The following is a 56,735-nucleotide window of genomic DNA, read 5'->3' on the forward strand; positions in this document are numbered from 1 at the left end:
GAAAGCCCTCGAAGATAATTATTTAAAAGAAACCTCGCAAGAATACTTGTAGGGGAAATGTAGAGAGGAGTTTTGTATGGGCAAGAAAGAGAAAGTGATGGTGAGAATTTGTGTGGGTACGGCCTGTTTTGTGCAGGGCGGCGCCGATTTGCTGCTCTATAATGACTTTTTGGATCCGGTTGTTCTTGCAAACTGTGATATTGAGGGGGTTTCCTGCCTCAATATGTGTAAGCAGGTTGCTACAGACTCCCCCCAGAATGCAAAACCCCCATTCGTCAAGATCAATGACAAAGTCTATGGCGATGTTTCCCAGGAGCGGTTCTGCAAATTATTAGCGGAGGCGGTTAATGCTTGAACTGAATAATCAGTACACATTGATTAAGCGCAGGATACAAACAGAAGTTCTCAAGCAATTCTTCGATGATACATTGGAAAGGGATGCTGATAAAATTCCTTTTGTCATCATTCCGAAGGAACGTATTCCGAATCGTTGCTGCATCTATAAAGAAAGGGCTATGATCCGGTACCGGATCATGGCACTTTTGGGTATAAATATCGAACAGTACGATGATGAAATGAAGCCCTTGAGTGAATATGTGAAAGAGGTTCTCGCCAAGGATACGCCTCCGTTGCCTATTTTAACGACAATAAGCACGGCATGTTCCTCCTGCCCTCCTGATAGATATCTTATCAGCGATGCCTGCAGGGGCTGTTTTGCGCGGCCGTGCCTTGCCAACTGTCCGAAAGACTGTATTACGTTCATCAATGGACAGGCCCATATCCAGGAAGACCGCTGTATTCGTTGTGGTAAATGCAAAGAGGTGTGTCCCTTCCATGCCGTAGTCCATATTCCCGTTCCCTGTGAGGAGGCTTGCCCCGTCAATGCGATAAAGAAAAACGAGGCAGGGTATGTGGAGATTGACTATGCACATTGCATCAGTTGCGGACGCTGTGCTATGAGTTGCCCCTTCGGTGCAATAGTCGAACGCTCGGGTCTTATTCCTGTGGTCAAGATGATTAAGGCCGGTGTGGATGTGACTGCCATGATTGCACCCTCCATTGAAGGTCAATTTCCCGGGACCTTGGGCCAGATCAAGCAGGCTTTGCTTGTATCCGGGTTTACGCGGGTTATTGAAGTTTCCCAGGGTGCCGAGGTTACGAGCAACCATGAAGCCGAGGAATTGACACGGAAAAAAGAAAACGGTGAAGGGTATATGACTACCAGTTGTTGTCCTGCCTACATGGAGATGGTTGACAAGCAGTTGCCTTTCCTTGCAGGGAAACGTTCTAGCGCCAGGACGCCGATGGGGTATTCAGCCGAAATATGTAAACGGGATTTTCCTGAGACAAAGACTATTTTTATTGGTCCTTGCCTTGCCAAGAAGGTTGAAGGGGCTATGTCAACTGATGTGGATGGGGTTATCACATTCAGTGAGCTTGCTTCCCTGTTCATGGCCAAAGGGGTAGATGTCCGGGAGATGGAATCTGCAGACCTTGGCGATACAGCATCCTTTGAAGACTGCAGGGGGTTTGCCCTGACTACAGGGGTAGCCAGCTGTGTTGTCAGTCGCCTCAAAGAGGGCCTTGATGTGCAGACCATGCCTATTAATGGGGTCGATAAACGGATGTTCCGCATGATGAAAGTCTGGGAAAAACGTCCGCCAGAGGTGGATCTGATTGAGGTGATGTGTTGTGAAGGCGGGTGTATCAACGGTCCGGGAACTATTGTCAAACCTTCGGTTGCCTTGAGACTTCGCGGGGGAAACAATGCAGCGACTCCGGTCAAATCCATGCGTGACCCACTGAAAATGATGGAAAAGAAATGAAAAGGGAAATGATGATGCAAGATGGTGCATTGCTTCTTTCTCAGGTCTCTTCCCTGACTGGGAGCTGGGAGGGCAGTATCGAGAGAAGGTACTGCCATCTTAGCAATGTTTCGGCACTGCTAAAAGACTATTTTCCAAATACCAATTGGACAGGTTTCTATATCCGCGAAAAGGATAGCGACCATTTGGTCCTGGGTCCGTTCCAGGGGAAAGTTGCTTGTACCGATATAGACTTCAAGCGGGGAGTGTGTGGCAAAGCCGCTAGTACTGGACAAAGTCAACTGGTAGCTGATGTGCATTGCTTTGAGGGGCATATTGCCTGCGATGGGGCTTCGCGCAGTGAATTGGTTGTTCCTATCTTTGCCTCTGATGGTCAGGTTGTTGCTGTGATTGACCTGGATAGTCCTTCTGTTGGCCGGTTTTCCAAGGAAGACCAGCTTGTCGTGGAGCGCATAGCAAGTTTGCTTTCCAAAAGACTTTGGGCTTGACTAAATTACGTAATGTGCGCATTCTTATGCATAAGGCGTTGAGAAAGACGAGTAAACGGAAGCGAGGCAACAGAGAGGATTCCCTTGGTTGAGAGGAATCTGGCAGGCGCCCTTTGAAAACCCCTTTTGAGCCGCATATCGAACGGGCAACCCAGTAGGTTATGCCGCATACCTGGCGATATAGGTACATGAAGCGTCTTCTCCGGCGAATAAGAGTCGGAAAGGAAGCAAGGTGGAACCGCGGAAACATGAGAACCTTCATGCTTTCGTCCTTGCCGTACTACGGAACATGCCGTAGCGGAGGGCGATGGCATGAAGGTTTTTTTATGCGACTGAGATCCACTGGTAAAAATGTGGAAAGGAGATAGAAATGGCTAAACAGGAAGCGGGAGATGAAAAACTCGCGAAGATTCGCCACTCAATGGCCCATGTAATGGCTGAGGCTGTGCTTGAGATGTTCCCATCTGCACAGATTGCCATCGGGCCTTCGATTGAGAATGGCTTCTACTATGATTTCGATTTGCCAAGGGCACTGGTTAGCGATGATCTGGAAGAGATTTCAACCAGAATGAAAAACATCATCAGCGAAGACAAAAAATTTGTCCGTACGGTTGTTAGCCGCGAAGAGGCCAAGGCAGTCTTTGCTGGGCAGACATACAAGCTCGAATTGATAGATGCAATTCCCGAGGGTGATGAGGTTTCCTTATATAACCAAGGTGGTTTTACCGACCTGTGCAGGGGCCCCCATGTTGAATCTACCAAGGAATTGCGTGGTGATTCCTTCAAACTTATGAGCATTGCCGGCGCCTATTGGAGGGGTAAGGAAACAAATCCTATGCTTACCCGCATCTATGGTACTGCCTGGGCCAATGCAAAAGATTTGCGTCTCTATCTTCAGCATCTTGAGGATGTCGAAAAGAGAGACCATCGTAAGCTTGGCAAGGAACTCGATTTGTTCAGCCTGCATGAAGAAGCGGGTCCCGGCCTTGTCTACTGGCATCCAATGGGGGCCAGGGTTCGTCTTGCCATCGAGGATTTCTGGCGCAAAGAGCACTATACCAATGGGTATGAGATGGTATATACCCCGCATGTCGGAAAATCCTGGCTCTGGGAAACCAGTGGCCACTTGGATTTCTACAAGGAAGGCATGTACCCCAAGATGGAGATGGACAAGAGTGATTATTATGTAAAACCCATGAACTGTCCGTTCCATATCATGATTTATAAGAATAGCAAGCGGTCCTATCGAGACCTTCCATTCCGTTGGGCTGAACTCGGAACCGTATATCGATATGAAAAGGCCGGGGCGATGCACGGATTGATGCGAGTCCGTGGTTTTACCCAGGATGATGCACATTTGTTTGTCACTCCCGAGCAGATGGACGAGGAAATCAAGGAAGTGTTGCGCTTCTCTTTGCATATGCTTCATTCCTTTGGATTCCAAGAGATTAAGGCATATCTGTCCACCCGGCCTGAAAAGGCAGTTGGGGATCCTTCCCGATGGGACGATGCAACCGAAGCCCTTCGTAAGGCTATTGTCGCCGAAGGCTTGAGCTATGAGGTGGACGAAGGCGGCGGAGCTTTCTACGGGCCAAAGATTGACTTGAAAATCAAAGACGCCATTGGTCGTGAATGGCAGCTTTCGACCGTACAGTTTGACTTTAATCTCCCGGAACGTTTCCATATGACCTTTGTAGACCGCGATGGTGTCGAAAAACAACCTTATATGATTCATAGGGCTCTCTTGGGGTCCATCGAGAGGTTCTTCGGGGTTCTCGTCGAGCATTACGCAGGGGCTTTCCCCCCATGGTTGGCTCCTGAGCAGATCAGGGTAATCCCTGTCGGGGAAACGTTCTTTGACTATGCTAAAAAGGTTGAGGCTCGTCTCCGTTCGGAGGGATTCCGGGTGAGCTGTGATCTGGGTGATGATAGGATGAATGCCAAGATTCGCTCAGCTCAGCAGATGAAGATTCCCTATATGATGATTATCGGTGAGCGGGAAGAGCAGAATGACCAGGTGTCTGTACGTTACCGTAACGGTAAGCAGGACAATGGTTTGGCTACAGAGGCTTTCATTGCCGCAGTGAAAGCGAAAGTTGCCAGCAGGGAACAGTTGTAAGTCAGGGTTTTTGCCTACGCTTGCAGATATTGAACTGTGACAGGTAAAAGCCGGGAGTTTTCCGGCTTTTGCCTTTTTGGAGGTTTCCATGACAAAAAAACAAGCTATTGAAAAGCTTGAGGAGATGGACCGTCATTTGGTGATGCTTGAACATATTGAGTCTGTACTTTCCTGGGACCAGGAAATCGCCGCTTCAAAGAAAGGCCTTGACGAACGGGCGAGGCAGATGGGCTGGCTTTCCTCTGAATTCCATGAACTTGCCTGCGGCAATGAGATGGGTGACATCTTATCCCAACTTGGTGCTGATGCCGATCATCTGGAAGGGGATGGGCAAGATGACTTTGAGAAAGCCTTGATACGGATCAGGTTCCGATTTTATGAGAAAGAACGGAATCTTCCGGTCTCTTTGGTCCGGAAACTCAGCGAGGCTACGTCCGTAGCCCATGAAAGCTGGGTTGAAGCAAGGAAGCAGGATGATTGGAACCTGTTCAAGCCCGAGCTCCAGACCTTGGTCGATTTAACCAGGGAAAAGGCTGCCTGCTTTGCCAAGGAGGGTTCCTCGCAATATGATGTGTTGCTGGATGACTATGAACAGGGTATGAAGACTGCAACGGTCAAGGCTCTTTTTGACAGCGTGAAGCCTTCTTTGGTTTCGCTGGTGAAAAAGCAAGCCGATCTCAATGTAGATAATTCATTCCTGTTTAAAGAGTATCCGATTGACAAGCAGGAAGGCTTTGCCTTCCAAGTGCTCTCTGATATGGGTTTTGATTTTACCAGGGGTAGCCGTGCTGTCTCTGTCCATCCGTTTACCTCGACACTGGGAAGCGATGATATTCGTATCACGACAAGGTATACCGACCCTAGTGTCATGGATTCTTTCTATTCTTCTGTGCACGAAGGCGGGCATGCCCTCTATGAAATGGGAGCGTCGAAGGGCAGGCAGAAAGGAACGAGCATAGCCAATGGGGCCTCGATGGGAATGCATGAATCGCAAAGCCGGCTCTGGGAGAATATGATTGGCAGGAGCGAGGCTTTCTGGGTTCATTATTTCCCTCTTTTCAAAAAGACCTTCCCCTCCCAGCTTGAAGGAATTGGATTTGAGCATTTTGTGAAGGCAATCAACAGGGTTGCCCCCGGATATATCCGGACAAATGCTGACGAAGTAAGCTATAGCTTGCATGTCATATTGCGGTTTGAGCTGGAACAGGCAATGTTGGATGGGTCACTTTCCTTGGACGATGTCCCCCAAGCCTGGAACCGGAAATCGGAAGAATTGCTTGGGATAGTCCCCAAGACCTGTCGCGAAGGTGCTTTGCAAGATGTTCATTGGAGTGGCGCGGATTTTGGTTATTTCCCTACCTATGCACTGGGAAATCTATATGGTGCACAGATCTGGGAGAAGTTGAATTCTGATCTGGATAGTGATGTATTGCTTAGAAAAGGTAATTTGAAGGAAATCGGAGCCTACCTGAATGGAGAGATTTATAAGAAAGGCTCTCTCTATAGGCCTGTTGATTTGTTGCATGGGGTCACAGGAAAAAGGCTTGACGCGATTCTGTTCACCAAGTACCTTGATAACAAATTCAGCCGTTTGTTCGGCTAAAAAAGGAAGTCCATGAATATCCCGAATAAGCTTACCGTTTCTCGCCTGATTATGGCCCCCTTGTTTTTCCTTGCTTTTAGCCTTCCTCTGTGGTTCGGCCCAAGGTTTGGTACGTTGTCCTCTGTCCTTACTATTGTATTGCTTGCAATGACTGAACTGACCGATTTGCTGGATGGCATAATTGCTCGTAAATATCATCTTGTAACCGACCTGGGAAAAGTGATGGATCCTTTTGCCGATACGTTTTCCCGACTGACCTATTTTGTCTGCCTGATGATGGTAGGGATCATGCCAGCCTGGGCTTTCATAGTCATTATGTGGCGTGAGTTCTCGATTATCTTTGTCCGGATGTTGATGATGGGAAAAGGTAAGCCGGTCCCTGCTAATATCTGGGGCAAGAGCAAGGCTGTACTCTATGCGGTAAGTGGAGCGGCTGGAATACTGTACATTGCTTTCGATCGCTGGTTCTCTTCCCCCGATTGGCTTGGCCCCATCGGTGTTGTTCTTACCGTGTTGTTTTCCCTTGCAGCCCTTGCTTCCGTTGCATCATTCTTGACGTACATCAAAGCTATTTTGAGGGATGGAAGTCTCTCAACAATGACTAAATAGGATAAGGTATGGATAATTCGGTTTTTTCTCAGGGTTCCGCTACGCTGCGGGACCTTTCTTTTCTTTCTCCCAGTGAAGTAGGGCCTTTGGAATATGTGCTTACTGATGTAGACGATACGATTACCACCAATGGTAAATTGAGGCCAGAGGCTCTGCAGGCGCTATATGATCTTAGTGAAAATGGGTTCAAGGTAATCTGTGTGACTGGTGGGTCTGCAGGGTGGGGTGATACGTATCTCCGCCAATGGCCAATAGAAGCTGTGTTAAGCGAGAGCGGGGCAGTTTGTCTCTATCGTGAGCGGAAGGTTATCAAGCGATATGTACATCCTTCGATCGTTCAACAGGGGTATCAGGAACGTTGCAGGAAACTGATAGAAGCGGTGCTTGCAGAAGTTCCCGGGTCGAAACTCTCCAGTGACCAGTTTGCAAGGTTGTATGATATTGCCTTCGACCATGGCAGCGAGCCTCCGTATTTGGATAAAGACCAGATTGAGGCAGTGGTTGCTGTCTGTCGCAGGCATGGTGCTGCTACTGCGGTGAGTTCCATTCATGTAAATGCATGGTTTGGGCAGTATGATAAAAGAGAGGGGACGATTTCTTTTTTTAAGGATATCCTTGGTATCGATGCAGAAACTTTGAAAAAGGTCTGCTGTTATTGTGGTGATGCCCCCAATGATCAGGTTATGTTTTCATATATTCCCCTGTCTTTTGGGGTTGGGAATGTATTGGACCATAAAGCTGAAATTACCGAATTTCCTGTCTATGTGTCACATTATCATGGAGGTAAAGGGTTTAGTCAGATTGCAGCTGCCTTGATTGCTGCGAAAAATGAATAAATGTCAATTTCTTTACAAAGTTCACTTGACACTAGAGGGCCTATTTTGATATGTTATCGAAGCACGCTGAGCAACACAGTTTGTTCAGCAAGTAGATTTTTTACAGATATATGAGAGAAGAGAAGAGAAGATATACGCGAAGATGATTGCCGGTAACGGCTGTTGATCGAGCGTGAAAGCGAAAGCTTTCATGGAAGCATTAGGGCTTCCTAGTCAATTCGAAATGATGAACAGTAGATGAAAGAAGCTACGTTCGTTTGCGAGAAAAGACAGGGCAGACTATCGAAGTAATAGCTGCGGGGCTTCGGCCCCGTATTCCTATGACGGAGAGTTTGATCCTGGCTCAGAACGAACGCTGGCGGCGCGTTTTAAGCATGCAAGTCGAGCGGCAAGGGCCTTCGGGCCCCTAGAGCGGCGGACGGGTGAGTAACACGTGGACAATCTGCCCCCCGGTCCGGGATAGCCTTGGGAAACCTGGGATAATACCGGATACGAGCGGGGCCCCGCAGGGGGCCCCGGGGAAAGGCGCTTCGGCGCCGCCGGGGGATGAGTCCGCGGCCCATTAGCTAGACGGCGGGGTAAAGGCCCACCGTGGCGACGATGGGTAGCCGGCCTGAGAGGGTGATCGGCCACATTGGAACTGAGACACGGTCCAGACTCCTACGGGAGGCAGCAGCTAAGGATCTTCCGCAATGGGCGAAAGCCTGACGGAGCGACGCCGCGTGAACGATGAAGGCCGTGAGGTTGTAAAGTTCTTTTCGGGAGGGGGAATAACCGTGGCAGGTAATGGCCGCGGGATGACGTGAATCCCGGAATAAGCCCCGGCTAACTACGTGCCAGCAGCCGCGGTAACACGTAGGGGGCGAGCGTTGTTCGGAATCATTGGGCGTAAAGGGCGTGCAGGCGGCCCTGCCAGTCTGGCGTGAAAGGCCCCGGCTCAACCGGGGAGACGCGCTGGAAACTGCAGGGCTTGAATACAGGAGGGGATGCCGGAATTCCAGGTGTAGGGGTGAAATCTGTAGATATCTGGAAGAACACCAATGGCGAAGGCAGGCATCTGGCCATGTATTGACGCTGAGACGCGAAGGTGCGGGGAGCAAACAGGTTTAGATACCCTGGTAGTCCGCACAGTAAACGATGTACACCAGGTGGCGGGGGGTTGACCCTCGGTACCGAAGCTAACGCATTAAGTGTACCGCCTGGGGAGTATGCTCGCAAGGGTGAAACTCAAAGGAATTGACGGGGGCCCGCACAAGCGGTGGAGCATGTGGTTTAATTCGATGGTACGCGAGAAACCTTACCAGGGCTTGACATATACCGGAATATGCCTGAAAGGGCATAGCTGCTTGCAGCCGGTATACAGGTGCTGCATGGCTGTCGTCAGCTCGTGCTGTGAAGTGTTGGGTTAAGTCCCGCAACGAGCGCAACCCCTGCTGCCTGTTACCACCACGTAAAGGTGGGGACTCAGGCGGAACTGCCGGTGACAAACCGGAGGAAGGTGGGGACGACGTCAAGTCATCATGGCCCTTATGCCCTGGGCCACACACGTGCTACAATGGCCGGTACAGAGCGCAGCGAGGCCGCGAGGCGGAGCGAATCGCTTAAAGCCGGTCCCAGTACGGATTGGAGTCTGCAACTCGACTCCATGAAGTTGGAATCGCTAGTAATCGCGCATCAGCATGGCGCGGTGAATACGTTCCCGGGCCTTGTACACACCGCCCGTCACACCATCCGAGTCGGGGGTACCCGAAGTCGCCAGCCCAACCCGCAAGGGGGGGCGGTTCCGAAGGTACGCCTGGTGAGGGGGGTGAAGTCGTAACAAGGTAGCCGTACCGGAAGGTGCGGCTGGATCACCTCCTTTCTACAAAGAAAGGCAGGTCCGAGGCCCTCACAGCCGCGGACCGCAATCCAAGGCCGTTGGCCAGCAGGTGAGAGTCCTGCAAACAAATTCCCTAATGTTTCCTAATCTCTTCTCTTCTCTGATATTTCTGTCAATCGGGACTGTAGCTCAGGTGGTTAGAGCGCGTGCCTGATAAGCACGAGGTCATAAGTTCAAGTCTTATCAGTCCCAATTCAGTTGCAATGGCAACTGGTTTTTTTACAGTGTACAAGCTAGCAATAGTAAGTCGATATAAGCGTAGGGATTGGAAGAATGATATGGTCAAGTGAAATTAGGGTCCACGGAGGATGCCTAGGAGCTGCCAGGCGAGGAAGGACGCGATAAGCTGCGATAAGCCGCGGGGAGGGGCCAATACCCTTTGATCCGCGGATTTCCGAATGGGGTAACCCGAATGTCCTGATGACATTCGCATGCACATGAACAAAATAGTGTGCATGCGGTATACGCTGGGGAGTGAACCATCTAAGTACCAGCGGGAGTAGAAATCAAACGAGATTCCCCCAGTAGCGGCGAGCGAACGGGGAGGAGCCCAAACCGCGTGCCTTCGGGTGCGCGGGGTTGTAGGGGTGCGGCGGGGGCTTTGCCCCGTGCAGTAAGAAACCGGAAGCGTAGCGGAACGGTCCTGGGAAGGCCGGCCAGAGCGGGTGAAAGCCCCGTACGCGAAACGCCTCCGGCTGCATGGCCGCGCAACCTGAGTACGGCGGGACACGAGAAATCCTGCCGGAATCTGGGGGGACCACCCTCCAAGGCTAAATACTCGGCAGCTACCGATAGCGCATAGTACCGTGAGGGAAAGGTGAAAAGGACCCCGGGAGGGGAGTGAAAGAGAACCTGAAACCGTGGACCTACAAGCGGTCAAAGCCCGGAAGGGTGATGGCGTGCCTTTTGTAGAATGAGCCTGCGAGTTACCGTATGCGGCAAGGTTAAGGGATAGGAGTCCCGGAGCCGCAGGGAAACCGAGTCTGAACAGGGCGTTCAGTCGCGTGCGGTAGACCCGAAGCCAAGTGATCTAGCCATGGCCAGGCTGAAGCAGGAGTGAAATCCTGTGGAGGGCCGAACCTAAATCCGCTGAAAAGGGTTGGGATGAGCTGTGGCTCGGAGCGAAAGACTAAACAAACTTGGAAATAGCTGGTACTCTCCGAAATAGCTTTAGGGCTAGCGTTGCAGGGACTGTCGCGGAGGTAGAGCACTGGATAGGTGAGGGCCCGTCACTGGGTACCGAGCTTAACCAAACTCCGAATACCGCGATACAATATGCAGCAGTCAGACGGCGACTGATAAGGGCCGTCGTCAAGAGGGAAACAGCCCAGACCGCCGGCTAAGGTCCCAAAGGCGTGCCAAGTGGGAAAGGAAGTATGATTGCACAGACAGCCAGGAGGTTGGCTCAGAAGCAGCAACCCCTTCAAAGAGTGCGTAATAGCTCACTGGTCGAGTAGTCATGCGCCGATAATGTAACGGGGCTAAGCACGCCACCGAAGCCGCGGGACAGCACTAGATGCTGTCGGTAGGAGAGCATTCCGTGTACGGAAGAAGCGGGGGCGGAAGCCCCCGTGGACGGGACGGAAGTGAGAATGCAGGCATGAGTAACGAAAAGACGGGTGAGATCCCCGTCCGCCGAAAGCCTAAGGTTTCCAGGGTAAAGGTAATCTACCCAAGGGTTAGTCGGCCCCTAAGGCGAGGGCGAGAGCCGTAGTCGATGGGAAGCTGGTCAACATCCCAGCACCTCCCAGAGTTCCGATTGGGACGACGCATAGGGCGAAACGCAGCAGGGCGACGGTAGTCCCTGTCGAAGCGGCGAGCCGTCGAGGCACCCAGGCAAATCCGGGTGCCGAGGCGAGCCGTGAGCGAGGCCTGTCTAGGCAGGCCGAAGTGCGCGTAGTCGTCGTGCCGAGAAACAGTCCCTAAGGTTAGGCTCTGGGGGCCCGTACTATAAACCGACACAGGTGGGCGAGCTGAGAATGCGCAGGCGCACGGAAGAATTCGCGTTAAGGAACTCGGCAAAATGCATACGTAACTTCGGGATAAGTATGGCCCCCGTAAGGGGGTTGCAGTGAAACGGCCCATGCGACTGTTTACCAAAAACACAGGTCCATGCGAACCAGCAATGGGAAGTATATGGACTGACACCTGCCCGGTGCTGGAAGGTCAAGAGGAGTTGTCAGAGCGATCGAAGCAGCGAATCCAAGCCCCAGTAAACGGCGGCCGTAACTATAACGGTCCTAAGGTAGCGAAATTCCTTGTCGGGTAAGTTCCGACCCGCACGAATGGTGTAACGATATGGGCGCTGTCTCAACGCGAAATCCGGTGAAATTGAAGTCCAGGTGAAGATGCCTGGTACCCGTGGTTAGACGGAAAGACCCCGTGAACCTTTACTTCAACTTGGCATGGAGACTTGGACAGGGATGTGTAGGATAGGTGGGAGGCCGCGAGGCATGGCCGTCAGGCTGTGCGGAGCCGCTGGTGAAATACCACCCTTCCCTTTCCAATTTTCTAACCCGACCCGTAATCCGGGCCGGGGACAGTGCCAGGCGGGAAGTTTGACTGGGGCGGTCGCCTCCCAAAGAGTAACGGAGGCGCGCGACGGTCACCTTAGGATGGTTGGGAATCATCCGGCAAGTGTAAAGGCACAAGGTGGCTTGACTGCGAGGCAAACAAGCCGAGCAGGTACGAAAGTAGGTCTTAGTGATCTGGCGGTAGCGCGTGGAAGCGCCGTCACTTAACGGATAAAAGGTACTCCGGGGATAACAGGCTGATCTTGCCCAAGAGTTCATATCGACGGCAAGGTTTGGCACCTCGATGTCGGCTCATCGCATCCTGGGGCTGGAGCAGGTCCCAAGGGTTTGGCTGTTCGCCAATTAAAGCGGTACGCGAGCTGGGTTCAGAACGTCGTGAGACAGTTCGGTCCCTATCTGCCATGGGCGTTGGATGTCTGAGGGGTTCTGCTTTTAGTACGAGAGGACCGAAGTGGACGAACCTCTGGTGTACCAGTTGTCGTGCCAACGGCATCCGCTGGGTAGCCACGTTCGGAAGGGATAACCGCTGAAAGCATCTAAGCGGGAAGCCCTCCCCAAGATGAGACATCCCCCCCGCACTCGATGCGGGCTGAAGGAAACAGGGAGATGACCTGTTCGATAGGCCGGAGGTGTAAGCGCAGCAATGCGTTCAGCCGACCGGTACTAATCATCCGTGAGGCTTGACCATATCATCGTTCCAGTCCCCCGCGGGACCGCCAAGGCCGGTCGCCCGAGCTCCATGCTCAGGCTACCAGGCGTTGGCCGGCCCGGTGGCCATAGCAGAGTGGATATACCCGTTCCCATCCCGAACACGGAAGTCAAGCACTCTCACGCCGATGGTACTACGGTTCGTCCGTGGGAGAGTAGGTAGCCGCCGGGCCTTTTCTTTGCCCTTTTGCCCCCTGTGGGGTGAGGTTCATATATTGCAGGAGCGCACTTCGGTGCGCTTTTGTTGTTTCTGGGTAGTTTAAAAAAAGGTTGGAAAAAAGTCGGTATTGATTTTTACTTCACGATTTTTTTGTCTCAACCGACAACGTCTTCAGTTCACCCCAGGTACGGAAACAGTCCAAGAATTCAATTCCAAGGGCCTTCTTATGTTTTGAAGGGTTCGGCAGTAAACGTCGAACTATGGTTTCATAGGCCTTTGCAAGGTTCTCTCGGATGCAGGTCGCAGAGTATTTTCAATCTAAGCTGAACTGCATGTTTGGAAATGAAGCACACAAAAAAATGCACCCCTATCTGATTCCCTGCTTAGTTGGGGAAAATATATACGATAACATCGTTTCTGAAAAAAGTTCTTAGTTTAAATTTAAATCTGGTATGAAACAAATATATGAACACGAACCTCCTGATACGTATAGGTGTCAGGGGGGAATACTGTATGATCCCTGTTATATTTGAGTTTTTCTCGTAGTGAAAGGCTTCTGTATTTCCATGGGACTTATTGCTATTCCTGCGACCATCAAGTATGTACATATTCTTGCTTTTGTTGCACAGAAAGAAAGCAATTCAAAACCGGATCTTGCTGCATTGCAGATGACCTGGAAGGAAACAAAGATATTAGCGACGAAAACGTATTACTGCAATAATGTCTGACATTTTACAAGCCTTTAAGCCATTCTGGTTGTAAACCTGAAACCGTATTCTTTTTTAGATGCAAGAGAGAGAAAATTCCATAGCCTTTATAAAGCAGGCAAAAGGAAATTTCGATAGTCTGGTAACTAGGTGAAGACTCACTCAGTGGTTTTTCCCGAATTCCACTATATATATGCGGTAATGTTGCAGATGGATTGGATAGAGCTTCTTTTATCGATGTCTGTCCTTATGCTATCTGCGAATATCGAGGGTTTCAGCTTACTGATTTCCTGTATTGCTGTCTGCAAACTTTTCAAGCATAGATATTCATCTTCATGCAATCAGGGGTGTAGCCGATACTATTGGGGTAATGTGGAGGTTTGTTCCTTCTTTAAGGCTGAGTAGGTGGGAAAAGTAAAAATACGTGATTATTTTCACGAACCCTGTGGACAATAGTGAGCATGCCGTATATAGTGCCTTCTTGTGCGGTAGACGGAACGGTTGGAACACGGAAAAGAAAAAGCCTGGGAAGGCTTGACTGGGAAGTGAAAAATCTGGTATGTTAACCGAGCGCCTCAGCGATGGGGCACAGCAAGAGGCACCGGTAAAGCCGGGCATGCTAACGATTTATGAAACAACGAGCGAAGGGAAGGAAACGAAGATAGAAGCGGAAGCACCACAAGTGGGCTTCCCAGTCAATTCGAAATGATGAACAGTAGATGAAAGAAGCTACGTTCGTTTGCGAGAAAAGACAGGGCAGACTATCGAAGTAATAGCTGCGGGGCTTCGGCCCCGTATTCCTATGACGGAGAGTTTGATCCTGGCTCAGAACGAACGCTGGCGGCGCGTTTTAAGCATGCAAGTCGAGCGGCAAGGGCCTTCGGGCCCCTAGAGCGGCGGACGGGTGAGTAACACGTGGACAATCTGCCCCCCGGTCCGGGATAGCCTTGGGAAACCTGGGATAATACCGGATACGAGCGGGGCCCCGCAGGGGGCCCCGGGGAAAGGCGCTTCGGCGCCGCCGGGGGATGAGTCCGCGGCCCATTAGCTAGACGGCGGGGTAAAGGCCCACCGTGGCGACGATGGGTAGCCGGCCTGAGAGGGTGATCGGCCACATTGGAACTGAGACACGGTCCAGACTCCTACGGGAGGCAGCAGCTAAGGATCTTCCGCAATGGGCGAAAGCCTGACGGAGCGACGCCGCGTGAACGATGAAGGCCGTGAGGTTGTAAAGTTCTTTTCGGGAGGGGGAATAACCGTGGCAGGTAATGGCCGCGGGATGACGTGAATCCCGGAATAAGCCCCGGCTAACTACGTGCCAGCAGCCGCGGTAACACGTAGGGGGCGAGCGTTGTTCGGAATCATTGGGCGTAAAGGGCGTGCAGGCGGCCCTGCCAGTCTGGCGTGAAAGGCCCCGGCTCAACCGGGGAGACGCGCTGGAAACTGCAGGGCTTGAATACAGGAGGGGATGCCGGAATTCCAGGTGTAGGGGTGAAATCTGTAGATATCTGGAAGAACACCAATGGCGAAGGCAGGCATCTGGCCATGTATTGACGCTGAGACGCGAAGGTGCGGGGAGCAAACAGGTTTAGATACCCTGGTAGTCCGCACAGTAAACGATGTACACCAGGTGGCGGGGGGTTGACCCTCGGTACCGAAGCTAACGCATTAAGTGTACCGCCTGGGGAGTATGCTCGCAAGGGTGAAACTCAAAGGAATTGACGGGGGCCCGCACAAGCGGTGGAGCATGTGGTTTAATTCGATGGTACGCGAGAAACCTTACCAGGGCTTGACATATACCGGAATATGCCTGAAAGGGCATAGCTGCTTGCAGCCGGTATACAGGTGCTGCATGGCTGTCGTCAGCTCGTGCTGTGAAGTGTTGGGTTAAGTCCCGCAACGAGCGCAACCCCTGCTGCCTGTTACCACCACGTAAAGGTGGGGACTCAGGCGGAACTGCCGGTGACAAACCGGAGGAAGGTGGGGACGACGTCAAGTCATCATGGCCCTTATGCCCTGGGCCACACACGTGCTACAATGGCCGGTACAGAGCGCAGCGAGGCCGCGAGGCGGAGCGAATCGCTTAAAGCCGGTCCCAGTACGGATTGGAGTCTGCAACTCGACTCCATGAAGTTGGAATCGCTAGTAATCGCGCATCAGCATGGCGCGGTGAATACGTTCCCGGGCCTTGTACACACCGCCCGTCACACCATCCGAGTCGGGGGTACCCGAAGTCGCCAGCCCAACCCGCAAGGGGGGGCGGTTCCGAAGGTACGCCTGGTGAGGGGGGTGAAGTCGTAACAAGGTAGCCGTACCGGAAGGTGCGGCTGGATCACCTCCTTTCTACAAAGAAAGGCAGGTCCGAGGCCCTCACAGCCGCGGACCGCAATCCAAGGCCGTTGGCCAGCAGGCGAAAATCCTGCGAACAAGACGCCCATTTGGGTGCGCATGCCGAAATCTTCGAATCCTTCCCTCCCTCTTTTGTCCAAGTGCGTCGGGGGCATAGCTCAGCTGGCTAGAGCATCGGCTTTGCAAGCCGAGGGTCAGGGGTTCGAATCCCCTTGCCTCCAGAGAGTTTTACAGCGATTATTGACAGTTTGAGCGTAGGGATTGGAAGAATGATATGGTCAAGTGAAATTAGGGTCCACGGAGGATGCCTAGGAGCTGCCAGGCGAGGAAGGACGCGATAAGCTGCGATAAGCCGCGGGGAGGGGCCAATACCCTTTGATCCGCGGATTTCCGAATGGGGTAACCCGAATGTCCTGATGACATTCGCGGGCACGTGAACAAAATAGCGTGTCCGCGGTATACGCTGGGGAGTGAACCATCTAAGTACCAGCGGGAGTAGAAATCAAACGAGATTCCCCCAGTAGCGGCGAGCGAACGGGGAGGAGCCCAAACCGCGTGCCTTCGGGTGCGCGGGGTTGTAGGGGTGCGGCGGGGGCTTTGCCCCGTGCAGTAAGAAACCGGAAGCGTAGCGGAACGGTCCTGGGAAGGCCGGCCAGAGCGGGTGAAAGCCCCGTACGCGAAACGCCTCCGGCTGCATGGCCGCGCAACCTGAGTACGGCGGGACACGAGAAATCCTGCCGGAATCTGGGGGGACCACCCTCCAAGGCTAAATACTCGGCAGCTACCGATAGCGCATAGTACCGTGAGGGAAAGGTGAAAAGGACCCCGGGAGGGGAGTGAAAGAGAACCTGAAACCGTGGACCTACAAGCGGTCAAAGCCCGGAAGGGTGATGGCGTGCCTTTTGTAGAATGAGCCTGCGAGTTACCGTATGCGGCAAGGTTAAGGGATAGGAGTCCCGGAGCCGCAGGGAAACCGAGTCTGAACAGGGCGTTCAGTCGCGTGCGGTAGACCCGAAGCCAAGTGATCTAGCCATGGCCAGGCTGAAGCAGGAGTGAAATCCTGTGGAGGGCCGAACCTAAATCCGCTGAAAAGGGTTGGGATGAGCTGTGGCTCGGAGCGAAAGACTAAACAAACTTGGAAATAGCTGGTACTCTCCGAAATAGCTTTAGGGCTAGCGTTGCAGGGACTGTCGCGGAGGTAGAGCACTGGATAGGTGAGGGCCCGTCACTGGGTACCGAGCTTAACCAAACTCCGAATACCGCGATACAATATGCAGCAGTCAGACGGCGACTGATAAGGGCCGTCGTCAAGAGGGAAACAGCCCAGACCGCCGGCTAAGGTCCCAAAGGCGTGCCAAGTGGGAAAGGAAGTATGATTGCACAGACAGCCAGGAGGTTGGCTCAGAAGCAGCAACCCCTTCAAAGAGTGCGTAATAGCTCACTGGTCGAGTAGTCATGCGCCGATAATGTAACGGGGCTAAGCACGCCACCGAAGCCGCGGGACAGCACTAGATGCTGTCGGTAGGAGAGCATTCCGTGTACGGAAGAAGCGGGGGCGGAAGCCCCCGTGGACGGGACGGAAGTGAGAATGCAGGCATGAGTAACGAAAAGACGGGTGAGATCCCCGTCCGCCGAAAGCCTAAGGTTTCCAGGGTAAAGGTAATCTACCCAAGGGTTAGTCGGCCCCTAAGGCGAGGGCGAGAGCCGTAGTCGATGGGAAGCTGGTCAACATCCCAGCACCTCCCAGAGTTCCGATTGGGACGACGCATAGGGCGAAACGCAGCAGGGCGACGGTAGTCCCTGTCGAAGCGGCGAGCCGTCGAGGCACCCAGGCAAATCCGGGTGCCGAGGCGAGCCGTGAGCGAGGCCTGTCTAGGCAGGCCGAAGTGCGCGTAGTCGTCGTGCCGAGAAACAGTCCCTAAGGTTAGGCTCTGGGGGCCCGTACTATAAACCGACACAGGTGGGCGAGCTGAGAATGCGCAGGCGCACGGAAGAATTCGCGTTAAGGAACTCGGCAAAATGCATACGTAACTTCGGGATAAGTATGGCCCCCGTAAGGGGGTTGCAGTGAAACGGCCCATGCGACTGTTTACCAAAAACACAGGTCCATGCGAACCAGCAATGGGAAGTATATGGACTGACACCTGCCCGGTGCTGGAAGGTCAAGAGGAGTTGTCAGAGCGATCGAAGCAGCGAATCCAAGCCCCAGTAAACGGCGGCCGTAACTATAACGGTCCTAAGGTAGCGAAATTCCTTGTCGGGTAAGTTCCGACCCGCACGAATGGTGTAACGATATGGGCGCTGTCTCAACGCGAAATCCGGTGAAATTGAAGTCCAGGTGAAGATGCCTGGTACCCGTGGTTAGACGGAAAGACCCCGTGAACCTTTACTTCAACTTGGCATGGAGACTTGGACAGGGATGTGTAGGATAGGTGGGAGGCCGCGAGGCATGGCCGTCAGGCTGTGCGGAGCCGCTGGTGAAATACCACCCTTCCCTTTCCAATTTTCTAACCCGACCCGTAATCCGGGCCGGGGACAGTGCCAGGCGGGAAGTTTGACTGGGGCGGTCGCCTCCCAAAGAGTAACGGAGGCGCGCGACGGTCACCTTAGGATGGTTGGGAATCATCCGGCAAGTGTAAAGGCACAAGGTGGCTTGACTGCGAGGCAAACAAGCCGAGCAGGTACGAAAGTAGGTCTTAGTGATCTGGCGGTAGCGCGTGGAAGCGCCGTCACTTAACGGATAAAAGGTACTCCGGGGATAACAGGCTGATCTTGCCCAAGAGTTCATATCGACGGCAAGGTTTGGCACCTCGATGTCGGCTCATCGCATCCTGGGGCTGGAGCAGGTCCCAAGGGTTTGGCTGTTCGCCAATTAAAGCGGTACGCGAGCTGGGTTCAGAACGTCGTGAGACAGTTCGGTCCCTATCTGCCATGGGCGTTGGATGTCTGAGGGGTTCTGCTTTTAGTACGAGAGGACCGAAGTGGACGAACCTCTGGTGTACCAGTTGTCGTGCCAACGGCATCCGCTGGGTAGCCACGTTCGGAAGGGATAACCGCTGAAAGCATCTAAGCGGGAAGCCCTCCCCAAGATGAGACATCCCCCCCGCACTCGATGCGGGCTGAAGGAAACAGGGAGATGACCTGTTCGATAGGCCGGAGGTGTAAGCGCAGCAATGCGTTCAGCCGACCGGTACTAATCATCCGTGAGGCTTGACCATATCATCGTTCCAGTCCCCCGCGGGACCGCCAAGGCCGGTCGCCCGAGCTCCATGCTCAGGCTACCAGGCGTTGGCCGGCCCGGTGGCCATAGCAGAGTGGATATACCCGTTCCCATCCCGAACACGGAAGTCAAGCACTCTCACGCCGATGGTACTACGGTTCGTCCGTGGGAGAGTAGGTAGCCGCCGGGCCTTTTCTTTGCCCTTTTGCCGGGCGCGTTTGCGCCCCCGGCATATGTCCCTTGTCCCTTTCGGACCGCCAAGGCCGGTCGCCCGAGCCCCCCGCTCAGGCTACCAGGCGTTGGCCGGCCCGGTGGCCATAGCAGAGTGGTTATACCCGTTCCCATCCCGAACACGGAAGTCAAGCACTCTCACGCCGATGGTACTGCGGTTCGCCCGTGGGAGAGTAGGTAGCCGCCGGGCCTTTTTTTTGCCCTTTTCCCCCCTGTGGGGTGAGGTTCATATATTGCAGGAGCGCACTTCGGTGCGCTTTTGTCGTTTCTGGGCAGTTTGCATGGAGGGCATCGGTTAAAAGTCGAGAGGATTGGATGCATTGGCTGTATTTTCTCCTTCTGCCCTTGTCCAAGTATTTCGTTTTTACTATGATGAGTACAATTAATTTGGAAAAGGAATAATTATGCAGATTATATTGAAAAACTTGAAAAAAGCTTATGGCGATCTGCATGCTGTTGACGGTGTGAGCCTTGTAATTCCTTCCAATACAGTATTTGGAATCATAGGTCGAAGCGGTGCAGGAAAATCGACACTGGTCAGACTGGTAAGTCTATTGGAATTCCCTGATGAAGGGGAAGTCTATTATGATGAAGTTCGAGTCGATAACCTTAGCAAGGATGAATTGATAAAGCGCAGACGTCGTATCGGGATGATCTTTCAGAATTTTAATCTTTTCTCATCCAGGAATGCTGCAGAGAACGTAGCCTATCCGATGGAAATCAATGGAATGAGCAAGCCGGAGATAGACCTCCGGGTAAAAGAACTTATGGCCCTGGTTTCCCTTGAAGGAAAAGAGAATGCTCCGATAAGTACCCTTAGTGGGGGCCAGAAGCAGAGGGTCGCCATTGCAAGGGCACTAGCCTGCAAGCCTGATATTCTGTTTTGCGATGAAGCAACAAGTGCCCTTGACCCACAGACCACCCATTCAATTTTAGCCTTGATTAAAGAAATACAGAAGAAAATGGCTTTGACTGTTGTAATGATTACCCACCAGATGGAAGTTGTCAGGGATGCTTGTGAAAGAGTTGCCGTGATAAACGATGGCGAAGTTGTCGAACAAGGTAAGGTAACCGATATTTTTGCACATCCTTCGAGTGACGTAACCAAAGACTTTCTGACTCATCTTGTAGGCGTGGATGAAGCTGAAGCGGTGGAGCAAGATAGATTGGTCCATTGGTCAAAGAAGAGAGGCGCTTATACCCTTCGATTCCGTGGTGGTTCAACCGATCAGCCTGTGCTTAGCAGGATTTCCAGAGACCTTGGTGTGGAATTCAATATTAGGGCCGGTGGGGTACAGAAAGTCGGAGACCTTGAAATAGGGACAATGGTGGTTGATATCAGTGGAGATGACACAGTCAAGCAAAAAGCCATTGAAGCGTTACGTGCACAGGATGTTGTCGTTGAGGAGGATCAGCAATGAGTAAATTATGGATTCTTGTAGGACAATCGACTCTGCAAACCCTCAACATGGTTTTGTTTTCTACGCTTTTTTCGTTGCTTCTGGGCCTGCCACTTGGAATTTTGCTCTCTATTACCTGCGAGGAACAACAAGGTGGGATTATTCCCCATCCCGTTCTTAATAATATTCTCGGAAGGATTGTAAATGTCCTTCGGTCATTTCCTTTTATCATCCTTATGATTTTGCTTTTTCCCCTTTCCCGGTTGTTGATTGGAACCAGTATCGGCACTGCCGCTACTATCGTCCCGCTGTCTATCGCGGCAGCACCATTTGTAGCAAGAGTAATCGAGTCTGCATTGAAGGAGGTGGATCCGGGGGTCGTTCAGGCCGCCCGTGCTATGGGATCTACCAATTGGCAGATTGTACGGAAAGTCTTGCTCCCCGAGGCCATGCCTTCGCTTGTCAGTGGTATTACCCTGACAATTATAAACCTGATCGGATACTCGGCTATGGCTGGTGCCATAGGTGGAGGCGGATTAGGTGACCTTGCGATACGGTATGGGTACCAAAGGTTCCGGGGCGATGTTATGTTTGTTTCCGTTGTTGTCATCCTGGTCCTTGTAGAGATTATCCAGGTGATAGGAAACAAAATCAGTGCAAGGCTCATGTCGAAACGTTAGACTTCTTTGTTTTTCGGATGAGTAACACAAAAAATATCTATGAAGGAGATATATTATGAAAAAAGTTTCAGCTATTGTTTTAGTTCTTCTTGTTTCGATCACCGTTGCTTTTGCAGCTGGTGCAAAGGAACAGTCTTCTGCTAAAGTTCTGACTGTCGGGGCGACTCCGGAACCCCATGCCGCATTCCTCAGTTTGGTTGTAGAAGACCTTGCTGCGCAGGGTATTACCCTCAAGGTCAAAGAATTTACCGACTATGTAACTCCCAATGAGGCATTGGAGTCAGGTGAGCTCGATGCAAATTTCTTCCAGCATGTTCCTTACTTGGAATCATTCAACAGAGAACGCGGTTATCATCTTGCAAATGCCGGTGGTATCCATGTGGAACCCTTCGCACTTTACTCAAACGAGTATAAAAGTGTTGCGGATCTTCCAAACGGTGCGACAATTGCAATACCTAACGACCCCACCAACGAGGGGCGTGCCCTTTTGTTATTGCAGAGTGCTGGGTTGCTGACCCTTGATGCTAATGCAGGTCTTGAAGCTACTCCTCTGGATATCGCCAAGAATCCCAAGGGTTTGAAGTTCCATGAGATTGAACCTGCTTCCCTTCCCCGGGTACTCCAGGATGTGGATGGGGCAATCATCAACGGTAACTATGCCATTCCTGCTGGATTGATTGCAACCCGTGACGGTTTGTTCGTAGAGGGTGCTGATAGCCCGTACGTAAATGTAGTGGCGGTCAAAGAAGGCAACCAGAATGACGAACGGATCGTAGCTTTGGTGCAGGCCCTTCGTGGACAGAAGGTACGTGACTATGTAGCCTCACACTATCCCAATGGTGAAGTTGTTCTTGTATCCAAATAACTGTGACTTCTCATATACTGTCTGCCTCTCTGGGATTTTTTCTCAGGGAGGTTTTTTTTGAATCTATATACAAAAAAATTGTATTATATGCATAAAATTGCAAAAAACTTGACAATTAATGCATATTTATTTAAAGTATAAAACACTTATGCATCACGGAGGAACATATGGAACCACAAGTAAGTCTCAAGGGCCGAAGTTTTCTTACCCTCAAGGATTACTCTCGCGAGGAGATTTTGTATCTGCTCGACCTTTCAATGGAATTGAAAGCCAAGAAAAACAAACTTGGACATTCGAAAAAGGTCGATGGAAAATTGCTCGATGGTAAAAACATCGTTCTTATTTTTGACAAAACCTCGACGCGTACCCGTTGTTCTTTTGAAGTGGCAGCTTTTGACGAAGGTGCACATGTTACCTTTCTGACCAATAGCCAGATGGGGAAAAAGGAATCGATCGAAGATACTGCGAAGGTCTTGGGAAGAATGTATGACGGTATAGAATACCGTGGATTTTCCATGCAGCTTGTGCAGGACATTGCAACATATAGTGGTGTTCCCGTATGGAATGGACTTACAGATGATGATCATCCTACCCAGGTCCTTGCAGATTTCCTTACTGCCATGGAACATACAGGAAAACCTCTGCATGAAATGAAAATGGCCTACATAGGGGATGGTAGGAACAATGTTTCCAATGCCCTGATGATAGGTGCCGCGAAAGTCGGTATGGATTACAGCGTGGGGACTCCCGAGGAACTTTCTCCTTCTGGGGAACTCCTAGCCACACTGCTTCCGATAGCCAAAGAAAACGGCAGTACGATATCAGTCACTACAGATCCGTATGAAGCTGTTAAAGGTGCCGATATCATCTATACGGATATCTGGGTATCAATGGGTGAGGAAGACCAGACGGAAAAGAGAATAGCTTTGCTCAAGGATTATCAGGTAACCATGGATCTTCTCAAGGCCTCCGGTAATGGAAAAGTTTTGTTTGAACATTGTCTGCCCTCGTTCCACGACCTCAATACTACTGTCGCCAAGCAGATTCATGAACAATATGGACTGAAAGAACTTGAGGTTACCGATGAGGTATTCAGAAGCGAACATTCAGTAGTGTTTGATGAAGCGGAAAACAGGATGCATACAATAAAGGCTGTCATGGTTGCAACGATGAGCGATTTCCTTGAGGCTTAGGGTTTTCAAGGCAAATGTCGGATAGGGGAAGGTCACTCTTCCCTTATTTTTTTTTGGGTATTTTTGACCACAATCTTGGCAGTATTAGGGACAATCGAGTCAAAATAACCCAACAAAACAATCTGGCGGTTAAAACAAGGGGGGTGCTTGACTCGTTTTTTTTCGTTTCACGACTATGTTTTTAACATGCGCCAATACTGGTTGTTGTATGAAAATATTGTAAGATATTGCAATATAATAAAATAAAAAATATGGTTGCATAAATTCTGAAAATTGGCACACCTTCTGCATACCTATAGGTGTAGAGCCGAAAGGCTATTTGGCATAAAGCAAAATTATCAAATGGAGGTGTTAGTATGAAATATCTTGTGAAAAAAGACCCCAACTATCCAATCGTTTCAAGTTTTAATTCTTTGTTTAATGATTTTTTCGGGGATTGGGGTATTTCCAATTCAAGGATTCCCCCAGTAGATATTACCGAAAATGATGATTCGTATATTCTTGAGGCGGAACTTCCTGGATATAAACAGGAAGATGTGAAAGTAAATGTAGAGAAGCATGTACTCCGCCTGAGTTCTACGAAGGAAACCTGTACAGAAGAAAAGGAAGGTAAAAAGACTTTGGTAAGGGAACGTTGTTTCCAGAGTTTCGAACGTTCTTTCAGTCTTCCAGAGGATGTCAACGAGAACCTTGTGGAGGGTGAATTTGTCGATGGTGTTCTGCGAGTGACCATGCCTAAACAGGAAGTTGCCAAACCAAAGAAAATTGAAGTTAAAATCAAGAATACCCAATAGGATTGGGTGTTCTGATGAAGGCAACCTAATCTTGTACAGCAAGGTGCCCTGCGAAACTGCAGGGCACTTTGTGCATACATGGGGGAACGGTACACCTTGATCGTACAGAGAAGTCACTAGTGATTACCATAGCAGTTTCTCTGATGGGTCTGCAGGTTGTTTTACACACAGGTCGCTGCCCAGCAAGCGGCTTTTCTTATGTTAATTTGCATTCTCACGTTTCCTGTTCGATGCTATTACCAGTTTTTCATAAGTACTTTGAAAAATGAAACAGCGGCGGAAATATTTTCCTTGCTCATCCGTTCATCAGGTCCATGCATTCGGGAAATTTCTGACTTATCCATCTGGGCCGGGGTAAAGCGGTAAATATACTTCGCGAGATTCTGGTATTTCCTTGCATCGGTTGCCCCGAGCATCAAATAGGATGAGACAATTGCATCAGGGAAGCATTTTTTGATCGATACCTTCACAGCCTCATATGCTTTCCCCTCGACAGGGGATTCTTTGGAAGGCTTATCGTATCGCATTACCTTTACTGTGATATTCTTGTCCTTGACTGTATCCTGTATCCATTTCACTGTGCTCTTTTCGTCATCTGAAGATAACAGCCTGGAATTGACTACAGCGGTTGCCTGCAATGCTATGACATTGTTTTTATCACTAGCCTGTATGACCGTGGGTACGCTTGTTGTCCGTATTATTGCGTTAAGCGTAGGGTTTTTGGCAAAAGTGGCTTTCAATATGGGTTTTGTCAGCCAAAGGTTTAGAAACAGGAAAGCAAAGGGGAATGGGGCTTCTTTACCTATGTTTTCCAGCATTTTTATTACAGGCTGAGTGAATGTTGCTTTGTGTTTTGTCCTTTCGATTTTGACAAGTGCCTCTGAGATTTTCCCTAGTGCGGTCGGGAATGTGGGGGTCGAAGAGTGCCCTGCTTCCTGACAGCAGGAAAGCTCTGCGTCGAGATAGCCCTTTTCTGCGACACCGACGACGGCTATCGGGCGGTTGATCCCACCGATATAACGCTCAGCTACAGCTCCCCCCTCGTCCATAATAAGTGAGAAGGTCAGTCCCATTCGCTCGAATTGACGTGCTATGAGCGTTGCCCCGGCTTCTCCCCCATTTACTTCTTCGTCACAACCAAAGGCCGCATACCACGTCCTCTGTGGTTTTATTCCAGAAGATACCATTTCTTCAAAGGCTTGGAGAATTGCAATCAATTGGAGTTTGCAATCAAAACTTCCTCGTCCCCAGATAAAACCCTCTGCCTCGTCTCCTTTGAAAGGATCATGCTTCCACTGCGAAGGCTGAGCGGAAACAACATCCTGATGAGCTGTGAGAAGTGCCGGTTCTGCCTCCACGTTGGTGCCAGGTAGACAGTAAATCAAGTTGTGGGGTGAATCGGAAGGAATCTGGAGTGTTTGTGTAGCGAGTGGGAAAGCTTGCTTCAAATATTCATGAAAACGTTCAAATTCGTTCCAGTCAACAAGGTTTGTATCAAGATTGCTGACAGTCTTGAAGGTAATTGCCGCCTGCAATTTTGTGATTGCCTCTTTGTTCTCTTCAATTCTAGTGCCGACAATTCTTTTTTTGTCAGTATTTTGAAGAATGAGAGTCCTTACTGTTGCAATGGTAACCGGAAAAAGAAGAACAATGAGGATTGAAAGCAAAACCATTATGAAAACCTCTCTCCAAATGTAGTGTTTTTTACAGTATAATGATATATTGTAGCGGTACAATAGTGTTTCTATGCTTAGGGAGGGAGATTCTATAGCATGCCTAAAAAAATAGACCATGAGGAACGAAAGGAAAAAATTCTGCAAACCGCTTTGAAGGTATTTGCCCGAGAAGGTTACAGAGATTCAAACCTTTCCCTTATTGCCCAGGAGTGCGGAATTTCACGACCAACCATTTATCAGTATTTTAAGGATAAGGAAGAAATCTATTATTATGCTGTCAAGCTTGTAACTGGTCGCATGTTTTCCAAATTTGCCCGCTTTGCCTGGGATACACCTGAAAATTTCATAGACCGTATCAATATGATTTGTAACGATATAATGGATACTGCCTCTGCCCATGAAGGGGAACTGACTTCTCTTGTGGATGTCATGCTCCAGATGAAAAAAGAAGGGCGTGATTTCAATGCGATTGTTCTCAGGAGAACCGCCAAACTTACTATCCTTTTCAAACGTTTGTTACGGGCTGGGGTCAAGGAAGGTGATATAATTTCTTGTGATATCAACAAAGTCGCAGACCATATATTGCTTTTGCTTGAATCCTGTTGCTTTCAGGTGGCTTTTCTCGATACCTTCGATATGGTTCTTTCCAAGGAACTTATAAACAACTACCTGGAGTTTTTTAAGACCAATCCGAATGGAAATCTGGTTATTCCCAGGTCAATCTAGCCTCCATAAAAAATTATTACTATATTATCTACTGTACAAGTGAGGGGCCTTTTTAGGCTCCGTTGCCTCATATCTACACTAAGTGAGGATTATCAATGAATTTAGACAAAATGACAATTAAGCTGCGTCAGGCAATTCAAGATGCAGATGCGCTTGCCAATGAACATGGCAATGCGGAAATAACAACTGAGCATTTGCTCCTTTCCCTGCTTTCCCAGAAGGAAGGGTTGCTTTCCCCTTTGTTCGATAAACTGGGAATTCCTTCTAAGCAGGTTCACTCTAAGATCCAGGAACTTGTTGAACGTCTCCCAAAGGCATACGGGGCAACTGCCCAGCGTTCAATTTCTGGGCAACTCGGCAATGAACTGTACGCAGCCGATAAAATCGCTGCAGATTTCAAGGATGAGTATCTCAGTGCCGAACATGTTTTACTGGCGATTCTGGAGGATGGGTCTACTGCAGGCAAAGCCTTGTTGAACCTTGGGATTACCAAGGATGGTGTTATGCAGGCTTTGCAGACAATCAGAGGGAATCAGACCATCAATACCGAGGATCCTGAAAGCAGATATCAATCCCTTGAAAAGTATTGCAAGGATATCACTGCCCTTGCCAGGCAGGGAAAACTTGATCCAGTTATTGGAAGAGATGAGGAAATTCGCAGGATTATGCAGGTATTATCAAGAAAAACCAAAAATAATCCTGTTTTAATCGGTGAGCCGGGTGTTGGAAAAACAGCAATCGTTGAAGGCCTTGCACTGAGAATCGGTAGTGGCGATGTCCCGGAATCCTTGAAAGACAAGAGGATTTTATCTTTGGATGTGGGCTCGCTTGTAGCCGGAGCCAAATTCAGGGGGGAATTTGAAGAACGCCTTAAAGCGGTAATCAAAGAAGTTTCAAGCAGGGCAGGGCAAGTTATCCTGTTTATTGATGAATTGCATACTATTGTAGGAGCTGGCGCAAGCGAGGGGTCTACCGATGCCTCGAACTTGATTAAACCGGCACTGGCAAGGGGTGAGTTGCATGCAATCGGGGCTACAACCCTTGATGAGTACCGCAAGTATATTGAACCTGACAAGGCCCTTGAGCGGCGTTTTCAACCTGTGTATACGAAAGAACCCTCGGTAGAGGATACGATTGCTATTCTCCGTGGCCTGAAAGAGCGCTATGAGGTTCACCATGGGGTCCGGATAAAGGATGAGGCACTGATTGCGGCTGCTACTTTCAGTGACCGGTACATTACCAACAGGTTCCTGCCGGACAAGGCAATCGATTTGGTAGACGAGGCGGCAAGTCAACTGAAGATGGAAATTGAAAGCCAACCAGTCGAACTTGATCAGATTGAACGGAAAATTCTCCAGTTGAATATCGAGCAGCAGGCGCTGGGAAGAGAAACCGATACAGGAAGTTTGGCAAGACTTGAAAAGATCAGGCAAGAGCTGAGTGATCTTGGAACCAAACGTGATGCCATGCATCTTCAATGGGGAACTGAACGCGATGCCATTGCAAAACTCAGGGAAAACAAGGCCCTGCTTGAGAAACTTAAAGGCGAAGAACAGCGTGCCGAACGTGATGGCAACCTTGCTCAGGCTGCCCAGATTAAACATGGGTCAATCCCTGAACTGATGCGAGAGATTCAGAGGCAGAGCGAGAATCTAGCTGCAGTACAGACTAATGGGCGGCAACTTCTCCGGGAAGAAGTATCAGAGGATGATATTGCCAGGATTGTAAGTAATTGGACTGGCATTCCCGTTGCCAAGATGAAAGGCAGCGAGGTTCAGAAATATCTGCATCTCGAAGAAATCCTTGCTAAACAGGTAATTGGGCAGGACCATGCGATTAAGGCAGTATCCGATGCCATTCGTCGTAATAAAGCAGGTATCGGGGACGAGCACCGCCCTCTTGGGACCTTTCTCTTTGCAGGACCCACAGGAGTTGGAAAAACCTTGCTCGCGAAAGTCCTCGCAGAGTTTCTTTTCGACGATGAAAAAGCACTGACCCGTATCGATATGAGCGAATATATGGAGAAGTTTTCCGTAAGCCGGCTGATAGGTGCCCCTCCTGGATATGTAGGGTATGACCAGGGAGGTCAATTGACTGAAGTGGTCCGTAGACGTCCTTACTCGGTTATTCTATTTGATGAAATAGAAAAGGCGCATCCCGATGTTTTCAATATTCTGTTACAGTTGTTGGATGATGGGAGGTTGACCGATGGACAGGGGAGAATAGTCGATTTTTCGAACACGGTTATCATTTTAACTAGCAATCTGGGGAGCCAGCAATTGTTGCAGGCGAAAAGCCATCAGGAAGGTTCTTCCGCCGTCCTTGCGATTATCCATGCTTCGTTCAAGCCAGAGTTTATCAACAGGCTTGATGAAATCATCGTTTTTGAAAGCCTCGGGGAGGAACAGATTCGAAAGATCATCGTACTGCAACTGGGTCAACTTGCCTCACGGTTGTTGAAACGAGGCTATACGCTTACCTGGGGACAGGAGGTGGTCGAAGATATTTACAAGAAGGGATTTGATATCGATTTCGGGGCAAGGCCCATAAAACGGGCTATCCAGCGGTTGGTCGAGAATCCTCTCTCAGTCCAATTGCTCTCAGGTGAATTCGCATCATCCTCGACTATCAGGTTGACGGTTCAAGGTGATGAGGTAGTTGCCTTGAAAGGGTGATTGGTTTTGGAATCTTTCAGCAAGAGTACCCTGTAAGCCTGTATCGTATCGATGTCGCTCACGTATGCTTCATCGTCAACGATACAGGTTTTTACTGTATAGGCAGAGAGCATGTCTTTCATCCTGAAATCGGGGTTTTGTGAAAGGATAACCTCTTTGAGCCCTGATTTTAGTAAAACCGGATGACCTGGCTTTCCTTTGAAAACAGGTCGAAGGGCAGCTGCTTCCCCTATTTTCCCCAAAAGCCCTGTATAATGTGCTGCATTGATCAATGGCATATCGGCGAGGGAAATGAAAAAATCCTCTCCTTCTTTAAGGTGCTTTGCCCCGCAAATAGTCGAAGATCCCTGGCCAAATGCAAAATCAGGGTTGAATACAAGCTCAAGATTACTATCTGCAAAAACACCAAGGAGTCGTTCAACCTCGGTTCTTTTGAATCCTGTAACCACAATAGTATCCAGCTCTGCTTCAAGCGAGGCTCTTACGGCATGTTGCAAGACTGTTTCCCCCCTCCAGGGAAGAAATAGTTTTTCCCCTTTGCTTCGAGAGGCCAGACCTGCCGCTAGCAGTATGTTTTGCATAAACGTTCCTTGAATCCTTGGGTTTTTGGTATTATACTCCTATCCATTATGTTTGCCACCTATTTCAATTGTCTGACAGTTATTATCGGGTCCCTGCTGGGATTGATGCTTAGAAACCGTATAAAACCGGCCTACCAAGAGGTTGTCTTTGCATCCTCTGGCTTGGTAACCCTGGTAATAGGCTTTTCGATGGCCTTGAAAACAGGGTCATACCTTATTCTGCTTTTTTCCATTGTCCTTGGAGGTTTTATTGGGTATGCACTTCGAATTGAGGAAGGGATTCTCTCTTTTGGTTCTTTTGCAGAGAAAAAGTGGGGAAAAGGCAAGCATACCGATACATCCTCGTCAAATTTTGCCTTGGGATTTCTCAATGCTTCGGTTTTGTTTTGCTCAGGGGCAATGGCTGTGGTGGGTTCTATTCAGGCCGGAACTGTCGGAGATTACCGGTTGCTGATGGTCAAATCGATCATGGATGGCTGCATGGCAATAATCCTCAGTGCCGCCTTCGGACCCGGTGTTATTGCAAGTGCTTTGGTTGTCCTTGTCTACCAAGGTTTTTTTACCCTGGCCGGAGGGGTTATTTCCCCCATTCTCAAAGAGAGTGGCATCAATGAGCTCTCTGCAGTTGGTGGGGTGTTGCTTCTTATGATCGGGTTTGGATTATTGGATATCAAGAAATTCAAGACTGGAAATTTTCTTCCAGCCATGGTCCTGGCTCCTCTTTTTTCCTTGGTTTCACCTGTTTTGAGCTCAACCCTCCATGGGCTTGGCCTCTGGTAGGAATTCTATCGCTGCGGGGTTGTCGAGGGGTGGTTCTTTAGATATTCAACGACAGTCCTGACAAATTCGAGCTGTTCTGTATCCAGGGTTTTTATGTTTTTCAAAACAAAGGCGAGCAAAGGTGAGGTTTCTTCTGCAACCTCATCCTCCTCCTCTTCATCGTCCTCGTCGCTGTAATCCCAGTCAAACCCGTTTTCGAGCTTGCTGAGGCTGACCCCTGTCAATTCCGATATTTTCATTGCAATAAGCATCGGAGGGCGTCTATCGTTATGAATCCAGCTGGATAGGGTGCTTCGGTTGACCCCAAGGCTTTTTGATAGTTCAACTACAGAGGGAGAATCTAATAAGGTGATAACACGATCCCAAAACTTTTGCATGCTAGAAATATATCAGTCTTTACCCTTTGTTTGGTAGAAAAATGTCAGTTTCCCTCGCTAATTTTTAAATTATTCTTAAATTTATATTTTACAATGGGTTGAAATCCCAACTGTTGACGAATAAACGTCAAAGTATACAAAAATATGATAAATGTATGTCAACGAGTTAAGAGATCGGTCATAAAAAAGGTCTCCCTGCCAAGGGAGGCCTTTACTCTGTACGTACTGTTCTATTTTCTTTTTGCTGCATCCGCCAGGGCATTCTCATTTTCCAGGTCTTTTTGGACGGGACAAGGTTTGACATGCCAGATATCATTTGCATATTCGCTGATGGTTCTGTCACTCGAGAACTTTCCGCTTGCAGCAATATTGAGGATTGCCTTGCGATTCCAATCGTCTTTTTCTCCCGCATAGAGGTCTCTTGCCCGCTTATGGGTGTCTGCATACATGCGGAGGTCTGCAAAATGGAAATATTTGTCGCCATTATCAAAGAGGCTCTTTCTGAGCGGGTCAAAGATTCCCGGTTCATTCACATTGAAATATCCGCTGAGGAACAAGTCTACTGCCTTCTTGATTTCTGGATCCTTCATTATCCAGGCGTAGGGATTGTACGTATTTTTGAGGCCGGATATTTCTTCCTCTGTATGGCCGAATATGAACAGGTTCTCCTTACCTGCTTCCTGGGCAATCTCGATATTTGCTCCATCCATCGTCCCGATGGTCAAAGCGCCGTTACACATGAATTTCATGTTCCCTGTTCCTGAGGCTTCTGTTCCTGCTGTGGAAATCTGTTCGGACAGATTGGTGGCTGGAATGATTTTCTCTGCCATGGTCACACGGTAGTTTGGCATAAACTGGACAGAAAGAAGCTTGTTGACTTGGGTGTCTGCATTGATAACCTTTGCAAGGTTGTTGATGAACTTGATAATCAGTTTCGCATTCACATAGCCTGGGGCTGCCTTCCCTCCGAAGAGGAAGGTCATCGGAGCCATGTTCTTGGTAGCCTCGCCCCCGTTTTTAATGTCTGTGTAAATAAGGATAATATTCAAGGCATTCAAAAATTGTCTTTTATATTCATGGATGCGCTTTACCTGGACATCAAACATAGTGTCCGGATTGATATAGAGCCCACTGTCTTTTTTGAGAAAAGAAGCTGCTTCTATTTTGCATTGCCTTTTTATTTTGGCAAAGTCTTCGAGAAAAGCAGAATCCTTTGCAAAGGGAGCCAAGCGGGAAATCTGGCTATAGTCGGTAATCCATCCGTCCCCGATAGCTTCACTGATTTTTGCAGCCAAGGCAGGGTTTGCATCCAATAGCCAACGTCTTTGGGTAATACCATTTGTTTTATTGTTGAACTGGTTGGGATAAATTATGTTGAATTGCGGGAACATCGATGTTTTAAGTAGTTCCGAATGCAGTTCAGCAACTCCGTTTGTACTGTGGCTCCCGACTATTGCAAGATTAGCCATCCGTATCTGTTTGGGGTTGGCCTCTTCTATGATACTGACCTTGCCAAGCATTTCCGGCTGGAGGGGAAAAAATGACACCGCGGACTGAAGGAATCTATGGTTAATCTCAAAGATTATCTGCATATGCCGGGGAAGTATTTTCTGCATCATAGGCAACGACCATTTTTCCAAGGCTTCCGGCATCAACGTATGGTTCGTATATCCCATCATCTGATGGGTAATGTCCCAGGCTTCGTCCCAGCCTATATTCTCCTGATCGAGAAGGATTCTCATCATTTCCGGTACTGCGAGGGAAGGGTGCGTGTCATTCAGCTGGATAGCCGCGAAATCAGGGAAATGCTGCCAGGAAAGATTCTGCCGTTTGAACCTGCGAACAATATCTGCAAGTGAACAAGCTACAAAGAAATACTGTTGTTTGAGCCTGAGTTCTTTACCCATATAGAGGGTATCGTTTGGATAGAGTACTTGGCTGAGTGTCTCTGCGTTTATTTTGGAACGCACGGATTCCGTGTAGTCACCATCATTGAATTCATGGAAATTGAATTCTTCCGGACTTTTTGCTGACCAGAGCCTGAGTGTGTTTACTGTTTTACATCCATACCCGATTATGGGGGTATCATAGGCTACACCGTTAACCAATTCAGAGCCGACCCATTTGAAATTGTCTCTCCCGTTTTCGTGTATGACCTGTACTTCGCCACCAAACTGTACAGGATATACAACATCAGGTCGGTGAATTTCCCAGGGGTTGCCATCCCTTAGCCAGTTGTCCGGTTGTTCGACTTGCCATCCATTATTTATTTTTTGTCGGAAGATTCCGTAATTATAACGGATACCATACCCGTAGGCTGGAATTTCGAGCGTTGCCATGGAATCGAGGAAACAGGCGGCAAGCCTTCCGAGTCCTCCGTTTCCAAGTCCTGCATCCGGTTCCACATCGGCAAGTTCTTCCAGTGTATAGCCAAGACCTGCAAGAGCTTCCCTTACTTGCTTTTCAAGGCCTAGGTTAATGATATTGTTACTTGTTGCCCTGCCCATGAGGAATTCCAGGGAAAGGTAGTATACCCTTTTGACATTGTTTGCACGCTGGGTTTTTCTGCTCTTGTCCCATTGGTGGATGATTCTATCCCGTATGGTAAGTGCCAGTGCAGTATATCTACCTTCTTGGGTAGTATGATAAACATCAGCATCTTCGCTATATTTTAAGTGTTCCGCGAAGTCCTGGGCAATGCTTTCAGCCGTATGTCCAAACCTGGTTCTTAATTCATTCTGCATGACTGGCTCCTCAAAGAAAGGTTATTTAAGCACTTAAAACTATATACGATAGGATGGGTATGGGCAATAAGTTGAAGTAATACTAAGAAAATACCCAACATATATTGACAAAAAAGTCAGGCTCTGGTAAGTTTGCTTCTGCATGTTACAGGGAACTGGCTGAGGCTTGTTTGATGTATTTTTGCAATTGCCCTTGTAGCTCAGTCGGTAGAGCACCACCATGGTAAGGTGGGGGTCAACGGTTCAAATCCGTTCGAGGGCTCTTTTTTTTTCTACGTCGCTTAGCGAATGAAGATACGGTGATTACTCATCGGGGAGCATGTAATGGGTGAAGCAAAAAAGAAAGGTCCAGTAGAGAAGATTGCTCTGCAGTGTACCGAATGTAAGCAGAAGAACTATACTACAGAGAAAAACCGCCGCAACACGCAAGGTAAGCTTGAACTGATGAAATTTTGTCCGTTCGAACGAAAACACACGTTGCATCGCGAAACAAAGATTAAATAAGTCCGCAAGGACTGTTTTTATCGAGAAGCAAATAGGCCAGTAGCTCCAATGGTAGAGCGCTGGTCTCCAAAACCGGATGTTGAGGGTTCGAGTCCTTCCTGGCCTGTCTGCTTCTTGATTTTTTTTCCAAAGGAGACTTTACATGAAGAAACTTGTCAAGTATATCAAGGAATCGCGTCTAGAACTGAAAAAGGTTGTCTGGCCTTCCCGTGAGTCTGTAATCTCTTCCACTAAGGTCGTATTGGTTTCTACCGCTCTTGTGGCCGTTTTTCTTTGGCTGGTTGACTTTATCCTTCTTAAAGGTATATTATTGATTTTCTAGGATGGTGTCATGGCAAAGGGCTGGTACGTAGTACACACATATTCCGGTTACGAACAGAAAATTGAACGCATCATTAATAAGATGCGCGAGACCGATACAGATTTCAGTATGGTTTGTACCGATGTTAAAGTTCCGTTCGAAACGGTAGTTGAGGTCAAGGATGGAGTCAAACGCGATGTAAAGCGGAAGATCCTCCCTGGCTATATTCTTGTCGAACTCGACCTGCCGGAAAACAGTTGGAAAACCTGGTGTTCGCAGATTAAGAGAATTCAGGGCGTTACAGGTTTTGTAACTCCCACGGACGGCATTATGCCACAAGCTCTTTCTTCTTATGAAGTAAAGGGTATTTTTCAGAAAACGGGCGATTTGCCTGCTGAAAAGGTTTTCAAACCAAAACAGACTTTCTCCGTCGGGGAACAAGTTCGTATTATTGAAGGCCCCTTCGATTCCTTTACCGGTGTTATTGAGGAAGTGAATCTCGAAAAGGCGCGCATGAGAGTGAGCGTTGGGATTTTCGGACGTTCCACTCCGGTTGAAGTTGATTTTCTTCAGGTAGAAAAAATTATCTAACGTTGTATGTGATGAAGCATGTTAGGTTGTAGTTTGTTTTTTTACATTTCGTCTCATTTTGTACGTGCATTACTCCCTCAGAAATGAGGTGGGAGCCTGATCGTATGACAGGCGTTATAACCAGCGCGAACCCGGAATATCAGCCATCTCAGGCAGGGTCCTCGCGTCTAAGGAGAGAAACATGGCAAAGAAAAAGGTAACTGCAGTAGTTAAGTTGCAGTGTCCTGCACAGAAGGCTACGCCGGCACCACCTATTGGTCCCGCACTTGGCCCTCATGGTGTTAGTGCCCCTAAGTTTGTCCAAGAGTTCAACGAGAAGACAAAAAGTTATGAACCAGGACTTATTTTACCAGTAATCATCACCGTTTATGCGGACAAGAGCTTCACATTTATTTTGAAGACTCCCCCTGCCTCAGTCTTGATCAAAAAGGCTTTGGGCATTAAGACCGCAAGCGGCACTCCCAACAAAACCAAGGCTGGCAAGATTACTCAGGCTCAGCTTACCGAAATAGCAACGATCAAATTGGAAGATCTCAATGCAAATGACATTGAAGCTGCCAAGAAAATCATTGCCGGCACAGCCCGCAGCATGGGCGTAGAGGTGGAGCAATAAGATGAAACACGGAAAGAATTATCGCGATTGTATTAAAAAGATTGACCGTGAGAAGTCCTACAGCTTCAATGAAGCGGCTGCCCTTGTTAAGGAAGTTGCCTTTGCAAAGTTTGACGAAACCGTCGAACTCTCTGTAAAGCTCTCCCTCAAGAAAAGCCAGAGTGTCCGTGACACTGTAGTTCTTCCCAACCAGTTCTCTGCCTTGAAGCGCGTACTCGTATTCGCCAAGGGTGAGAAAGCTCAGGAAGCCCGAGATAATGGTGCAGCCTTTGTTGGTGATGATGACCTCATCGAAAAAATCCGTGGTGGCTGGCTCGACTTTGATGTCGCCGTTGCTACCCCTGATATGATGAAGGACGTAGGTCGATTGGGTCCGATTCTTGGACGTAAAGGTTTGATGCCGAACCCCAAGACCCAGACAGTTACTTTTGACCTGAAGGGAGCACTCGCCGAATTGACAAAGGGTCGTGTAGAGTTCCGCTCTGACAAGACTAACGTCGTTCACCTTCCCATAGGTAAAGTTTCCATGGATGCAGCCAAGGTTTCAGAGAATGCCGTGGCAGTAGTCAAGGAAATCATCCGCAAAAAGCCTGCTGATGCAAAAGCTGACTTTATCGTAAGCGTAGCACTTTCCTCAACCATGGGTCCTGGTATCATGGTTTCAGTGAAAGATATGCTGGCTTCGGTATAATAGGAGAAGTACACCATGGATTATAAGACTCATATTACACCCGCCAAGGAAGAAGCAGTAAAGGCTCTTAAGGATGAATTCACCCAGTACTCAGGGTATATCTTCACCGATTACCGTGGAATGACTGTTGAGCAGATTACGACTTTGCGCAGAAACCTCCTTAAAAAGGACGCTGCTTACCGTGTAGTCAAGAATCGTTTTGCTAAAATTGCCCTTAGGCAGCTTGATAGCGAAGCCGATGACCAGCTTGTAGGACCTACTGCAATTGCTTTGGTCAAAGGTGATGCAGCCAATTTGGTCGCCAAGGATTTGTTCCAGGCTTCCAAGGATGGTTCCCCGATTCAGATCAAGGGTGCATTGATTGATGGAAAGTTTTTGAATCCTACCGAAGTAGAGGCTTTCAGTAAGCTTCCTACCAAGTTGGAATTGATTGCTTCCTTGATGGGAACCATGAAGGCTCCCGTGCAGAAGCTTGCAGCAACCATGCTTGCATTTATTGAAAAGAACGGTGGTGCAGTTGAAGCTGCCGCCCCCGCAGAAGAAAATTAAACACAGTCCTAGTCTTCACTCGTAACCTGCTATGACTGTGCTGATAATATCTTTATATAAGGAGAAGATAATATGGCTACTAAAGAAGAAATTTTGGAATCTATCGCTCAAATGTCCGTCATGGAAGTCGCTGATTTGATCAAAATGATGGAGGCGAAGTTTGGTGTTACAGCTGCTGCTGCCGCTGTTGCCGCTGGTCCTGTTGAGGCTGCTGCCGTTGTTGAAGAGCCCACCGAATTCAACGTCATCCTCAAGGCTTGTGATCCTACCAAAAAGATTGCAGCTATTAAGGAAGTTCGCGCTATCACCGGTCTTGGCTTGAAAGAAGCCAAAGAGTTGGTTGAAGCCGGCGACAAAGTGATCAAGGAAAGTGTAAGTAAGGCTGACGCTGCTTCCCTCAAGGAAAAGCTCGAGGCTGCAAGTTGCACCGTTGAGATTAAGCCTGTTGACTAGGCTATTGAAAGGGGATTGGCCCTTCAAGGGTCTTTCCCCTGCACTTGTTTTTTGCAAGCGGGTGTAAGCCCGACTGACTGAGCCACCGGATAGACGCCGGTGGCCTGTTGTGTCTTTCGTTTCCTCCTGTCGATGGAGGATTCTGTCTGTTTCTCAAATGACTCTGGAGGGTACACGATGGTTGCCAAAGGCAAATCCATAACACGCACGTACATCGGTTCTGATTTCCAAGAAGTCTGTGAACTGCCCAACCTCATCGGGATCCAGCTTGATTCCTATGAGAGATTCCTACAACTTGAACGTTTCAAGAAGAATCTTGAACCCGATGCTTCGTTTGGCTTGGAGGAAGTGTTCCAGTCAACGTTTCCAATTGATAGTCCTAATGGTGAGATGCGTCTTGCATACAAAGGCTATACGATTGACTTTAACAATATCAAGTTTTCGGAAACCGAATGTAAAAAGAAGGGCCGCTCCTACAGTGTGCCAATCAAGGTTACCATTAGTCTCGAATTCTCTAATGGAGAAATGAGGGAAAAGGAAATCTTCTTTGGGGATATTCCCCTGATGACCGACCGTGGAACCTTTATCATCAATGGCGCAGAACGCGTTGTTGTCAGCCAGATTCACCGTTCGCCCGGTGTTATTTTCTCAAACGAAAAGGGTGTGTATTCTTCCAGGATCATTCCTTATCGTGGTTCTTGGCTGGAATTTGAAATTGATGATAAAAAACATCTTATTTTCACAAAAATCGATAGAAAGAAACGAATCCTTGGAACTTTGTTCCTTCGTGCTATCGGTCTTGATTCCCGTGAAAAGATCGTAGAACATTTCTATAAGAGTGAAACGATTGAACTCGCTGATGACAGCGATTTGAAGTCGAGTCTCGAAAACAGATATATCTACAAGGACGTCTATGCTGTTGTTGAGGGGGAGAATAAAAAAGTACTCCGCTCCGGTGACAAGCTTCATGCCCATGAAATCGATGAGCTTCTTGGTTTGAAAATCACTTCTCTGGAACTTATCAATATGAAGGGTGAATCTTCCCTGCATAGCGATATTATCCTGAACTGTTTTGAAATCGAGGATGCAAAATATACCCGTGAGGGTTTTGATGAACCGACTAAAGAAGATGTGCTCAGTCCCATCTTCAGCGTCCTCATGCCCGGTGAGATGATTGCAATTGAACGCGCAGAGAGAGATCTGCCTGATATGTTCTTCTCAAGCCGTCGCTATGACCTCGGTTCTGTTGGTCGTTATAAATTCAATAAGAAGTTTGGTTCAGGGACCGAAGAGGAAGAAGAGAATGCTTCAACCGATTTGACCGTCCTGACCCCAAGCGACATAGTCAATACTATGGGTTTCCTTATCAAGGTATTCATCCGTGAGGAGAATGTCGATGATATCGACCATTTGGGTAACCGACGTGTTCGTTCTGTCGGGGAACTGTTGCAGAATGCACTTAAGAGTGCCTTTGCCAGAATGGAACGTATTGCCAAGGAAAGGATGAATCTCGAGACTGGTAGCGTAAAACCCCAGGATTTGATTTCCATCAAACCGATTGTAGCCGCTGTGAAGGAATTTTTTGGCAGTAGCCAACTTTCCCAGTTCATGGACCAGGTCAATCCTTTGGCTGAACTCACCCATAAAAGACGTTTGAATGCTTTGGGACCTGGTGGTCTTTCCCGAGACCGTGCCGGCTTTGAAGTGCGTGACGTTCACTATACCCACTATGGACGTATTTGCCCTATCGAGACCCCTGAAGGACCGAACATCGGTTTGATCGTGTCTTTGGCAAACTACACCCGGGTAAACCAGCATGGATTTCTTGAGACTCCTTACCGTAAAGTAATAAACGGCGTAGTTTCAAAACAGTACAGGTTCCTTGATGCCAACGATGAAGAGAAATATTTTATCGCACAGGCTTCGGCCAGGCTGGATGCCGATGGTAATTTCCGTGAGAAAGAGGTTCCTGTAAGGAGAAGTGGTGACTATTCCACAAAACCCCCTACGGATATCCGCTACATGGACGTTTCCCCAAAACAGGTTATCAGTGTCGCGGCTTCCTTGATTCCATTTCTCGAACACGATGACGCCAACCGTGCCCTCATGGGTTCAAACATGCAGCGCCAGGCAGTACCTTTGGTATTCCCTGAAACCCCGCGTGTAGGTACCGGTATGGAAGAAAAGACAGCGTATGATAGCGGTGTTTTGATTAAGGCAAAACGCGCAGGTACTATCGAGTATGTATCTTCCGACAGGGTAATTATCAAGCCTGATCACAGTGAGATCGAAGGTGAGGTTGATTTCTACGATGTGCAGAAGTTCCAGCGGACCAACCAGGATACCTGTTTCAACCAGAAGCCTCTGGTTAGTTATGGCCAGCATGTTGAAGAAGGCCAGGTTTTGGTTGATGGACCTGCAACGCAGGATGCCGAACTTGCTCTCGGACGAAATATCTTGGTAGGATTCGTTCCTTGGAACGGATACAACTACGAAGATGCTGTCCTTATCAGTGAAAGGGTTGTAAGGGACGATATCTTTACCTCCATCCATATCAAGGAATTCTCTACGGATATCCGTGAGACTAAACTTGGACCGGAGAAATTGACCAGGGATATTCCCAATACCAGTGAAAAGATGCTTGAGCAGCTTGATGAAGATGGTATTGTGAGAATCGGGACAATGGTCCGCCCAGGCTCAATTCTTGTCGGAAAGGTAACCCCGAAGAGCGAAAGTGATACGACCCCTGAATTCAAGTTGTTGAACTCAATCTTCGGTGAAAAGGCCAAGGAAGTTCGTGATACCTCCCTGAAGGTTCCCCATGGAACGGAAGGTACGGTTATCGATATCCAGAGGCTTAAAAGAAGTAACAATGACGAGTTGCCACCCGGAGTCGAGGAAACTGTCAAGGTTCTTATTGCCACCAAACGTAAGTTGCGTCAAGGTGACAAGATGGCCGGTCGCCATGGTAACAAGGGTGTTGTAAGCCGGATTCTTCCAGAGGAAGATATGCCTTACATGGAAGATGGTACCCCGCTTGATGTCTGTTTGAATCCGTTGGGCGTTCCTTCACGAATGAACATCGGTCAGTTGATGGAAACCCAGCTTGGTTGGGCAGCTGTCAAACTTGACCAATGGTATTCAACTCCGGTATTCCAGAGTGCGACTATGGCTCAGATTGAAGCAAAGATGGTTGAAGCAGGGCTTCCCGAGAACTCCAAGACGACGTTATATAACGGTCATACCGGTGTTCCTTTTGTAAATCCTGTATTCTGTGGGTATATTTATTACCTCAAGCTACACCACCTTGTCGACGATAAGATGCATGCTCGTTCTACCGGTCCTTATTCCCTGGTTACCCAGCAGCCTCTTGGCGGTAAGGCCCAGTTTGGCGGACAGAGACTCGGAGAAATGGAAGTATGGGCCCTCGAGGCATATGGTGCTGCCAATACCTTGCAGGAATTGCTTACTATCAAGAGCGATGACATGAATGGCCGTGTTAAGATTTATGAAAGTATCGTCAAGGGAGAACCCGCAACCACTGCTGGAATGCCAGAGGCATTCAACGTATTGGTCCAGGAAATCCGTGGCCTTGCTTTGGATATGGCTGTGTACGATTCCAAGGGCAAGCAGGTTCCTTTGACGGAACGAGATGAAGAGTTGATCGCCAAGCAGTCGAAAGGCTCCCTCAACTAACCAGGAGAAGTACGGATGAAGGAAATTCAGGATTTCGATAGCATTATGATAAAGCTGGCTTCGCCGGAGCAGATCAAGGATTGGTCGTACGGCGAGGTGAAGAAGCCCGAGACGATTAATTACCGCACGCTTCGGCCCGAGAGGGATGGCTTGTTTTGTGAGAAGATTTTCGGAACTACCAAGGAATGGGAATGCTATTGCGGAAAGTTTAAATCTATCCGCTATAAGGGTGTCATTTGTGACCGGTGTGGTGTTGAAGTAACGAACACCAAGGTCAGACGTGAACGCATGGGACATATTACCCTTGCAGCCCCTGTTTCCCATATTTGGTATTACCGTTCTGTACCCTCGCGGATGAGCATGTTGCTGGATATTTCCCGCAACTCGTTGCAGAGCATTCTTTATTATGAGAAATATGTAGTTATCAATGCAGGCGATACCAATCTTAAGCTAAAGCAGCTCCTCAGTGAAGAGGAGTACTGGCTTGCACGCGATCAGTATGGTGATTCGTTTGAAGCAGGGATGGGTGCCGAGGCGGTTCGCAAACTTTTGACGAACCTTGACCTTGAGGAACTTTCCCGTGAGCTTCGCGAGCAGATGCGCCAGAAAGAAGATAAGGCAGACAAGCGTTTGCTTAAGAGAATTGAGGTTTGTGAGAACTTCCGTGATAGCGGCAACCGCCCTGAATGGATGATCCTTACCGTAATTCCGGTCATCCCACCGGATTTGCGGCCAATGGTTCAGCTAGATGGCGGACGTTTCGCAACCAGTGACCTCAATGACTTGTACCGAAGGGTCATCAACAGGAACAACAGGCTTGATCGTTTGGTCAAGCTCAATGCCCCTGACATCATCATCCGTAATGAAAAAAGGATGTTGCAGGAAGCTGTTGACGCATTGTTTGATAACTCAAAGAGAAAACGTGTGGTCAAGGGTGCTTCAAACAGGCCTCTGAAGAGTCTTTCCGATATGCTTAAAGGTAAGCAAGGCCGTTTCAGGCAGAACTTGCTTGGAAAGCGTGTCGACTATTCAGGGCGTTCCGTTATTGTTGTTGGTCCTGAATTGAGAATGCATCAGTGTGGTCTTCCTTCAAAGATGGCTTTGGAACTCTATAAGCCTTTCATTATGAAGAAGCTCGTACAAGATGGCGTTGTATATAACATCAAAAAGGCAAAGAGCCTTGTTGAAGAAGAGACCGATGCCGTATGGTCTATCCTTGATGATGTAGTTAAGGAGCACCCTGTTCTGCTGAACCGTGCGCCTACGTTGCACCGCCTTGGAATCCAGGCTTTCGATCCGGTTCTCGTTGACGGGAAGGCTATCAAATTGCATCCCCTCGTATGTCATGCCTACAATGCTGACTTCGACGGTGACCAGATGGCTGTTCACGTACCGCTAACCCATGCGGCCCAGCTGGAATGCTGGACCTTGATGCTCTCTGTAACGAACCTTCTCGACCCTGCTAACGGTAAACCGATTGTGTATCCTTCCCAGGACATGGTTCTTGGTATCAACTACCTGACCAGGGAAATGAAGGGTGCTAAAGGTACCGGGCGTTTCTATGACAGTATTGGAGAGCTTGAAATGGCTATTGAGGCCGATGCTCTCTCGTATAATGCCTTGATTCGTTATCGGTTCGCCGATGGCACAAAGGTTGAGACTACTCCCGGACGAGTAATCTTTAACTCTGTTCTTCCTGAAGGTGTTCCTTTCCAAAACGCCTGCCTTGGAGACAAAGAGCTTAAGAAGCTGATCGGGGATACGTTGAAAACAAGGGAAAACTCCCTTGCTGTCGAGATGCTCGATTCAATCAAGGATATTGGCTATAAATATGCTACCATCTTTGGTGCTACCATCGGTTTGTCCGACATGATTGTCCCTGATGCAAAGAAGGGCATGGTTGACAAAGCCAATGTCGAGCAGCAAAAGATTCTTGATCAGTATCGTCAGGGGCATATTACCCAGGATGAACGTTATAACCGTGTTATCGAGGTTTGGACCCAGACGAACGATGAGCTCACCGATGAGTTGATGAATGAACTGAAGAAGAGCCAGAACGGCTTCAATCCATTGTTCCTCATGGCTGACTCCGGTGCCCGTGGATCGAAGACACAGATCAGGCAGCTTGGTGGTATGCGTGGATTGATGGCAAAGCCATCAGGCGACGTCATCGAGTTCCCTATCAAGTCCAACTTTAAGGAAGGACTTTCGATTATCGAGTTCTTCATTTCCACGAACGGTGCCCGTAAGGGTCTTTCCGATACTGCTTTGAAGACCGCTGAGGCTGGTTACCTGACCCGTCGTTTGGTTGATATCAGCCAGGACGTTGTCGTCAATGAAGAGGATTGTCATACTATCAATGGTATCTGGCGTTCCGCTATCAAGGACGGTGATGAAATTGTTGAGTCCCTTGCAGACCGTATTGTTGGTCGTTGCCCGGTAGAGGATGTCTTGCATCCGTTTACCCATGAGGTAATTGCCGAAGCGAATATTGAGATTTCTGAACCTGTGGCAAAACTTATTGAAGACGCTGGTGTTGAGAAGATCCTGCTCAGGACTGTATTGACCTGTGAGGCAAAACATGGTGTTTGTCAGAAATGTTATGGTCGAAACCTTGCCACCAATAGTTCTGTGGTTATCGGAGAGGCTGTCGGTATCATCGCCGCCCAGTCAATCGGTCAGCCCGGAACTCAGCTTACGATGCGTACGTTCCACGTTGGTGGTACTGCTTCGACGAGTTCCGAGGAAAGCAAGCTGACGTTCAACTATCCGGTTGTTATCGGTTCGATTTCAGGAACTAGGGTTGTTCGTGTTTCTGACGGCTTGGATGTATTCACCCGTAAGGGGCATATCGAATATTTCCGTGTCAATGCAGAAATTATAAAAGGATCCTATGATGAACTGCTCGTTTCTGACGGCTCGGTAGTGGGAAAAGGTACTCCTATCTATAAAAAAGATGGCGAGACCATCCTCTCCCTTGAAAATGGTTCTGTAAAGTTCCTTGACGGCAGACTGCTTCTGGTTGGTCACTCTACCTCGCAGGTTGTTAAGACTGGTTCAGAACTCCTGGTGAAATCAGGTCAGTTTGTTGACACCCAGACTCCCATTGTAACCTTTGACCCCTTCAGTGAGCCTGTTATTGCTGAAGAAGGTGGTTATACGAATTTCGTCGATATCAAATTGGGGACTACATTGATTGAAGAGGTCAATGAGGAAACCGGTAATATCGAGAAGAAGATTACTGAGCATAGCCTTGAATCTCTCCAGCCCCGCATTGAGATCACCTCACAGGAGCATGGAAAGGGTAGCACCCTTGCCGTGTATCTGTTACCTGGTGCTTCCTACTTGCAGGTTGAGGATAACGTTAAGGTTGAAAAGGGACATATCCTGGCAAAGCTTTTGAAAGAAGGTGTTAAAACCAAGGATATTACCGGTGGTCTTCCCCGAGTCGGGGAGTTGTTCGAGGCCCGTAGGCCCAGAAACAATACCATTTTGGCCCAAGTATCAGGTGTTGTCAGTTTTGGTCCAGTCGTAAAGGCAAAGCGCTCGGTTATCGTAAGGGATGCCTTCGGTCATGAGTACAAACACATGGTACCGATGGGGAAAAACCTTCTGGTTCGTGACGGAGACCCCGTTGAAGCGGCTGAACCCTTGTGTGACGGAGCGATTGATCCACATGATATCCTTGATATACTCGGTGAAAACGCATTGCAGTCATTCTTGGTCGATGAAGTCCAGGAAGTCTACCGGATGCAGGGTGTAGATATTAATGATAAGCACCTCGGTGTTATTGTCAGGCAGATGTTGCGTAAGGTTGAGATTGTCCATGTAGGCGATACCAATCTTATCCACGGGCAGCAGGTAGATAAGTTCCGTTTCTTTGAAGAAAACGAACGTGTTGTAACCGAAGGTGGTGAACCCGCTGTAGCCCGTCCTCTCCTGCTTGGTATTACCCGTGCCTCGTTGAGTATCGACTCCTTTATCTCGGCAGCCTCCTTCCAGGAGACTACCAAGGTCTTGACAAATGCGGCAATAGCTGGTAGTAAAGATGAGTTACGTGGTTTGAAAGAAAACGTAATTATTGGTCATCTGATCCCTGCTGGTACTGGTATGAAGAAGTACAGGGATGTAAAATTGAAGGACGAAGAGCTTCTTGCATTGCAACAAAAGGTTGATGCAGTGAAAGAATCAAGGCGTCAGGAAATGATTGATGACGATGATTTTGACGTTGAAGAACTTGGTGATATGAAATCCGTAGGTGATGCGGTGGATGTGGACGATTCGTATGACGGAGAATAGGTGTTTGCGCCTGTTGGCGCAACCTGTTTCGTTTGCATTCGTTGTATAACACGCCATTGCGTCCATGCTGGGTGCGGATTTTGAATAGATGTGCTGTCCGTTGGACGGCACAGGCCCCTGCTTTAGTGAGAAGTGGTGGACCAGACAATAAAAAGGGAGTGTGTCGATAAGATGCCTACTATTAATCAGCTGATCAGAAAGGGAAGGAAGACTGTCGCTAATAAGACAAAATCCCCAGCCCTTGGCGGTTGTCCCCAGAAGCGCGGTGTTTGCACTAGGGTCATGACCGTTACCCCGAAGAAGCCTAACTCTGCTCTGAGAAAAGTCGCACGTGTGCGTCTTTCCAATGGAATTGAAGTAACAGCTTATATCCCCGGAATCGGACATAACCTCCAGGAACACTCAGTTGTGTTGTTGCGTGGTGGAAGGGTCAAGGACCTTCCCGGTGTTCGTTACCACATAGTCCGTGGTGCGAAAGATACCCTGGGTGTTGCCGATCGTAAGAGAAGCCGTTCCAAATACGGTGCCAAAAAGCCAAAAGCTTGATAAGGGAGTAAGAAATGTCAAGAAGAACTACTGCTCCCGTCAGGGAAGTATTGCCGGATCCGATGTACGGAAGTACGGTTGTCGAGAAATTCATCCGCAGGATGATGGTAGATGGAAAGAAATCCGTCAGTACCAGGATTATTTATCAGGCCATGGCCACAATGGGCGAAAAGACCGGCGAGAAGCCTCTTGATGTTTTCATCAAGGCTCTTGAAAATGTCAAGCCTGTTGTAGAAGTTAAGAGTCGCCGCGTTGGTGGTGCCACTTACCAGGTTCCTGTCGAAATCCGTGACAATCGTCGCGAAGCTTTGGCAATGCGCTGGATTATCGCTGCTGCTCGTAACCGTAACGGTCACAGCATGAGCGAGAAGCTCGGTGCTGAGATGCTCGATGCATATGCCAACACTGGTGCAGCCTTCAAGAAAAAAGAAGATACGCACAGAATGGCAGAAGCAAACAAGGCATTCAGTCACTACCGCTGGTAGGCCATTTGGTATTAAAAATGCCGGTTATCACCATACGATAACCGGTTTTTTCTTTATCTTTATAGAATTACTGTGTATCGCTTGACATGAAATCCCCTTTTCGCATATATTGCAAAAGGTGTCCGCTATAGGCATGCCTATGCGGAACTATGTAGAGCCAAACCGATTATTGCTGGTGCAATGATAAGGTGGTTTCAGGCAGTAAGAAGTTTTTTTTAAACTTATACTAAGTCGACAAGATGGTATGTACCATGCTTGCCGACCTCTGGAATCTCTTTTAACATTAGTATCCTCATATAATTAGTTTGTCTCATTAGAAATGGTAAAGGCTTTGTGCCTTTATGAGCACATATTAATTTTTTGATTGTGACAATTATAAAAAAGTCACAAGGAGGAAATGATGGCAAAAGAGAAATTTCAGAGGACGAAGCCGCACGTTAACGTAGGCACCATCGGCCACGTCGACCATGGTAAGACAACGCTTACTGCTGCTATTACCATGCATTGTGCAAAGTTGTTCGGCGACAAAGCCCTTGCTTATGATGCGATCGACAACGCTCCGGAAGAGAAAGCACGTGGTATCACGATTAATACCCGACACGTTGAGTACCAGTCCGTTAACAGGCACTATGCCCACGTTGACTGCCCGGGACATGCTGACTACATCAAGAACATGATCACTGGTGCTGCACAGATGGACGGAGCAATTATTGTTGTTGCTGCTACCGACGGTGCAATGGCCCAGACCAAAGAGCATTTGTTGCTCGCTCGCCAGGTTGGTGTTCCCTGTGTAATCGTATTTATCAATAAGTGTGACCAGGTAGACGATCCTGAACTGATCGACCTTGTTGAAGAAGAGATGCGCGACCTCTTGACCGAATATGGTTTTGACGGTGCAAATGCTCCTATCATCCGTGGTTCCGCTTATGAAGCCATGACCAATCCTGATGATCCTGAAAGCGTAAAATGTATCGACGAATTGCTCGATGCGATGGATAATTATATCCCACTTCCTGAGCGTGCCGTTGACTTGCCCTTCTTGATGCCAATCGAAGACATTTTCTCCATCTCCGGTCGTGGTACCGTTGTTACTGGACGTATCGAACGCGGTATTGTTCATATCAACGATCCAGTATCCATCATCGGTATTAAGGACACAAGAGATTCTGTTTGTACTGGTATCGAAATGTTTAACAAGCTCCTTGACGAAGGTCAGGCTGGTGATAACATTGGTGCTCTTCTCCGCGGTGTTGACAAGAAAGACGTTGTGCGTGGCCAGGTTCTGGCTAAGCCAAAGTCCATCAACCCCCACCAGAAGTTCATTGGTACTGTATATGTACTGAGCAAGGACGAAGGTGGCCGTCACTCACCGTTCTTCAGTGGCTATCGCCCACAGTTCTATTTCAGAACTACAGACATTACTGGTACCGTAACGTTGCCCGAAGGCAAGCAGATGATTCTGCCTGGGGACCACACTACTATCAATGTCGAGCTGATTCACCCTGTTGCAATGGACAAAGGACTCCGCTTCGCTATTCGTGAAGGTGGTAGGACTGTTGCTTCCGGCCAGGTAACTGAAATCGCCGAATAATTCTGTTGACGAATGTCTTGCCAACATCTGTTGGATGCTGGCAAGGCCCGTTTTTTGGAGGAATAATGGCTAAAGAAAGAATTCGGGTTAGGTTGAGAGGTTTTGATATTGAGCTTGTTGAACAGAGCTCAAAAGCAATCGTAGATACTGTTGTCAGGGCCGGCGCTACTGTCTCTGGTCCTGTACCTCTCCCGACTCGTGTCAATAAGTACACTGTCCTGAGATCGCCCTTTGTCAATAAAAAGTCTCGTGAACAGTTCGAGATGAGAACCCACAAAAGGTTGATTGACATTTTGGATCCTACATCGAAAGTCATGGATGCCCTCATGAAGCTTGAGCTCCCTGCTGGTGTGGATGTAGAGATTAAACAGTAAGAGAGTTGAGGTAAGAGATGTTAGGGCTTATCGGCAAAAAAGTTGGAATGACACAGGTGTTTGATGCGCAAGGCAGACTTACACCCGTGACGGTTATAAGAATTGAGGGCAATGTTGTTGTCGCAGACCGAACTGAAGAGAAGAATGGCTACAAAGCCGCAGTACTCGGTTCCGTTGACAAGAAAAAAAGCACTGTCACCAAGCCGTATGCTGGCCAGTTCGAAGGAATTTGCGAACCGAAGCAGCATGTAATAGAGTTCCGTAACTATGAAAAAGAAGTTACGGTCGGCGAAGTGTTGGGCGTGGATATATTTAAGGACATCTCATTTGTAGATGTCACTGGGACTTCTAAAGGTAAAGGTTTCGCCGGTGGTATGAAGCGTCACAACTTCTCTGGTGGACGTGCAACCCACGGTTCTAAGTTCCACCGTGACATCGGTGGTACTGCAATGTCATCTACTCCTGGTCGTACATTTAAAGGCCACAATATGGCTGGCCGTATGGGTACTGAGAAGACGACAATTCAGAACCTGAAAGTCGTCAGGGTCGATGAAGAGATGCAGGTCCTTATGGTAAGGGGAGCAATCCCTGGTCCCTCCCAGAGTGTCGTCATCGTCAAGAAAGCGATAAAGAAGTAGGGGCGAGAGATATGGAAACCAAAGTCTTTTCTATCGAAGGCAAAGAAGTTAGAACGATTGAGTTGAATGACCTGGTATTTAACAGGGAAGTCAGCGATGGGTCTATCTACTATGCCGTAAATAATGAGCTTGCAAACCGCCGCGTCGGTACTGCATGCACGAAGGGTCGCGCTGAAGTCAATTACAGCAATACCAAGCCTTACAAACAGAAAGGCACAGGTAATGCTCGTGCTGGTGACAAGAAGTCCCCTGTTTGGGTCGGTGGTGGTACCGTATTTGGACCAAAACCGCGTGACTATAGTTACGTCCTTCCCAAGAAGGTGAAACGTCTTGCGATGAAGAGCCTTCTTTCCCTGGGAATCCAGGAAGAGCGCCTTGTGGTTGTTGAAGATTTCTCACCGGAATCTGGCAAAACAAGGGATCTTGCTTCTATCGTTGAGAACTTTGTCAAGGATAGGACCAGAACGATTCTCATCCTCAAGGATGACGATGTAATGATGCGCCGTGCTGCGAAAAATATTCCGTACCTGCACGTCCTTTCTTACAATAGGCTTTCCGCAAAGGAACTCCTGTATGGAAGAAAGGTCTTGGTTCTGGAAACCGCCGCAAAGAATCTTAACGATTTCTACGGCGACAAATAAGGGGACCGGATATGAGAGCAGACCAAGTAATCATTGAACCCGTCTTGAGTGAGAAATCAAATATCGCTCGCGAAGGGGAAACAAAGAAATACACGTTCAAAGTTCACAAGGATAGTAATAAATTCCAGATTATGGCAGCTATTAAAGAGCTGTTCCAGGTTGAACCTGTGAAGTGTAATGTTATGATCGTAAAAGGCAAGCCAAAATATTCACGCGGAAAGGGTGGCAACATCCTTGGCAATACCGGTGATTGGAAGAAGGCTGTCGTAACCCTGGCCAAGGGTGATACCATCCAGGCCATCGAAGGCGTATAAGGAGAAGTTGGAAAATGGCTCTTAAATCTTACAAGCCAAATACTCCCGGCCTTCGCCAGAAGACCACATTGGTCTTCAGCGAGCTGACTGCCAGCAAGCCTGAGAAGTCACTTACTACCGGTCTGAGCAAAAAGGCTGGACGTGATACCTTTGGGCGCATCAGCGTTCGCCGTAGAGGCGGTGGCCACAAACGTGCTTATCGAGTAATCGATTTCAAGCGTGACAAATATGGTATTCCAGGTGTCGTCAAGACTATCGAATACGATCCGAACCGCAGTGCTAACATTGCATTGGTATTTTATGCCGATGGTGAAAAGCGCTACATGATTGCCCCTAAAGGCATGACTGTCGGTACCTCGGTTATTTCCGGACCGACTGCCCCTCTTTCCAGCGGAAATGCTCTTCCTTTGAAGAACATTCCCCTTGGGTTGATGGTTCACAATGTTGAGCTTACTCTTGGCAGAGGCGGACAGCTTGTTCGTTCAGCTGGTTTGGGTGCAACTGTAGTGGCCAAGGAAGGTGACTATGTCACACTCCGCCTCCCCTCAGGTGAAATGCGCATGGTGTTCGGTGAGTGCTACGCTACCCTTGGGCAGCTTGGTAATGAAGATCACATGAATGTTAGCCTTGGTAAAGCCGGTGCAAGCCGTCACTTGGGAAGAAGGCCTAAGGTTCGTGGTGTCGCTATGAACCCTGTCGATCACCCCCATGGTGGTGGTGAAGGTAAGACTGCAGCTGGACGGAACCCGGTAACCCCATGGGGCAAGCCGACCAAGGGTGGAAAAACCCGTTCCAAGAAAAAACCTTCCGGTGCATTCATCCTTAAGAAGCGGAAGTAGGAGTAGAAAGTGGCAAGATCAATCAAAAAAGGTCCTTTTATTGAGAAGAAACTTTATAAAAGGATTCAGGAGTCTCTTAAGACTAATCAGAAGCAGATGATCAAGACTTATTCCCGCTGTTCTACGATCATCCCTGAAATGGTAGGATTCACGATTTCCGTTTATAACGGGAAAACCTGGATTCCAGTGTTCGTGACTGAGAATCTGGTCGGACATAAACTCGGCGAGTTTTCACCCACCAGAATTTTCCGCGGTCACTCAGTTTCCGACAAGAAGGTTGGTTAATCGAGATGGGTAGAATGATGGAAGAAAAAAAAGGTTATTCAGCAACTGCAAAGTATCTGATGATTGCTCCTTCAAAGGTTAGGCCTGTAGCTAATCTTGTTAGGAATAAGTCATATGCCCAGGCTGTTGCTATCCTTGAGGCGATGCCCCAGAAAGGGTCTCACCTGATTCTCAAGGTTTTACAGTCAGCTTGTGCCAATGCACTTGATCAGAACAAGAAGCTTGATGAAGAGAACCTTGTGGTCAAGGAATTGCAGGTTAACGAGGGCCCGAGACTCAAGAGAGTTTGGCCGAGATCCCATGGGAGACGTGATATTCTCCTCAGGAGGATGTCACACATTACCGTCGTTGTTGACGAAAAAGCAAGCGTGAGGGAATAAATGGGCCAGAAAGTAAATCCGATTGGACTCCGCCTTGGAATCAACAAGACCTGGAAGTCCAAATGGTATGTAGATCCCCGGGAATATGCAGATACTCTGCACGAAGACCTTAAGCTGCGCAAGGCTTTGCTTGGGTGCCCAGAGGTTCAGGGTGCTGAGATTTCAGATGTTGAATTCATCCGTAAACCACAGCGCATTACTATCGTGATCACCACTAGTCGCCCTGGTATCATTATTGGTAGCAAGGGAGCTAATGTCGAAAAGCTTGGAGCAAGACTCCAGAAGCTTTCAGACAAGAAAGTGCAGATCAAGATTAAAGAAATCAAGAAACCTGAGGCTGATGCCCAGTTGATTGCTTCTAATGTTGCAAAACAGCTTGTTGCTCGTGGTTCTTTCCGCAGAGCAATGAAGATGGCAGTAACAAAAGCAATGCAGAGCGGTGCCCAGGGTGTCAAGATCAGATGCTCAGGTCGTATCGGCGGTGCTGAAATAGCTCGCTCCGAATGGATGAAGGAAGGACGTGTTCCTCTTCATACTCTCAGAAGCGACATTGATTATGGATTTGTAACTGCACACACATCCTTTGGTGCCATTGGCGTTAAAGTATGGGTTTTCAACGGTGAAATCTATGAGCATGCAATCAAAGAAGACGCTGGTGGGCTCGTTAGAAAGCCTTCAAAGACCGAAGGCGTTGAGGCAAGGAGTTAGTAGGCCATGCTTAGTCCAAAAAGAGTAAAATACAGAAAAAAGCAGCGTGGTACCACTGATGGTGTTGCCCACCGTGGTAATACGATCGCATTTGGTGAATTTGCCTTGATGGCACTTGAACCCAAGTGGATTACCAACCGCCAGATTGAAGCTGCCCGTATTGCAATGACCCGTCACATTAAGCGTGGTGGTAAGGTATGGATCAGGATTTTCCCTGATATGCCGTATACCAAGAAACCCGCTGAAACCAGACAGGGTAATGGTAAGGGTGCCCCTGAAGGCTGGGTAGCTGTGGTCAAGACTGGAGCTGTCATGTTTGAAATGGGCGGCGTCAGTGAAGATTTGGCTCGTGAGGCACTTGCCCTCGCAGCGTCAAAACTTCCGATCAAGACGAGATTTGTCGTCAGAAGGGATGTGGAGTAAATTATGAAGAATTCATATAAAGATTTAACCCTTGACGAACTGGTTGAGAAGAAAGAACAACTCCATAAGGAGTATCTCAACCTTCGGATGGGAAGAGTTCTCGGGCATGTCGAAAATCCGCTTGCTGTTCGTACAACAAAGAGGAATATCGCTCGCGTGAACACCCTCATCCACGAATATGCCCTCGGAATTCGGAAAGCAGCTAACTAAGGGAGCGCGATTAGATGGAAACGAATAAAAAGAGTTTTACTGGACAGGTGGTCAGTGATAAGATGGAAAAGACCATTGTTGTCGCCATCTCCTCAAGAAGGCTGCACCCCCTGTACAAGAAGTATGTGACTTCCACCAAAAAGGTGAAGGCGCATGATGAGAAAAACGAGGCCAATATCGGTGACACTGTTCGTGTTGTTGAATGCCGCCACATCAGCAAAGACAAGTGCTGGCGTCTCGTTCAGATTGTCGAGCGTGCTCGGTAAACCAGGAGAGACGTTATGGTACAGATGCAAAGTTATTTGAATGTAGCGGACAACAGTGGAGCCAAAAAGGTCCAGTGCATTAAGGTTCTCGGTGGAAGCCATCGTTATGTTGCCAGTGTTGGTGATATTATCGTGGTAGCTGTAAAGAACGCACTGCCTAATGGCGCCATTAAGAAAGGCGATGTCATGAAGGCCGTCATTGTTCGTACAAAGAAGGAATACCGCAGACCTGACGGTACCTATATCAGGTTCGATGATAACGCATGCGTTATTATTGATGCCAACAATAACCCGCGCGGTAAGCGTATCTTCGGACCAGTAGCCCGAGAACTCAGAGATGGCTACATGAAGATCGTTTCGCTAGCGCCGGAAGTGTTGTAGGAGTGTGCACATGAAGCTTAAGAAGAACGACACCGTAAAGATTCTTGCTGGAAAAGACAAAGGTAAGACTGGCAGGATCGTAAAGGTAGACCTAGAGAAAGAAAGGGTCGTCGTCCAGGGTGCCAACATGGTCAAAAAGACCATGAAGAAGAAGAATCCGCAAGACAAAGGCGGCATCATGGAAATTGAGGCTCCGATCCATGTATCCAATGTTGCGTTTATGACCAGCAATGGCGACGCGACCAGGATCGGTTACAAGTTTGATGAGAGCGGAAAAAAAGTCCGTTTCGCTAAGAAAACCGGGGAAGTGATCTAATGGAAAAGTTCATACCAAACTTCAAGACTAAGTATCTTGAGACTGTAGCTCCGGCACTCTTTACTGAACGTGGCTACTCCTCAAAAATGCAGGTTCCTACCCTGGAAAAGATTGTCGTCAGTGTAGGTGTCGGTGAGGCTATCTCAAACAAGAAGCTTCTCGATGCTGCCGTCAAAGAACTTGAACAAATTACTGGCCAGCATGTGTTGAAGACCAAAGCCCGGAAGTCCATCGCAAACTTTAAAGTTCGTGAAGGGCAGGAAATCGGTGCAATGGTAACTCTGCGTGGCGATAACATGTGGTTCTTTCTGGAAAGATTGATTAGTATTGCTCTTCCCCGTGTCAAAGACTTCAAAGGTGTTAAAGCTAATGCGTTTGATGGCCATGGAAACTATTCTCTTGGTATTACCGAGCAGATTATTTTCCCTGAAATTGACTTCGATAAGATTGAGCGTGTCAGCGGGCTGAACGTCGCCATTGTGACGACTGCGAAGACCGATGAGGAAGGCTATGCCCTGTTACAGAAGCTTGGCATGCCTTTCAGCAAATAAGGGTGGAGACAAATGGCAAAAAAATCGTTGATCGTTAAGGCCAATCGGGAGCCCAAGTTCAGTACCAGAAAAGTCAACCGCTGCAGAATATGTGGCAGACCCCGTGGCTATATGCGCCAGTTCGACATGTGCAGGATCTGCTTCCGCAAGTTGGCAAGTGAAGGCCAGATTCCTGGTGTTACCAAATCCAGTTGGTAGGAGAGAAAAATGGCTGTAAGTGATCCAGTTGCTGATATGCTGACCAAAATTAGAAATGCTAGTATGGCTAAGCATGAAAAAGTAGATATTTCCACTTCAAAGATGAAACTTCAGATTGTGAAGATTCTCAAAAATGAAGGGTACGTCAAGAACTTCAAGAAAGTAACAAAAGATGGGATTTCCTTTATCCGCGTTTTCTTGAAGTATGATGAGAAGCAGAGTCCAGTACTCCATGGGATTCAACGCGTTTCCACTCCAGGACGCCGCGTATATACCGGCTACCGGGATATGCCTCGCGTTTATAATGGTCATGGTGTCGTGGTAGTCTCCACTTCTACTGGTGTAATTACCGGTAAGAAGGCTACAGAGAATAAGGTCGGTGGCGAACTGATCTGCACGATTTGGTAAGGTGGTAAAGAATGTCCAGAATTGGAAAATTGCCAATCGCAGTACCCTCTGGGGTTAAGGTTTCCGTTGCCGATGGTATTGTCAATGTTGAAGGCCCTAAGGGCAAACTTAATTGCGCATACCGTCCTGAAGTCATTATTGACATCAAGGGCGATGTAATTCAGGTTACAAACAGAGACGAATCCAAGGCAAGCAATAGTTTTCATGGGTTGTATCGCCAGTTGATCAGCAACATGGTTGTCGGGGTTTCCAAAGGTTATTCCCGCTCCCTTCTGATCAACGGTGTTGGCTATCGTGCCGAGCTCAAAGGGAACTTGCTGACCTTGAACCTTGGGTATTCCGTATTGGTCGAGTTTGTTCTTCCTAAGGGGATTACAGCTACTTGTGAGAACCCGAATAAGGTTACCATCAGTGGCATCGACAAGCAGCTTGTGGGCCAGACTTGTGCTGAAATCCGCTCCCTCCGCGGTCCTGAACCGTATAAGGGTAAGGGAATTAGGTACGAGGATGAGATCATCCGTCGTAAGGCCGGCAAGTCCGCTGCTGCAAAGAAATGATGGTAGGGAAAAGAGATGAACAGAGTAATCGATAAGAGAAGAAAGCTTGCACGTCGTAAGCACCATATTCGAAAGAGTATCTCCGGTACTGCTAGCAGACCGAGAATGACTGTTTTCCGCAGCAACTCCCACATGTATATTCAAGTCATCGATGATGTTGCAGGTGCAACCCTGGTTGCTGCAAGCAGCCTTGAAGCTGATTTGAAGGGCTTGAAGAATACTGTTGAAGATGCAGCAAAGCTTGGTGAAATCCTTGGAAAGAGAATGCTTGAGAAGAATATCGACACTTGTGTATTCGACCGTAATGGCTATCTCTTCCACGGAATTGTCAAGAGCATCGCAGATGGCGCCCGCAAAGCCGGCGTTAGGTTCTAGGGGGAAACTGTGGAAAGATCTAGAGAAAGGGATAAAGACAAAAACGATGGATACGTCGAAAAGCTGATCAAGCTGAATCGCGTTGCCAAGGTAGTCAAGGGTGGTCGGAGATTTTCCTTCTCAGCTTTGGTTGTTGTAGGCGATCAGAAAGGCAAGGTCGGATATGGTTTTGGTAAAGCCAATGATGTCACCGAAGCAATTCGGAAGGCTGTTGACCGTGCCAAGACAAATATGATCGTAGTTCCTGTGAAGAAGACCTCCATTCCTCACGAAATCATTGGAAATTACAAGAGCGCAAGCGTCCTTCTTCGTCCTGCAGTACCAGGTACTGGCGTAATCGCCGGTGGTGCTGTCCGTGCGATTTGTGATGCCTGCGGTATCAATGACATCCTGAGCAAGTCCCTCGGTTCCAAGAATTCGATCAACACCGTTAAGGCCGCTTTTGATGCACTCGAGCATCTTTTTGATGCAAAGAGTATGGCAAAGAACAGGGGTAAATCCCTGAGCGAGATGTGGGGTTAATCCGATGGCTGATGCAAAGAAGATCAAAATTACCTTGGTCCGTAGTGTTGCCGGGACCCTTCCTGCACAGCGTAAAACTGTGAAGGCGCTTGGGCTTGGCAAGATTGATAGCTCGGTTGTTCATGAATACAATCCCTCAACGCTTGGGATGGTTCGTGTAGTAGCACACCTTGTGAAAGTCGAGGAGATGTAAGATGGGACAGATTCATGCACCCTATGGTGCGAATACAAAAAAGACTATCGTAGGTCGCGGCGCTTCCTCAAAGGGCC

53 protein-coding genes, 4 tRNA genes and 7 rRNA genes (2 of these 64 running past the window's edge) are annotated in these 56,735 nt (G+C 48.5%); 60 read left to right on the forward strand and 4 right to left on the reverse strand.

Translation table 11 applies throughout. From position 1 onward, the window contains the following. The 22 genes from SPIGRAPES_RS10415 to SPIGRAPES_RS10520 all read left to right on the forward strand — a co-directional run. Nucleotides 1-52, forward strand: partial view of a SpoIIE family protein phosphatase gene (locus tag SPIGRAPES_RS10415; RefSeq protein ID WP_014270718.1) — the 3' portion only. Its footprint begins 1,142 nt before the window's first position; only the last 52 of its 1,194 coding nucleotides appear in the window; its start codon lies beyond the left edge, outside the window; it ends in the stop codon at nt 50-52. 24 nt (nt 53-76) lie between these two features. After that, nucleotides 77-355, forward strand: coding sequence for a thioredoxin domain-containing protein (locus tag SPIGRAPES_RS10420; protein ID WP_014270719.1), 279 nt, complete (start codon nt 77-79; stop codon nt 353-355). After that, on the forward strand, nt 348-1,826 hold the full coding sequence (locus SPIGRAPES_RS10425) for a monomeric [FeFe] hydrogenase (protein WP_014270720.1): 1,479 nt from the start codon (nt 348-350) through the stop codon (nt 1,824-1,826). Before SPIGRAPES_RS10420 ends, SPIGRAPES_RS10425 begins: the two co-directional genes overlap by 8 nt. Further along, nucleotides 1,823-2,314 carry a GAF domain-containing protein gene (locus tag SPIGRAPES_RS10430; RefSeq protein WP_014270721.1) on the forward strand — a complete coding sequence of 164 codons (492 nt, stop codon included), beginning with the start codon at nt 1,823-1,825 and terminating at the stop codon, nt 2,312-2,314. Before SPIGRAPES_RS10425 ends, SPIGRAPES_RS10430 begins: the two co-directional genes overlap by 4 nt. Nucleotides 2,315-2,684: 370 nt before the next feature. Beyond that, nucleotides 2,685-4,433: a threonine--tRNA ligase gene (gene thrS / locus SPIGRAPES_RS10435; RefSeq protein WP_014270722.1), complete on the forward strand. Its 1,749-nt coding sequence runs from the start codon at nt 2,685-2,687 to the stop codon at nt 4,431-4,433. Between the two features lie 88 nt (nt 4,434-4,521). Next, nucleotides 4,522-6,036, forward strand: a complete 1,515-nt coding sequence (locus SPIGRAPES_RS10440) for a carboxypeptidase M32 (RefSeq protein WP_014270723.1) — start codon at nt 4,522-4,524, stop codon at nt 6,034-6,036. A 12-nt stretch (nt 6,037-6,048) separates the two neighbouring features. After that, entirely contained in the window at nt 6,049-6,645 is a 597-nt protein-coding gene (pgsA, locus tag SPIGRAPES_RS10445; protein ID WP_014270724.1) for a CDP-diacylglycerol--glycerol-3-phosphate 3-phosphatidyltransferase, read from the forward strand. Between the two features lie 8 nt (nt 6,646-6,653). Beyond that, complete coding sequence (locus SPIGRAPES_RS10450) at nt 6,654-7,481, forward strand: HAD family hydrolase (RefSeq protein ID WP_014270725.1); 828 nt, start codon at nt 6,654-6,656, stop codon at nt 7,479-7,481. Between the two features lie 320 nt (nt 7,482-7,801). Further along, nucleotides 7,802-9,342, forward strand: a 16S ribosomal RNA gene (locus SPIGRAPES_RS10455). Nucleotides 9,343-9,478: 136 nt separating this feature from the next. Then, nucleotides 9,479-9,552, forward strand: a tRNA-Ile gene (locus SPIGRAPES_RS10460). Nucleotides 9,553-9,640: 88 nt separating this feature from the next. Continuing rightward, a 23S ribosomal RNA gene (locus tag SPIGRAPES_RS10465) occupies nt 9,641-12,582 on the forward strand. A gap of 78 nt (nt 12,583-12,660) precedes the next feature. Continuing rightward, nucleotides 12,661-12,774, forward strand: a 5S ribosomal RNA gene (gene rrf, locus SPIGRAPES_RS10470). A gap of 1,497 nt (nt 12,775-14,271) precedes the next feature. After that, nucleotides 14,272-15,812: ribosomal RNA gene (locus tag SPIGRAPES_RS10475) — 16S ribosomal RNA — on the forward strand. Between the two features lie 153 nt (nt 15,813-15,965). Next, nucleotides 15,966-16,039 (forward strand) — tRNA-Ala (locus SPIGRAPES_RS10480). A 55-nt stretch (nt 16,040-16,094) separates the two neighbouring features. Then, nucleotides 16,095-19,036: ribosomal RNA gene (locus SPIGRAPES_RS10485) — 23S ribosomal RNA — on the forward strand. Nucleotides 19,037-19,114: 78 nt separating this feature from the next. Continuing rightward, a 5S ribosomal RNA gene (gene rrf / locus SPIGRAPES_RS10490) occupies nt 19,115-19,228 on the forward strand. A 117-nt stretch (nt 19,229-19,345) separates the two neighbouring features. Then, nucleotides 19,346-19,459: ribosomal RNA gene (gene rrf / locus SPIGRAPES_RS10495) — 5S ribosomal RNA — on the forward strand. The 16S, 23S and 5S rRNA genes sit together here with 2 tRNA genes alongside, the layout of an rRNA operon. Nucleotides 19,460-19,673: 214 nt before the next feature. After that, complete coding sequence (locus tag SPIGRAPES_RS10500; protein WP_014270726.1) at nt 19,674-20,690, forward strand: methionine ABC transporter ATP-binding protein; 1,017 nt, start codon at nt 19,674-19,676, stop codon at nt 20,688-20,690. After that, complete coding sequence (locus SPIGRAPES_RS10505; protein WP_014270727.1) at nt 20,687-21,349, forward strand: methionine ABC transporter permease; 663 nt, start codon at nt 20,687-20,689, stop codon at nt 21,347-21,349. Before SPIGRAPES_RS10500 ends, SPIGRAPES_RS10505 begins: the two co-directional genes overlap by 4 nt. 55 nt (nt 21,350-21,404) lie before the next feature. Beyond that, a complete protein-coding gene (locus SPIGRAPES_RS10510; RefSeq protein WP_014270728.1) occupies nt 21,405-22,214 on the forward strand; it encodes a MetQ/NlpA family ABC transporter substrate-binding protein in 810 nt (269 codons plus the stop codon). Nucleotides 22,215-22,381: 167 nt separating this feature from the next. Further along, nucleotides 22,382-23,407 carry an ornithine carbamoyltransferase gene (gene argF / locus SPIGRAPES_RS10515; protein WP_014270729.1) on the forward strand — a complete coding sequence of 342 codons (1,026 nt, stop codon included), beginning with the start codon at nt 22,382-22,384 and terminating at the stop codon, nt 23,405-23,407. A 356-nt stretch (nt 23,408-23,763) separates the two neighbouring features. Further along, nucleotides 23,764-24,201 (forward strand): Hsp20/alpha crystallin family protein, encoded by a 438-nt coding sequence (locus SPIGRAPES_RS10520; protein WP_014270730.1) that lies wholly within the window; start codon nt 23,764-23,766, stop codon nt 24,199-24,201. Between the two features lie 236 nt (nt 24,202-24,437). On the opposite strand, the gene SPIGRAPES_RS10525 is transcribed toward SPIGRAPES_RS10520, so the two are convergent. Next, nucleotides 24,438-25,874, reverse strand: a complete 1,437-nt coding sequence (locus SPIGRAPES_RS10525) for a M20/M25/M40 family metallo-hydrolase (protein WP_014270731.1) — start codon at nt 25,872-25,874, stop codon at nt 24,438-24,440. Nucleotides 25,875-25,973: 99 nt separating this feature from the next. On the opposite strand from SPIGRAPES_RS10525, the gene SPIGRAPES_RS10530 reads away from it, so the two are divergent. Further along, entirely contained in the window at nt 25,974-26,603 is a 630-nt protein-coding gene (locus SPIGRAPES_RS10530; RefSeq protein ID WP_014270732.1) for a TetR/AcrR family transcriptional regulator, read from the forward strand. Between the two features lie 95 nt (nt 26,604-26,698). Next, the gene (gene clpB / locus SPIGRAPES_RS10535; RefSeq protein WP_014270733.1) at nt 26,699-29,278 is read left to right on the forward strand and encodes an ATP-dependent chaperone ClpB; all 2,580 of its coding nucleotides are present in this window, start codon (nt 26,699-26,701) and stop codon (nt 29,276-29,278) included. Here the strand turns inward: clpB and SPIGRAPES_RS10540 are convergent. Then, nucleotides 29,245-29,859, reverse strand: a complete 615-nt coding sequence (locus tag SPIGRAPES_RS10540; protein ID WP_014270734.1) for a nucleotidyltransferase family protein — start codon at nt 29,857-29,859, stop codon at nt 29,245-29,247. The two genes, clpB and SPIGRAPES_RS10540, sit on opposite strands and share 34 nt — an antisense overlap. 48 nt (nt 29,860-29,907) lie before the next feature. Here SPIGRAPES_RS10540 and SPIGRAPES_RS10545 point away from each other — a divergent pair, with 48 nt between their 5' ends. Beyond that, nucleotides 29,908-30,639, forward strand: coding sequence for a DUF554 domain-containing protein (locus SPIGRAPES_RS10545; protein WP_014270735.1), 732 nt, complete (start codon nt 29,908-29,910; stop codon nt 30,637-30,639). A gap of 5 nt (nt 30,640-30,644) precedes the next feature. Here SPIGRAPES_RS10545 and SPIGRAPES_RS10550 read toward each other — a convergent pair whose 3' ends face one another. Continuing rightward, a complete protein-coding gene (locus SPIGRAPES_RS10550; RefSeq protein WP_014270736.1) occupies nt 30,645-31,016 on the reverse strand; it encodes a helix-turn-helix domain-containing protein in 372 nt (123 codons plus the stop codon). A gap of 230 nt (nt 31,017-31,246) precedes the next feature. Continuing rightward, a complete protein-coding gene (locus SPIGRAPES_RS10555) occupies nt 31,247-33,760 on the reverse strand; it encodes a glycogen/starch/alpha-glucan phosphorylase (protein ID WP_014270737.1) in 2,514 nt (837 codons plus the stop codon). A gap of 189 nt (nt 33,761-33,949) precedes the next feature. Here SPIGRAPES_RS10555 and SPIGRAPES_RS10560 point away from each other — a divergent pair. The 35 genes from SPIGRAPES_RS10560 to rplO form a co-directional block, all read left to right on the forward strand. After that, nucleotides 33,950-34,022: transfer RNA gene (locus SPIGRAPES_RS10560), tRNA-Thr, on the forward strand. 62 nt (nt 34,023-34,084) lie between these two features. Further along, nucleotides 34,085-34,264 carry a 50S ribosomal protein L33 gene (rpmG, locus tag SPIGRAPES_RS10565; RefSeq protein ID WP_014270738.1) on the forward strand — a complete coding sequence of 60 codons (180 nt, stop codon included), beginning with the start codon at nt 34,085-34,087 and terminating at the stop codon, nt 34,262-34,264. Nucleotides 34,265-34,297: 33 nt separating this feature from the next. Continuing rightward, nucleotides 34,298-34,370 (forward strand) — tRNA-Trp (locus tag SPIGRAPES_RS10570). A 36-nt stretch (nt 34,371-34,406) separates the two neighbouring features. Beyond that, entirely contained in the window at nt 34,407-34,586 is a 180-nt protein-coding gene (secE, locus tag SPIGRAPES_RS10575) for a preprotein translocase subunit SecE (protein ID WP_014270739.1), read from the forward strand. A 9-nt stretch (nt 34,587-34,595) separates the two neighbouring features. After that, the gene (gene nusG, locus SPIGRAPES_RS10580) at nt 34,596-35,156 is read left to right on the forward strand and encodes a transcription termination/antitermination protein NusG (RefSeq protein WP_014270740.1); all 561 of its coding nucleotides are present in this window, start codon (nt 34,596-34,598) and stop codon (nt 35,154-35,156) included. Nucleotides 35,157-35,337: 181 nt separating this feature from the next. Continuing rightward, nucleotides 35,338-35,769, forward strand: coding sequence for a 50S ribosomal protein L11 (gene rplK, locus SPIGRAPES_RS10585; RefSeq protein WP_014270741.1), 432 nt, complete (start codon nt 35,338-35,340; stop codon nt 35,767-35,769). Between the two features lies 1 nt (nt 35,770). Then, on the forward strand, nt 35,771-36,460 hold the full coding sequence (gene rplA, locus SPIGRAPES_RS10590; RefSeq protein WP_014270742.1) for a 50S ribosomal protein L1: 690 nt from the start codon (nt 35,771-35,773) through the stop codon (nt 36,458-36,460). Nucleotides 36,461-36,475: 15 nt separating this feature from the next. Further along, nucleotides 36,476-37,009, forward strand: a complete 534-nt coding sequence (gene rplJ / locus SPIGRAPES_RS10595) for a 50S ribosomal protein L10 (protein WP_014270743.1) — start codon at nt 36,476-36,478, stop codon at nt 37,007-37,009. A 72-nt stretch (nt 37,010-37,081) separates the two neighbouring features. After that, complete coding sequence (gene rplL / locus SPIGRAPES_RS10600; RefSeq protein ID WP_014270744.1) at nt 37,082-37,462, forward strand: 50S ribosomal protein L7/L12; 381 nt, start codon at nt 37,082-37,084, stop codon at nt 37,460-37,462. A gap of 177 nt (nt 37,463-37,639) precedes the next feature. Continuing rightward, entirely contained in the window at nt 37,640-41,158 is a 3,519-nt protein-coding gene (gene rpoB / locus SPIGRAPES_RS10605) for a DNA-directed RNA polymerase subunit beta (protein ID WP_014270745.1), read from the forward strand. Nucleotides 41,159-41,173: 15 nt separating this feature from the next. Then, nucleotides 41,174-45,457 carry a DNA-directed RNA polymerase subunit beta' gene (gene rpoC / locus SPIGRAPES_RS10610; RefSeq protein ID WP_014270746.1) on the forward strand — a complete coding sequence of 1,428 codons (4,284 nt, stop codon included), beginning with the start codon at nt 41,174-41,176 and terminating at the stop codon, nt 45,455-45,457. Nucleotides 45,458-45,628: 171 nt separating this feature from the next. After that, a complete protein-coding gene (gene rpsL / locus SPIGRAPES_RS10615) occupies nt 45,629-46,003 on the forward strand; it encodes a 30S ribosomal protein S12 (protein ID WP_014270747.1) in 375 nt (124 codons plus the stop codon). A gap of 14 nt (nt 46,004-46,017) precedes the next feature. Beyond that, on the forward strand, nt 46,018-46,488 hold the full coding sequence (rpsG, locus tag SPIGRAPES_RS10620) for a 30S ribosomal protein S7 (protein ID WP_014270748.1): 471 nt from the start codon (nt 46,018-46,020) through the stop codon (nt 46,486-46,488). Nucleotides 46,489-46,888: 400 nt separating this feature from the next. Next, on the forward strand, nt 46,889-48,079 hold the full coding sequence (gene tuf, locus SPIGRAPES_RS10625) for an elongation factor Tu (RefSeq protein WP_014270749.1): 1,191 nt from the start codon (nt 46,889-46,891) through the stop codon (nt 48,077-48,079). A gap of 65 nt (nt 48,080-48,144) precedes the next feature. After that, nucleotides 48,145-48,453: a 30S ribosomal protein S10 gene (rpsJ, locus tag SPIGRAPES_RS10630; RefSeq protein ID WP_014270750.1), complete on the forward strand. Its 309-nt coding sequence runs from the start codon at nt 48,145-48,147 to the stop codon at nt 48,451-48,453. 17 nt (nt 48,454-48,470) lie between these two features. Next, nucleotides 48,471-49,091: a 50S ribosomal protein L3 gene (rplC, locus tag SPIGRAPES_RS10635; protein WP_014270751.1), complete on the forward strand. Its 621-nt coding sequence runs from the start codon at nt 48,471-48,473 to the stop codon at nt 49,089-49,091. An 11-nt stretch (nt 49,092-49,102) separates the two neighbouring features. After that, nucleotides 49,103-49,732 (forward strand): 50S ribosomal protein L4, encoded by a 630-nt coding sequence (gene rplD / locus SPIGRAPES_RS10640; RefSeq protein WP_014270752.1) that lies wholly within the window; start codon nt 49,103-49,105, stop codon nt 49,730-49,732. An 11-nt stretch (nt 49,733-49,743) separates the two neighbouring features. After that, nucleotides 49,744-50,046, forward strand: coding sequence for a 50S ribosomal protein L23 (gene rplW / locus SPIGRAPES_RS10645; RefSeq protein WP_014270753.1), 303 nt, complete (start codon nt 49,744-49,746; stop codon nt 50,044-50,046). 14 nt (nt 50,047-50,060) lie between these two features. Then, on the forward strand, nt 50,061-50,885 hold the full coding sequence (gene rplB / locus SPIGRAPES_RS10650) for a 50S ribosomal protein L2 (protein ID WP_014270754.1): 825 nt from the start codon (nt 50,061-50,063) through the stop codon (nt 50,883-50,885). A gap of 9 nt (nt 50,886-50,894) precedes the next feature. Beyond that, nucleotides 50,895-51,170 carry a 30S ribosomal protein S19 gene (gene rpsS / locus SPIGRAPES_RS10655; RefSeq protein ID WP_014270755.1) on the forward strand — a complete coding sequence of 92 codons (276 nt, stop codon included), beginning with the start codon at nt 50,895-50,897 and terminating at the stop codon, nt 51,168-51,170. A gap of 17 nt (nt 51,171-51,187) precedes the next feature. Beyond that, the gene (gene rplV, locus SPIGRAPES_RS10660; RefSeq protein WP_041385283.1) at nt 51,188-51,550 is read left to right on the forward strand and encodes a 50S ribosomal protein L22; all 363 of its coding nucleotides are present in this window, start codon (nt 51,188-51,190) and stop codon (nt 51,548-51,550) included. Beyond that, entirely contained in the window at nt 51,551-52,258 is a 708-nt protein-coding gene (gene rpsC / locus SPIGRAPES_RS10665; protein ID WP_014270757.1) for a 30S ribosomal protein S3, read from the forward strand. Nucleotides 52,259-52,264: 6 nt separating this feature from the next. Then, nucleotides 52,265-52,681 carry a 50S ribosomal protein L16 gene (gene rplP, locus SPIGRAPES_RS10670; protein WP_014270758.1) on the forward strand — a complete coding sequence of 139 codons (417 nt, stop codon included), beginning with the start codon at nt 52,265-52,267 and terminating at the stop codon, nt 52,679-52,681. 3 nt (nt 52,682-52,684) lie between these two features. Further along, on the forward strand, nt 52,685-52,891 hold the full coding sequence (rpmC, locus tag SPIGRAPES_RS10675) for a 50S ribosomal protein L29 (protein ID WP_014270759.1): 207 nt from the start codon (nt 52,685-52,687) through the stop codon (nt 52,889-52,891). Nucleotides 52,892-52,905: 14 nt separating this feature from the next. Further along, a complete protein-coding gene (rpsQ, locus tag SPIGRAPES_RS10680) occupies nt 52,906-53,157 on the forward strand; it encodes a 30S ribosomal protein S17 (protein WP_014270760.1) in 252 nt (83 codons plus the stop codon). A 15-nt stretch (nt 53,158-53,172) separates the two neighbouring features. Continuing rightward, nucleotides 53,173-53,538: a 50S ribosomal protein L14 gene (rplN, locus tag SPIGRAPES_RS10685; RefSeq protein ID WP_014270761.1), complete on the forward strand. Its 366-nt coding sequence runs from the start codon at nt 53,173-53,175 to the stop codon at nt 53,536-53,538. 10 nt (nt 53,539-53,548) lie between these two features. Then, nucleotides 53,549-53,854, forward strand: coding sequence for a 50S ribosomal protein L24 (gene rplX, locus SPIGRAPES_RS10690; RefSeq protein ID WP_014270762.1), 306 nt, complete (start codon nt 53,549-53,551; stop codon nt 53,852-53,854). After that, entirely contained in the window at nt 53,854-54,405 is a 552-nt protein-coding gene (rplE, locus tag SPIGRAPES_RS10695; protein WP_014270763.1) for a 50S ribosomal protein L5, read from the forward strand. Before rplX ends, rplE begins: the two co-directional genes overlap by 1 nt. A 12-nt stretch (nt 54,406-54,417) precedes the next feature. Beyond that, nucleotides 54,418-54,603, forward strand: a complete 186-nt coding sequence (locus tag SPIGRAPES_RS10700; RefSeq protein WP_014270764.1) for a type Z 30S ribosomal protein S14 — start codon at nt 54,418-54,420, stop codon at nt 54,601-54,603. A gap of 9 nt (nt 54,604-54,612) precedes the next feature. Beyond that, nucleotides 54,613-55,011: a 30S ribosomal protein S8 gene (rpsH, locus tag SPIGRAPES_RS10705; protein WP_014270765.1), complete on the forward strand. Its 399-nt coding sequence runs from the start codon at nt 54,613-54,615 to the stop codon at nt 55,009-55,011. 11 nt (nt 55,012-55,022) lie between these two features. Beyond that, nucleotides 55,023-55,568: a 50S ribosomal protein L6 gene (gene rplF, locus SPIGRAPES_RS10710; protein ID WP_014270766.1), complete on the forward strand. Its 546-nt coding sequence runs from the start codon at nt 55,023-55,025 to the stop codon at nt 55,566-55,568. 15 nt (nt 55,569-55,583) lie between these two features. Then, on the forward strand, nt 55,584-55,943 hold the full coding sequence (gene rplR / locus SPIGRAPES_RS10715; protein WP_014270767.1) for a 50S ribosomal protein L18: 360 nt from the start codon (nt 55,584-55,586) through the stop codon (nt 55,941-55,943). A 9-nt stretch (nt 55,944-55,952) separates the two neighbouring features. Further along, nucleotides 55,953-56,465, forward strand: coding sequence for a 30S ribosomal protein S5 (gene rpsE / locus SPIGRAPES_RS10720; protein WP_014270768.1), 513 nt, complete (start codon nt 55,953-55,955; stop codon nt 56,463-56,465). Between the two features lie 4 nt (nt 56,466-56,469). After that, complete coding sequence (rpmD, locus tag SPIGRAPES_RS10725) at nt 56,470-56,658, forward strand: 50S ribosomal protein L30 (RefSeq protein ID WP_014270769.1); 189 nt, start codon at nt 56,470-56,472, stop codon at nt 56,656-56,658. Between the two features lies 1 nt (nt 56,659). Beyond that, a protein-coding gene (gene rplO / locus SPIGRAPES_RS10730; RefSeq protein ID WP_014270770.1) for a 50S ribosomal protein L15 crosses the window boundary here: on the forward strand, nt 56,660-56,735 show its 5' end (the start). 356 nt of this gene lie beyond the right edge of the window; 76 of the gene's 432 nt are visible here — the first part of the coding sequence; its start codon is at nt 56,660-56,662; its stop codon lies off the right edge, out of view.

Origin of the sequence: Sphaerochaeta pleomorpha str. Grapes (assembly GCF_000236685.1) — a bacterium.
Classification (GTDB): Bacteria; Spirochaetota; Spirochaetia; order Sphaerochaetales; family Sphaerochaetaceae; genus Sphaerochaeta; species Sphaerochaeta pleomorpha.

Coding starts and splice junctions, on each gene's coding strand:
- SPIGRAPES_RS10440 (WP_014270723.1), top strand. CDS start 4,522: ATGACAAAAAAACAAGCTATTGAAAAGCTTGAGGAGATGGACCGTCAT.
- SPIGRAPES_RS10420 (WP_014270719.1), top strand. CDS start 77: ATGGGCAAGAAAGAGAAAGTGATGGTGAGAATTTGTGTGGGTACGGCC.
- rplX (WP_014270762.1), top strand. CDS start 53,549: ATGAAGCTTAAGAAGAACGACACCGTAAAGATTCTTGCTGGAAAAGAC.
- SPIGRAPES_RS10425 (WP_014270720.1), top strand. CDS start 348: ATGCTTGAACTGAATAATCAGTACACATTGATTAAGCGCAGGATACAA.
- pgsA (WP_014270724.1), top strand. CDS start 6,049: ATGAATATCCCGAATAAGCTTACCGTTTCTCGCCTGATTATGGCCCCC.
- rpsC (WP_014270757.1), top strand. CDS start 51,551: ATGGGCCAGAAAGTAAATCCGATTGGACTCCGCCTTGGAATCAACAAG.
- rplR (WP_014270767.1), top strand. CDS start 55,584: ATGAACAGAGTAATCGATAAGAGAAGAAAGCTTGCACGTCGTAAGCAC.
- secE (WP_014270739.1), top strand. CDS start 34,407: ATGAAGAAACTTGTCAAGTATATCAAGGAATCGCGTCTAGAACTGAAA.
- SPIGRAPES_RS10545 (WP_014270735.1), top strand. CDS start 29,908: ATGTTTGCCACCTATTTCAATTGTCTGACAGTTATTATCGGGTCCCTG.
- rpmG (WP_014270738.1), top strand. CDS start 34,085: ATGGGTGAAGCAAAAAAGAAAGGTCCAGTAGAGAAGATTGCTCTGCAG.
- SPIGRAPES_RS10530 (WP_014270732.1), top strand. CDS start 25,974: ATGCCTAAAAAAATAGACCATGAGGAACGAAAGGAAAAAATTCTGCAA.
- rpsQ (WP_014270760.1), top strand. CDS start 52,906: ATGGAAACGAATAAAAAGAGTTTTACTGGACAGGTGGTCAGTGATAAG.
- SPIGRAPES_RS10540 (WP_014270734.1), bottom strand. CDS start 29,859: ATGCAAAACATACTGCTAGCGGCAGGTCTGGCCTCTCGAAGCAAAGGG.
- rplL (WP_014270744.1), top strand. CDS start 37,082: ATGGCTACTAAAGAAGAAATTTTGGAATCTATCGCTCAAATGTCCGTC.
- SPIGRAPES_RS10510 (WP_014270728.1), top strand. CDS start 21,405: ATGAAAAAAGTTTCAGCTATTGTTTTAGTTCTTCTTGTTTCGATCACC.
- SPIGRAPES_RS10555 (WP_014270737.1), bottom strand. CDS start 33,760: ATGCAGAATGAATTAAGAACCAGGTTTGGACATACGGCTGAAAGCATT.
- SPIGRAPES_RS10550 (WP_014270736.1), bottom strand. CDS start 31,016: ATGCAAAAGTTTTGGGATCGTGTTATCACCTTATTAGATTCTCCCTCT.
- SPIGRAPES_RS10700 (WP_014270764.1), top strand. CDS start 54,418: ATGGCAAAAAAATCGTTGATCGTTAAGGCCAATCGGGAGCCCAAGTTC.
- nusG (WP_014270740.1), top strand. CDS start 34,596: ATGGCAAAGGGCTGGTACGTAGTACACACATATTCCGGTTACGAACAG.
- argF (WP_014270729.1), top strand. CDS start 22,382: ATGGAACCACAAGTAAGTCTCAAGGGCCGAAGTTTTCTTACCCTCAAG.
- rplV (WP_041385283.1), top strand. CDS start 51,188: ATGGAAGAAAAAAAAGGTTATTCAGCAACTGCAAAGTATCTGATGATT.
- rpsG (WP_014270748.1), top strand. CDS start 46,018: ATGTCAAGAAGAACTACTGCTCCCGTCAGGGAAGTATTGCCGGATCCG.
- tuf (WP_014270749.1), top strand. CDS start 46,889: ATGGCAAAAGAGAAATTTCAGAGGACGAAGCCGCACGTTAACGTAGGC.
- rplK (WP_014270741.1), top strand. CDS start 35,338: ATGGCAAAGAAAAAGGTAACTGCAGTAGTTAAGTTGCAGTGTCCTGCA.
- SPIGRAPES_RS10430 (WP_014270721.1), top strand. CDS start 1,823: ATGAAAAGGGAAATGATGATGCAAGATGGTGCATTGCTTCTTTCTCAG.
- rpoB (WP_014270745.1), top strand. CDS start 37,640: ATGGTTGCCAAAGGCAAATCCATAACACGCACGTACATCGGTTCTGAT.
- SPIGRAPES_RS10450 (WP_014270725.1), top strand. CDS start 6,654: ATGGATAATTCGGTTTTTTCTCAGGGTTCCGCTACGCTGCGGGACCTT.
- SPIGRAPES_RS10500 (WP_014270726.1), top strand. CDS start 19,674: ATGCAGATTATATTGAAAAACTTGAAAAAAGCTTATGGCGATCTGCAT.
- SPIGRAPES_RS10525 (WP_014270731.1), bottom strand. CDS start 25,874: ATGGTTTTGCTTTCAATCCTCATTGTTCTTCTTTTTCCGGTTACCATT.
- rplD (WP_014270752.1), top strand. CDS start 49,103: ATGGAAACCAAAGTCTTTTCTATCGAAGGCAAAGAAGTTAGAACGATT.
- rplJ (WP_014270743.1), top strand. CDS start 36,476: ATGGATTATAAGACTCATATTACACCCGCCAAGGAAGAAGCAGTAAAG.
- clpB (WP_014270733.1), top strand. CDS start 26,699: ATGAATTTAGACAAAATGACAATTAAGCTGCGTCAGGCAATTCAAGAT.
- SPIGRAPES_RS10520 (WP_014270730.1), top strand. CDS start 23,764: ATGAAATATCTTGTGAAAAAAGACCCCAACTATCCAATCGTTTCAAGT.
- rplB (WP_014270754.1), top strand. CDS start 50,061: ATGGCTCTTAAATCTTACAAGCCAAATACTCCCGGCCTTCGCCAGAAG.
- rplF (WP_014270766.1), top strand. CDS start 55,023: ATGTCCAGAATTGGAAAATTGCCAATCGCAGTACCCTCTGGGGTTAAG.
- rpoC (WP_014270746.1), top strand. CDS start 41,174: ATGAAGGAAATTCAGGATTTCGATAGCATTATGATAAAGCTGGCTTCG.
- thrS (WP_014270722.1), top strand. CDS start 2,685: ATGGCTAAACAGGAAGCGGGAGATGAAAAACTCGCGAAGATTCGCCAC.
- rplN (WP_014270761.1), top strand. CDS start 53,173: ATGGTACAGATGCAAAGTTATTTGAATGTAGCGGACAACAGTGGAGCC.
- rplE (WP_014270763.1), top strand. CDS start 53,854: ATGGAAAAGTTCATACCAAACTTCAAGACTAAGTATCTTGAGACTGTA.
- rplA (WP_014270742.1), top strand. CDS start 35,771: ATGAAACACGGAAAGAATTATCGCGATTGTATTAAAAAGATTGACCGT.
- SPIGRAPES_RS10505 (WP_014270727.1), top strand. CDS start 20,687: ATGAGTAAATTATGGATTCTTGTAGGACAATCGACTCTGCAAACCCTC.
- rpmD (WP_014270769.1), top strand. CDS start 56,470: ATGGCTGATGCAAAGAAGATCAAAATTACCTTGGTCCGTAGTGTTGCC.
- rplP (WP_014270758.1), top strand. CDS start 52,265: ATGCTTAGTCCAAAAAGAGTAAAATACAGAAAAAAGCAGCGTGGTACC.
- rplC (WP_014270751.1), top strand. CDS start 48,471: ATGTTAGGGCTTATCGGCAAAAAAGTTGGAATGACACAGGTGTTTGAT.
- rpsJ (WP_014270750.1), top strand. CDS start 48,145: ATGGCTAAAGAAAGAATTCGGGTTAGGTTGAGAGGTTTTGATATTGAG.
- rpmC (WP_014270759.1), top strand. CDS start 52,685: ATGAAGAATTCATATAAAGATTTAACCCTTGACGAACTGGTTGAGAAG.
- rpsL (WP_014270747.1), top strand. CDS start 45,629: ATGCCTACTATTAATCAGCTGATCAGAAAGGGAAGGAAGACTGTCGCT.
- rplW (WP_014270753.1), top strand. CDS start 49,744: ATGAGAGCAGACCAAGTAATCATTGAACCCGTCTTGAGTGAGAAATCA.
- rpsH (WP_014270765.1), top strand. CDS start 54,613: ATGGCTGTAAGTGATCCAGTTGCTGATATGCTGACCAAAATTAGAAAT.